49 protein-coding genes and 2 pseudogenes (2 of these 51 cut by a window edge) are annotated in these 57,671 nt (G+C 64.6%); 8 read left to right on the plus strand and 43 right to left on the minus strand.

What is annotated here, in order from left to right:
• Both prpC and prpB read right to left on the minus strand, forming a co-directional pair.
• Window positions 1-982, minus strand: partial view of a bifunctional 2-methylcitrate synthase/citrate synthase gene (prpC, locus tag CR152_RS31230; protein ID WP_099881528.1) — the 5' portion only. The gene continues 185 nt to the left of window position 1, outside the view; 982 of the gene's 1,167 nt are visible here — the first part of the coding sequence; the start codon lies at window positions 980-982; its stop codon lies beyond the left edge, outside the window.
• Between the two features lie 31 nt (window positions 983-1,013).
• Window positions 1,014-1,898 (minus strand): methylisocitrate lyase, encoded by an 885-nt coding sequence (gene prpB / locus CR152_RS31235; protein WP_099881530.1) that lies wholly within the window; start codon window positions 1,896-1,898, stop codon window positions 1,014-1,016.
• Window positions 1,899-2,126: 228 nt separating this feature from the next.
• On the opposite strand from prpB, the gene prpR reads away from it, so the two are divergent.
• The 3 genes and pseudogenes from prpR (at window position 2,127) to CR152_RS31250 (ending at window position 6,497) form a co-directional block, all read left to right on the plus strand.
• On the plus strand, window positions 2,127-3,755 hold the full coding sequence (gene prpR / locus CR152_RS31240) for a propionate catabolism operon regulatory protein PrpR (RefSeq protein WP_099881532.1): 1,629 nt from the start codon (window positions 2,127-2,129) through the stop codon (window positions 3,753-3,755).
• A 177-nt stretch (window positions 3,756-3,932) separates the two neighbouring features.
• Window positions 3,933-5,310, plus strand: a pseudogene (locus CR152_RS31245) (pyridoxal-phosphate dependent enzyme).
• Window positions 5,307-6,497 carry a trans-sulfuration enzyme family protein gene (locus tag CR152_RS31250; protein ID WP_229413732.1) on the plus strand — a complete coding sequence of 397 codons (1,191 nt, stop codon included), beginning with the start codon at window positions 5,307-5,309 and terminating at the stop codon, window positions 6,495-6,497. The pseudogene CR152_RS31245 and the gene CR152_RS31250 overlap by 4 nt, the downstream one beginning before the upstream one ends.
• Before the next feature lie 59 nt (window positions 6,498-6,556).
• On the opposite strand, the gene CR152_RS31255 is transcribed toward CR152_RS31250, so the two are convergent.
• On the minus strand, window positions 6,557-8,149 hold the full coding sequence (locus CR152_RS31255) for a phage tail sheath family protein (RefSeq protein ID WP_099881535.1): 1,593 nt from the start codon (window positions 8,147-8,149) through the stop codon (window positions 6,557-6,559).
• Between the two features lie 471 nt (window positions 8,150-8,620).
• On the opposite strand from CR152_RS31255, the gene CR152_RS31260 reads away from it, so the two are divergent.
• Window positions 8,621-8,911 (plus strand): hypothetical protein, encoded by a 291-nt coding sequence (locus CR152_RS31260; protein WP_099881537.1) that lies wholly within the window; start codon window positions 8,621-8,623, stop codon window positions 8,909-8,911.
• A gap of 66 nt (window positions 8,912-8,977) precedes the next feature.
• Here the strand turns inward: CR152_RS31260 and clpA are convergent, their stop codons facing one another.
• Window positions 8,978-11,278 (minus strand): ATP-dependent Clp protease ATP-binding subunit ClpA, encoded by a 2,301-nt coding sequence (clpA, locus tag CR152_RS31265; protein WP_099881539.1) that lies wholly within the window; start codon window positions 11,276-11,278, stop codon window positions 8,978-8,980.
• Window positions 11,275-11,577 (minus strand): ATP-dependent Clp protease adapter ClpS, encoded by a 303-nt coding sequence (clpS, locus tag CR152_RS31270; protein WP_099881541.1) that lies wholly within the window; start codon window positions 11,575-11,577, stop codon window positions 11,275-11,277. The genes clpA and clpS overlap by 4 nt, the downstream gene beginning before the upstream one ends.
• Window positions 11,578-11,897: 320 nt before the next feature.
• On the opposite strand from clpS, the gene cspE reads away from it, so the two are divergent.
• The gene (gene cspE / locus CR152_RS31275; RefSeq protein WP_010395943.1) at window positions 11,898-12,101 is read left to right on the plus strand and encodes a transcription antiterminator/RNA stability regulator CspE; all 204 of its coding nucleotides are present in this window, start codon (window positions 11,898-11,900) and stop codon (window positions 12,099-12,101) included.
• Between the two features lie 74 nt (window positions 12,102-12,175).
• Window positions 12,176-12,667: a GNAT family N-acetyltransferase gene (locus CR152_RS31280; protein ID WP_099881543.1), complete on the plus strand. Its 492-nt coding sequence runs from the start codon at window positions 12,176-12,178 to the stop codon at window positions 12,665-12,667.
• Here CR152_RS31280 and CR152_RS31285 read toward each other — a convergent pair whose 3' ends face one another.
• The 5 genes and pseudogenes from CR152_RS31285 to icd form a co-directional block, all read right to left on the minus strand.
• Window positions 12,668-13,339, minus strand: coding sequence for a glutathione S-transferase family protein (locus CR152_RS31285; RefSeq protein WP_229413734.1), 672 nt, complete (start codon window positions 13,337-13,339; stop codon window positions 12,668-12,670).
• A gap of 63 nt (window positions 13,340-13,402) precedes the next feature.
• The gene (locus CR152_RS31290; RefSeq protein WP_099881546.1) at window positions 13,403-14,677 is read right to left on the minus strand and encodes a S8 family serine peptidase; all 1,275 of its coding nucleotides are present in this window, start codon (window positions 14,675-14,677) and stop codon (window positions 13,403-13,405) included.
• Window positions 14,674-15,234, minus strand: a complete 561-nt coding sequence (locus tag CR152_RS31295; RefSeq protein ID WP_099881548.1) for a protease inhibitor I9 family protein — start codon at window positions 15,232-15,234, stop codon at window positions 14,674-14,676. Before CR152_RS31295 ends, CR152_RS31290 begins: the two co-directional genes overlap by 4 nt.
• 522 nt (window positions 15,235-15,756) lie before the next feature.
• A pseudogene (ltrA, locus tag CR152_RS31300) lies at window positions 15,757-16,974 on the minus strand (group II intron reverse transcriptase/maturase).
• A gap of 467 nt (window positions 16,975-17,441) precedes the next feature.
• A complete protein-coding gene (gene icd / locus CR152_RS31310) occupies window positions 17,442-18,695 on the minus strand; it encodes an NADP-dependent isocitrate dehydrogenase (protein WP_099882967.1) in 1,254 nt (417 codons plus the stop codon).
• 257 nt (window positions 18,696-18,952) lie between these two features.
• On the opposite strand from icd, the gene CR152_RS31315 reads away from it, so the two are divergent.
• Window positions 18,953-19,516 (plus strand): pseudouridine synthase, encoded by a 564-nt coding sequence (locus CR152_RS31315; RefSeq protein ID WP_099881550.1) that lies wholly within the window; start codon window positions 18,953-18,955, stop codon window positions 19,514-19,516.
• Between the two features lie 333 nt (window positions 19,517-19,849).
• Here the strand turns inward: CR152_RS31315 and rpsT are convergent, their stop codons facing one another.
• Window positions 19,850-20,113: a 30S ribosomal protein S20 gene (rpsT, locus tag CR152_RS31320; protein WP_054267030.1), complete on the minus strand. Its 264-nt coding sequence runs from the start codon at window positions 20,111-20,113 to the stop codon at window positions 19,850-19,852.
• A 233-nt stretch (window positions 20,114-20,346) separates the two neighbouring features.
• On the opposite strand from rpsT, the gene murJ reads away from it, so the two are divergent.
• Complete coding sequence (gene murJ, locus CR152_RS31325) at window positions 20,347-21,897, plus strand: murein biosynthesis integral membrane protein MurJ (RefSeq protein ID WP_099881552.1); 1,551 nt, start codon at window positions 20,347-20,349, stop codon at window positions 21,895-21,897.
• Between the two features lies 1 nt (window position 21,898).
• Here murJ and CR152_RS33715 read toward each other — a convergent pair whose 3' ends face one another.
• From CR152_RS33715 to CR152_RS31485, 32 genes are all read right to left on the minus strand, one after another.
• Complete coding sequence (locus CR152_RS33715) at window positions 21,899-22,759, minus strand: type II secretion system protein (protein WP_229413736.1); 861 nt, start codon at window positions 22,757-22,759, stop codon at window positions 21,899-21,901.
• Window positions 22,725-23,114: a type II secretion system protein gene (locus CR152_RS31335; protein ID WP_229413738.1), complete on the minus strand. Its 390-nt coding sequence runs from the start codon at window positions 23,112-23,114 to the stop codon at window positions 22,725-22,727. The genes CR152_RS33715 and CR152_RS31335 overlap by 35 nt, the downstream gene beginning before the upstream one ends.
• Window positions 23,115-23,119: 5 nt before the next feature.
• On the minus strand, window positions 23,120-23,602 hold the full coding sequence (locus CR152_RS31340; RefSeq protein WP_099881556.1) for a type II secretion system protein: 483 nt from the start codon (window positions 23,600-23,602) through the stop codon (window positions 23,120-23,122).
• Window positions 23,599-25,500 (minus strand): secretin GspD/PilQ domain-containing protein, encoded by a 1,902-nt coding sequence (locus CR152_RS31345; protein WP_307718602.1) that lies wholly within the window; start codon window positions 25,498-25,500, stop codon window positions 23,599-23,601. Before CR152_RS31345 ends, CR152_RS31340 begins: the two co-directional genes overlap by 4 nt.
• Before the next feature lie 56 nt (window positions 25,501-25,556).
• The gene (locus CR152_RS31350) at window positions 25,557-26,096 is read right to left on the minus strand and encodes a hypothetical protein (RefSeq protein WP_099881560.1); all 540 of its coding nucleotides are present in this window, start codon (window positions 26,094-26,096) and stop codon (window positions 25,557-25,559) included.
• Window positions 26,093-26,659, minus strand: a complete 567-nt coding sequence (locus tag CR152_RS31355) for a hypothetical protein (RefSeq protein WP_099881563.1) — start codon at window positions 26,657-26,659, stop codon at window positions 26,093-26,095. Before CR152_RS31355 ends, CR152_RS31350 begins: the two co-directional genes overlap by 4 nt.
• The gene (locus tag CR152_RS31360) at window positions 26,656-27,201 is read right to left on the minus strand and encodes a hypothetical protein (RefSeq protein ID WP_099881565.1); all 546 of its coding nucleotides are present in this window, start codon (window positions 27,199-27,201) and stop codon (window positions 26,656-26,658) included. Before CR152_RS31360 ends, CR152_RS31355 begins: the two co-directional genes overlap by 4 nt.
• Entirely contained in the window at window positions 27,198-28,010 is an 813-nt protein-coding gene (locus tag CR152_RS31365; protein ID WP_157778859.1) for a hypothetical protein, read from the minus strand. The genes CR152_RS31360 and CR152_RS31365 overlap by 4 nt, the downstream gene beginning before the upstream one ends.
• Window positions 28,003-29,676 carry a GspE/PulE family protein gene (locus CR152_RS31370; protein ID WP_099881569.1) on the minus strand — a complete coding sequence of 558 codons (1,674 nt, stop codon included), beginning with the start codon at window positions 29,674-29,676 and terminating at the stop codon, window positions 28,003-28,005. Before CR152_RS31370 ends, CR152_RS31365 begins: the two co-directional genes overlap by 8 nt.
• Window positions 29,677-29,690: 14 nt before the next feature.
• A complete protein-coding gene (locus CR152_RS31375) occupies window positions 29,691-30,878 on the minus strand; it encodes a type II secretion system F family protein (RefSeq protein WP_099881571.1) in 1,188 nt (395 codons plus the stop codon).
• Between the two features lie 41 nt (window positions 30,879-30,919).
• A complete protein-coding gene (gspG, locus tag CR152_RS31380) occupies window positions 30,920-31,363 on the minus strand; it encodes a type II secretion system major pseudopilin GspG (RefSeq protein ID WP_099881572.1) in 444 nt (147 codons plus the stop codon).
• A 238-nt stretch (window positions 31,364-31,601) separates the two neighbouring features.
• Complete coding sequence (locus tag CR152_RS31385) at window positions 31,602-32,210, minus strand: NF038129 family PEP-CTERM protein (RefSeq protein ID WP_099881574.1); 609 nt, start codon at window positions 32,208-32,210, stop codon at window positions 31,602-31,604.
• 9 nt (window positions 32,211-32,219) lie between these two features.
• The gene (locus tag CR152_RS31390) at window positions 32,220-35,267 is read right to left on the minus strand and encodes an ExeM/NucH family extracellular endonuclease (RefSeq protein ID WP_099881576.1); all 3,048 of its coding nucleotides are present in this window, start codon (window positions 35,265-35,267) and stop codon (window positions 32,220-32,222) included.
• Window positions 35,268-35,540: 273 nt separating this feature from the next.
• Window positions 35,541-36,584, minus strand: coding sequence for a TIGR03790 family protein (locus tag CR152_RS31395; protein ID WP_099881578.1), 1,044 nt, complete (start codon window positions 36,582-36,584; stop codon window positions 35,541-35,543).
• Between the two features lie 49 nt (window positions 36,585-36,633).
• The gene (locus CR152_RS31400) at window positions 36,634-37,074 is read right to left on the minus strand and encodes a hypothetical protein (RefSeq protein ID WP_157778860.1); all 441 of its coding nucleotides are present in this window, start codon (window positions 37,072-37,074) and stop codon (window positions 36,634-36,636) included.
• Between the two features lie 397 nt (window positions 37,075-37,471).
• A complete protein-coding gene (locus CR152_RS31405) occupies window positions 37,472-38,890 on the minus strand; it encodes a mannose-1-phosphate guanylyltransferase/mannose-6-phosphate isomerase (protein ID WP_099881582.1) in 1,419 nt (472 codons plus the stop codon).
• Between the two features lie 69 nt (window positions 38,891-38,959).
• Window positions 38,960-40,105 (minus strand): nucleotidyltransferase family protein, encoded by a 1,146-nt coding sequence (locus CR152_RS31410; RefSeq protein WP_099881584.1) that lies wholly within the window; start codon window positions 40,103-40,105, stop codon window positions 38,960-38,962.
• A gap of 33 nt (window positions 40,106-40,138) precedes the next feature.
• The gene (gene galE, locus CR152_RS31415) at window positions 40,139-41,137 is read right to left on the minus strand and encodes a UDP-glucose 4-epimerase GalE (protein WP_099881586.1); all 999 of its coding nucleotides are present in this window, start codon (window positions 41,135-41,137) and stop codon (window positions 40,139-40,141) included.
• A gap of 47 nt (window positions 41,138-41,184) precedes the next feature.
• Window positions 41,185-41,934: a hypothetical protein gene (locus tag CR152_RS31420; RefSeq protein ID WP_099881588.1), complete on the minus strand. Its 750-nt coding sequence runs from the start codon at window positions 41,932-41,934 to the stop codon at window positions 41,185-41,187.
• Window positions 41,922-43,202 (minus strand): nucleotide sugar dehydrogenase, encoded by a 1,281-nt coding sequence (locus CR152_RS31425; RefSeq protein WP_099881590.1) that lies wholly within the window; start codon window positions 43,200-43,202, stop codon window positions 41,922-41,924. The genes CR152_RS31420 and CR152_RS31425 overlap by 13 nt, the downstream gene beginning before the upstream one ends.
• Before the next feature lie 77 nt (window positions 43,203-43,279).
• On the minus strand, window positions 43,280-44,017 hold the full coding sequence (locus CR152_RS31430) for a WecB/TagA/CpsF family glycosyltransferase (protein ID WP_229413739.1): 738 nt from the start codon (window positions 44,015-44,017) through the stop codon (window positions 43,280-43,282).
• Window positions 44,014-45,147, minus strand: coding sequence for a non-hydrolyzing UDP-N-acetylglucosamine 2-epimerase (gene wecB, locus CR152_RS31435; protein ID WP_099881592.1), 1,134 nt, complete (start codon window positions 45,145-45,147; stop codon window positions 44,014-44,016). Before wecB (CR152_RS31435) ends, CR152_RS31430 begins: the two co-directional genes overlap by 4 nt.
• A 376-nt stretch (window positions 45,148-45,523) precedes the next feature.
• Window positions 45,524-47,521, minus strand: a complete 1,998-nt coding sequence (locus tag CR152_RS31440; RefSeq protein ID WP_099881593.1) for a heparinase II/III domain-containing protein — start codon at window positions 47,519-47,521, stop codon at window positions 45,524-45,526.
• The gene (locus CR152_RS31445) at window positions 47,518-48,576 is read right to left on the minus strand and encodes a glycosyltransferase family 4 protein (protein ID WP_099881595.1); all 1,059 of its coding nucleotides are present in this window, start codon (window positions 48,574-48,576) and stop codon (window positions 47,518-47,520) included. The genes CR152_RS31440 and CR152_RS31445 overlap by 4 nt, the downstream gene beginning before the upstream one ends.
• On the minus strand, window positions 48,573-50,027 hold the full coding sequence (locus CR152_RS31450; protein WP_167399979.1) for a phenylacetate--CoA ligase family protein: 1,455 nt from the start codon (window positions 50,025-50,027) through the stop codon (window positions 48,573-48,575). The genes CR152_RS31445 and CR152_RS31450 overlap by 4 nt, the downstream gene beginning before the upstream one ends.
• 91 nt (window positions 50,028-50,118) lie before the next feature.
• On the minus strand, window positions 50,119-51,273 hold the full coding sequence (locus CR152_RS31455; protein WP_167399980.1) for a glycosyltransferase family 4 protein: 1,155 nt from the start codon (window positions 51,271-51,273) through the stop codon (window positions 50,119-50,121).
• A 61-nt stretch (window positions 51,274-51,334) separates the two neighbouring features.
• A complete protein-coding gene (locus CR152_RS31460) occupies window positions 51,335-52,600 on the minus strand; it encodes a glycosyltransferase family protein (RefSeq protein ID WP_099881600.1) in 1,266 nt (421 codons plus the stop codon).
• On the minus strand, window positions 52,597-53,754 hold the full coding sequence (gene wecB, locus CR152_RS31465; RefSeq protein WP_099881603.1) for a non-hydrolyzing UDP-N-acetylglucosamine 2-epimerase: 1,158 nt from the start codon (window positions 53,752-53,754) through the stop codon (window positions 52,597-52,599). The genes CR152_RS31460 and wecB (CR152_RS31465) overlap by 4 nt, the downstream gene beginning before the upstream one ends.
• Window positions 53,755-53,756: 2 nt before the next feature.
• A complete protein-coding gene (locus tag CR152_RS31470; protein ID WP_099881606.1) occupies window positions 53,757-55,229 on the minus strand; it encodes a lipopolysaccharide biosynthesis protein in 1,473 nt (490 codons plus the stop codon).
• Between the two features lie 42 nt (window positions 55,230-55,271).
• A complete protein-coding gene (locus tag CR152_RS31475) occupies window positions 55,272-55,868 on the minus strand; it encodes a serine O-acetyltransferase (protein WP_099881608.1) in 597 nt (198 codons plus the stop codon).
• Complete coding sequence (locus CR152_RS31480; protein ID WP_167399981.1) at window positions 55,865-56,959, minus strand: glycosyltransferase family 4 protein; 1,095 nt, start codon at window positions 56,957-56,959, stop codon at window positions 55,865-55,867. The genes CR152_RS31475 and CR152_RS31480 overlap by 4 nt, the downstream gene beginning before the upstream one ends.
• 49 nt (window positions 56,960-57,008) lie before the next feature.
• Window positions 57,009-57,671, minus strand: partial view of an O-antigen ligase family protein gene (locus CR152_RS31485; protein WP_099881612.1) — the 3' end only. The gene runs 867 nt beyond the window's last position; the window shows 663 of its 1,530 coding nt (coding positions 868-1,530); its start codon lies off the right edge, out of view; the stop codon is at window positions 57,009-57,011.

The following is a 57,671-nucleotide window of genomic DNA, read 5'->3' on the forward strand; positions in this document are numbered from 1 at the left end:
CGGAGAACCAGTCCAGGTTCGGGAACATCTTCTTGACTTCCCACATGACGGTTTCCAGCCGCTCGGCGATGTCGAACATCTTGGTCGAACCGGCGCTTTCGGACAGCGAACGCGCCACTTCCTTGATCACTTTATTGCGCGGGTCGGACACGGTGTAGACCGGGTGGCCGAAGCCGATCACGACTTCCTTGTTGGCGACGCGGTTGCGGATGTCGGCTTCGGCTTCGTCCGGGTTCTCGTAGCGCTTCTGGATATCGAGCGCGACTTCGTTGGCGCCGCCGTGCTTCGGACCGCGCAGCGCGCCGATCGCGCCGGTGATGGCCGAGTGGATGTCGGAACCGGTGCCGGCGATCACGCGCGCGGTGAAGGTCGAAGCATTGAACTCGTGCTCCGCATACAGGATCAGCGAGGTGTGCATCGCCTTGACCCAGGCCTCTGGCGGCTTGACGCCGTGCAGCAGGTGCAGGAAGTGGCCACCGATCGAGTCGTCGTCGGTTTCGGTTTCGATGCGGCGGCCGTTGTGGCTGAAGTGGTACCAGTACAGCAGCATCGAGCCGAAAGACGCCATCAGGCGGTCGGCGATCGAGCGCGCGCCGGGCACATTATGGTCGTCTTTTTCTGGCAGTACGCAGCCGAGGGTGGACACGCCGGTGCGCATCACGTCCATCGGATGGCTCGATGCCGGCAGCGCTTCGAGCGCGCTCTTGACCGCCTGCGGCAGGCCGCGCATCGATTTCAGGTGCGCCTTGTAGCCACGCAGTTCGCCGTCGTTCGGCAGTTTGCCGTGCACCAGCAGGTAGGCGATTTCTTCGAACTCGCAGCTGTCGGCGACGTCGAGGATGTCGTAGCCGCGGTAGTGCAGGTCGTTGCCGGTCTTGCCGACCGAGCACAGTGCAGTGTTACCGGCGGTGACGCCGGACAGCGCGACCGATTTTTTCGGCTTGAATGGAACGGCTTCGGCCGGCGTGGTGATGTCAGTCATGTGAACTCCGCGATTCTTCTGTGTAGTGTGATTACTTTTCTTTACCCTGGGCGAACAGCGAGTCGAGCTTTTGCTCGTACTCGTGGTAGCCAAGGTAGTCGTACAGCTCCATGCGGCTTTGCATGGTCGCGACGACGTTTTTCTGGGTGCCTTCGGCGCGCAGCGTCTTGTAGAAATTCAGGGCCGCCGCGTTCATGGCGCGGTAGGCGCCGCAGCAGTACAGGGCGATATCGACCTTGGCCGAGCGCAGTTCGTCGAGCGTGAACAGGGGCGTCGCGCCGAATTCGGTCAGGTTGGCGAGGATCGGCACCTTGACCGCGTCGCGCACCTGGCTGTACATCTCCAGTTTGGTGATCGCTTCCGGGAAGATCATGTCGGCGCCCGCTTCAACATAAGCGCAGGCGCGGTCGATGGCGGCGTTCAAGCCTTCGACGGCGAGCGAATCGGTGCGCGCCATGATGACGAAGCTTTCGTCATGGCGGGCGTCCACGGCGGCCTTGATGCGGTCGACCATTTCTGCCTTGCTGACGATCTCCTTGCCCGGGCGGTGGCCGCAGCGCTTGGCCGAAACCTGGTCTTCCATGTGCACCGCAGCCACGTCGGCGCGGATCATGTGACGGATCGTGCGCGCGATGTTGAAGGCGCCGCCCCAGCCGGTGTCGATGTCGACCATCAGCGGCAGGCCGCAGGTGTCGGTGATGCGCTGGGCATCGGTAATCACGTCGTCCATGGTGCTGATGCCGAGGTCCGGCATGCCGAGGGAGTTGGCGGCCACGCCGCCACCGGACAGGTACACGGCCTTGTAGCCGGTTTGTTCGGCCATGCGCGCGGTGTAGGCGGTGATGGTGCCGACGACCTGCAATGGGGACTCTTCCTGGACTGCGCGGCGGAACATCGCGCCTCGTGATTCTCTCATTACGTTTCTCCTGGGGATGATGCGTTAAACAGACAACCCTGACAGCATTGCAAGCAGCGTGCCACCGATGCTGAAGGCCCATGAACAGAGAGGGAATGCCGGAAACGGCTTTACATTCAATAGCTTGCGATAAATCAAAACGAGCCTATCGGAAATAGTGCTAGACAAGCATGTTTCACGCGTGTTTCATCGTGAAACATCGAAACACGAATACGGTACAATTGAAACATGTCCTATTCTTCCCGCACTGCTGGCGAGGCCCACGACAAGCCGGTCATCTGGACCGTTTCCGTGTCGCGCCTGTCCGACCTTTTTCGCGACATCACGCTCGAATACGACCACCTGGCGGCGATCGAGCCCGTCAACCTTGGCTTCGACGACGCCGCCCGCCATATCCGCGAGCGCATGGCCAACGAACGCTGCGACGTGGTGATCGCGGCCGGCTCGAACGCGGCTTACCTGAAAGGCCGCGTGTCGGTGCCGGTGGTGATCGCCAAGGCCAGCGGTTTCGACATGATGCAGGCGCTGGCGCGCGCGCGCCGCGTATCGGCGCGTATCGGCGTCATCACCTACCAGCAGCAGCTGCCCGAACTGGCCGAATTCGCCGGCACGTTCGGCTTTTCCATCGCGCAGCGCACCTACGTCACCGAAGAAGACGCGCGCGCCCAGATCAACGACCTGAAAGCGGCCGGGATCGAGGCGATCGTCGGCGCGGGCCTGATCACCGACCTGGCCGAGGAAGCGGGACTGACCGGCGTATTCGTGTATTCGGCCGCGTCGATCCGCCAGGCCTTCGACGATGCGCTCGAACTGGCGCGCCTGACCCAGCTCGAATCGAACAGCGGCCGGCGTCCGGTGGTCGCCGACACCTTGCGTACCCGGCATGGCCTGAACGATTTGCGTGGCGAATCGCAAGCGATGGAGACCGTACGCCAGGCGGTGGTCCTGTATGCGCGCTCGCCCGCCACGGTGCTGATCCAGGGCGAAACCGGCACCGGCAAGGAGCTGGTGGCGCAGGCGATTCACCGCGAAAGCCCGCGCAGCCTGGGTGCAAACCGGCCGTTCGTGGCCATCAACTGCGGCGCGGTGGCCGAGTCGCTGCTGGAATCGGAACTGTTCGGACACGAGGAAGGTGCGTTCACCGGCGCGCGCCGCGGCGGCCACGCGGGCTTGTTCGAAGCAGCCAACCGCGGCACGCTGTTCCTCGACGAGATCGGCGAAATGCCGCTGCCGCTGCAAACGCGCCTGCTGCGTGTGCTCGAAGAGCGCGAGGTGGTGCGGGTCGGCGGCACGCGCCCGGTTGCGATCAATGTACGGGTTGTCTGCGCCACCCACTGCGACCTGGAACAGCGGGTGCGCGAGGGACGCTTTCGGGCCGATCTGTTTTTCCGGCTGGCGGTACTGCGGCTGTCGTTACCGCCGCTGCGCGAACGCAGTGCAGACGTGGTGGCGCTGGCCGAGTGGTCGCTCAAGAATGCGCTGGCGGCGCTGGGCGCGCGGCCGCATCCCAATCTGCATGCGGAGATGGCGGGCTGCGCGCCGCTGCTGGAGCGCTACGGCTGGCCGGGAAATGTGCGCGAACTGCGCAACCTGATGGAACGGGTGGCGCTGTTTCTGGCGGCCGAGCCTTTGCAGGCATTGACGCCGGCGTTTGTGCTGTCGGTTGCGCCGGAATTGGGCCGGGACATTCAGGCGGCGCTGGCCGTGCAGGTGCCGGCGGCCGAAACGGTGGAGCAGGTTTTAGCGCGTTTCGGCGGCCGGCGCGACGAGGCGGCCGCGCATCTGGGCATCAGCCGGACCACGTTGTGGCGCAAGCTTAAATTGGGTTCCCGCCTGCGCGGGAACGACGGAATATAGGTGTGCGGGTTCCACCTCTCATTGAACCGCGCGTGACTTGAGCAAATCGCATCAGAATTCGTATATCGAAGCATAAAATCATTCGTTCCAATGCCGTAAAGACGCGCCTATGATCCGCCCTTTTTCCGCCGGAGCGGCTGCCCACGAGGCTGCCGGAACCGGCTTTCGGAGGTTCTCATGTCATCTACAACGCAGCCCGCCCTGTTTTCCCTGATCGGCAACACCCCGCTGATCGAAGTGACCCGCATCGACACCGGCCCGTGCCGCCTGTTCCTCAAACTCGAATCGCAAAACCCCGGCGGCTCCATCAAGGACCGCATCGGGCGCGCCATGATCGAAGCGGCTGAAGCCGACGGCAGCCTGAAACCCGGTGGCGTCGTGGTCGAAGCCACCGCCGGCAATACGGGCCTCGGCCTGGCCCTGGTCGCGCGCCTGAAAGGCTACCGCGTGGTGCTGGTCGTGCCCGACAAAATGGCGATCGAAAAAAATCCTGCACCTCAAAGCCTTGGGCGCCGAAATCCACCTGACCCGCTCCGATGTCGGCAAGGGTCATCCGGAGTATTACCAGGATTACGCGGCGCGCCTGGCGCGCGAGATTCCCGGCTCGTGGTTTGCCGACCAGTTCAACAACCCGGCCAACCCGCTCGCACACCAGACTACTACCGGCCCGGAGCTGTGGGAGCAGACCGGCCACGACATCGACGCCATCGTGGTCGGCGTCGGCTCGTCCGGTACCCTGAGCGGTCTGTCGCGCTATTTTGAAACGGTGCAGCCCGACCTGGAATTCGTGCTGGCCGATCCCGAGGGTTCGATCCTGGCCGACTACATCAACACCGGCGTGCTGCGCGACGACGCCGGCTCGTGGGCGGTGGAAGGCATCGGCGAAGACTTCATTCCCGCCATCGCCGACCTGTCGCGCGTGAAAAGCGCCTACACCATCAGCGATGAAGACAGCTTCGGCAGCGCGCGCATGCTGCTGCGCGAAGAAGGCATCCTGGCCGGTTCGTCCAGCGGCACCCTGCTGGCTGCCGCGCTGCGCTACTGCCGCGCGCAGACGACGCCGAAAAACGTGGTTACTTTTGTCTGCGACACCGGCACGCGCTACCTGACCAAGGTGTACAGCGACGGCTGGATGGTCGACCAGGGCCTGCTGCAGCGCCCTGCCCTGGGCGACCTGCGCGACCTGATCGGCCGCCGCTTCGACGATGGCGACGTGGTCACCGTGGCGCCGTCCGACACGCTGCTCACGGCGTTCAACCGCATGCGCAGCGCCGACCTGGCGCAGCTGCCGGTGATCGACAATGGCCGCCTGGCCGGCATCCTCGACGAGTCGGACCTGCTGCTGCATGTGACGGGCGACGCCACCCGCTTTCGCGACCAGGTCGGCAGCACCATGACATCCGAACTGCAGACATTGCGCCCATCCGCCAGCATGGCCGACCTGCGCGATATACTCGACCGCGGCCTGACTGCCGTGATCAGCGACGAAGGCCATTTTTACGGCCTGATTACCCGCTTCGACCTTCTTAACCACTTGCGCAGGACCCTATCGTGAATAAACCCGTGACCGACTCCACCAGCAAAAAACACCTCTCCACGCGCGTGATCCATGGCGGCCAGTCGCCCGATCCGTCGACCGGCGCGGTCATGCCGCCGATCTACGCCACCTCCACCTACGTGCAGGAAAGCCCGGGCGTGCACAAGGGCCTCGATTACGGCCGTTCGCACAACCCGACCCGCTGGGCGCTGGAGCGCTGGGTGGCCGACCTGGAAGGCGGCGCGCAGGCGTTCGCCTTCGCCTCCGGCCTGGCCGCCATTTCGACCGTGCTGGAACTGGCCGACGCCGGCTCGCACATCATCGCCGGCGACGATATGTACGGCGGCACCTACCGCCTGTTCGAGCGCGTGCGCCGGCGCAGCGCGGGCCACGATTTTACGTATGTGGACCTGACCGATCCGGCCGCCCTGCTGGCGGCGCTGCGTCCGGAAACGCGCATGGTGTGGGTCGAAACGCCGACCAACCCGATGCTCAAGCTGGCCGACCTGAAAGCCATCGGCGACATCTGCCGCGCGCGCGGCATCATTTCGGTGTGCGACAACACCTTCGCCAGTCCGATCGTCCAGCGTCCGCTGGAACTGGGCATGGACATCGTGGTGCACTCGACGACCAAGTACATGAACGGCCATTCGGATGTCATCGGCGGCATTGCCGTGGTGGGCGCTGGCGAGCATCAGGCGGCATGGGCCGAGCAGCTGGGCTTTTTGCAAAATTCGGTGGGGGCGATCCAGGGCCCGTTCGACAGCTTCCTGGTCCTGCGCGGCATCAAGACGCTGGCGCTGCGCCTGGAACGCCACTGCGCCAGCGCGCTGGACCTGGCCGAATGGCTGGAGAAAGAGCCGAAGGTCGGCCGGGTGTACTACCCGGGCCTGGCATCGCATCCGCAGCACGCACTGGCCAAGCGCCAGATGAACGGCTTCGGCGGCATCATCTCGCTGCAGCTCAATACCGACCTGGCCGGCGCGCGCCGCTTCCTGGAACGCTGCGAAGTGTTCACCCTGGCCGAGAGCCTGGGCGGCGTCGAAAGCCTGATCGAGCACCCTGCCCTCATGACGCATGCGACCATTCCGCCGGCGCAGCGCGCGCTACTGGGCATCAGCGATGGGCTGGTGCGCCTGTCGGTCGGCGTGGAGCACGTGGAAGACCTGCGCGGCGACTTGCGCGCCGCGCTCGCGGCAATCTGAGGTTTCTCAGCTGCCGGCATCGCCCTCGCAGATGAAGGCGGTGCCGCGCGTGCAGCCGATCAGTGGCTGCGCACCTGGCCGGCGGCCTGCTGGACGTGCACCAGCACGAACTGGCCGGCCTTGAGCGGCGCGAAGCCGACGGTGATGTTGACCACCCCGTGCTCGACATCGTCCTGCGTGGTCGTCTCCGGCCCGCAGCTGACAAAAAAGGCTTCGTGCGGCGCCTTGCCCTGGAACGCGCCCTGGCGGAACAGGCCGACCATGAAGGTGTGGATGCTCAGGCGGACCTGGGCCCATAACTGGTCGTCGTTCGGTTCGAACATCACCCAGCGCGTGCCGCGCACCAGACTCTCTTCGATAAACAGCGCGGTGCGCCGCACCGGCATGCATTTGCACTGCGCGCCATCGGGGTCGTCGTCGTGCAGGGTGCGCGCGCCCCACACAATGCGCCCCGCCCCCGGCATGCTGCGCAGGCAGTTGATGCCGAGCGGGTTGAGCATGGCGCTGTCGCTGTCGCTCACCGGCACGCTCAGTGCCGGCACGCCCACCAGCGTCGTATCCATGCCGACCGGCGCCTTCCACACGCCGCGCTGGTGATCGGTGCGGGCGATAATGCCGGCCACCGCGCCGCACGGCACCAGTCGCGTGAGCCGGCCGCCGCGCTGGTCGACCGGCTGCAGCAGGCGCGGGAAGAACAGCGCGGCATTGCGGCTGCTGGTGCCAAGCGCGGCGACGCCTTCGACGGCGTTGTCGACGTTGTTCCAGGCGGGCGGCGGATCGACCAGGAACATGGCGCGGCGCCGCTCGCAATAGGCGGCCGCTTCGGCCACCAGCGCATCGTCGACGCCGCCGTCGAGCAGGTCGCCGCCGTTGTCGAGGTACGGCGGAATGCACAGCAGATTAAACAGGTCGGCCCGCGCCAGCGCATACAGCCCGGCCCGGGCGGCCAGCTTGCCGCTGCCGATGAACTCCGCCAGGGTGAGCGGCAGTTCGTCGGCCGCGCGGTCGGCCGCGCTCACGCGGGTATTGCTGGTCGCGCCGCTGTCCCAGGCGTCGCCGTGCTCGCCCGCGGGACGCGGATCGCAGGCCGGGCGTTCGGCGGGCAGGCTGCCGTTCATCGTCACCAGGCGCGAAATGCTGCGCAGGACCAGGTCGACCCGGCGCGGGTGGGATGCGCCCACCGACACATTGCGAAATACCTCCACGTGGCCGGTGACGCTGTCGCGCACCGACAGGTTGAAGCTGTGCGGGTCGCCCGAGAGCAGCTCGTGGTCGACGCGCGCCTGCAGCGCATTGCCCCAGGCGCCGGGATCGCGTGCCTGCAGCGTCAGGGCGCCGGCGCGCAGGATGGCGTGGCTGCGCACCACGCCGTGCTGCGGCGCCGGCGCGCGGTACAGGCGCACGATGACGGCTTTGCCGCCGCCATTCAAAAAGAAATCGCGGACGGCGTAGCCCAGGGAGCTGTCGCCCCACAGGCCGCCGAACTGGCGTTTGAATTCGGCGAAACTGGCGATGGCGACCGGTTCGTCGACCGGGCCGCGCAAGGCGCGTCCGACAAATGCGGTGACCGACGTGGCCACACCGGCAATCGGATGCAGCGCGGCGGATAGCTGCTCGGGAGCGGCGCTGGCGTAGCTCAGTGCGGCATGCATGGAGACCTCCTGTTTCGTATTTACATTTACAGCGGCCGTAATTCGCCGCGACCTAGCTATTAGATGCTTCCTGAAAACGATACCTTTGACATTTATCAATAGAGCTAGCGAACTCGGCAATAGTCTTGCGCTATAGGCTTGACAACGCTGCAAACGGAATCAAAACCCGGCGTATTAATGAAACTTAGGCAACGTTTTGGTGCACACACGGTGTGCGTGTTTGCCCACCAACGTTGAGAAATCTATGCAAGACGGGTTAATCCGGCGCTATTAGTCTGGATAAGCTGGCATGCGATGTGCAGATAACCATGCAGATAAGTTGTTTATCCGACAAATGGTGCTGCCATGCATTGCACCATAAAGGATTCGATTGATGACCACGACCGTTCAGATCACCCTCGCCGACCGGGAACACAGGCTTTGGCACTGATGTCGTACTTGCATGTGATATTGCGCCGCTAGCAAGACCGGGTGACCGCTATCGAATATATGCACATCGATCCGGCTTATTGCCGTCATGTGCCGGGATTGGCCACCGCCAGGGAAACCGGCGACGTGCGGCTGATCGGCGCGCATTTGCAAGGCATCGATGCTGGCGAGGCGGGATTGTACGTGGCGACGCTCAAAACGCCGTTGCTGGCACGCGCGCCGCCGGCCCAGCCCATGCCAGCACCGGCGGCGGCCGAGGCGCCGAGGCGCGCTGCGGCAGCCCAGAGCGCGCCTGCCGCCGCCCTGCAAAGCGATGTCGGGCGCCTGCGCTGAGGGCCATTTGCCGCAGCCATAAAAAAAGCCCGCATCGTCTGCGGGCTTTTTGCTTGCTGCCGGTGCTTATTCGATTTCGACCGTTTCCGGTGCCGCCGGTGGAGGAGCAGCGTCGGACTCGGGGAATTCGAGCGTGACCGCATCTTTCTCGTCCATGTCGACCGTGACCCGGCCGCCGCTGACCAGGCGGCCGAACAGCAGTTCGTCGGCCAGCGCCTTGCGGATCATGTCCTGGATCAGGCGCGCCATCGGCCGTGCACCCATCTGCGGATCGAACCCTTTCTTCGCGAGGAACTTGCGCAGTTTCTCGGTGAAGATGGCTTCGACCTTCTTCTCGTGCAGCTGTTCTTCCAGCTGCATGAGGAACTTGTCGACCACGCGCAGGATGATTTCTTCGTCCAGTGCGCGGAAGCTGATGGTGGCGTCGATCCGGTTGCGGAACTCCGGCGTGAACATGCGCTTGATGTCGGCCATCTCGTCGCCCGCCGCCTTGGAGTCGGTAAAGCCCATCGAGCGTTTGGTCAGGCTTTCGGCGCCGGCATTGGTCGTCATGATGATGATCACGTTGCGGAAGTCCGCCTTGCGGCCATTGTTATCGGTCAGCGTGCCATGGTCCATCACCTGCAGCAGGATATTGAAGATATCCGGATGCGCTTTCTCGATCTCGTCGAGCAGCAGCACCGCGTGCGGCTTCTTGGTGATGGCTTCGGTCAGCAAACCACCCTGGTCGAAACCGACGTAGCCCGGCGGCGCGCCGATCAGGCGGCTGACGGCGTGGCGTTCCATGTACTCCGACATGTCGAAGCGAATCAGCTCGATGCCGAGGATGAAGGCCAGCTGCTTGGCCACCTCGGTCTTGCCGACGCCCGTGGGGCCGGAGAACAGGAAGGAACCGATCGGCTTGTCGGTCTTGCCCAGGCCGGCACGCGCCATCTTGATCGCCGACGACAGCGCATCGATGGCAGGCTCCTGGCCGAACACGACGTTGCGCAGGTCGCGGTCAATGGTCTGCAGCTTGCTGCGGTCGTCCTGGTTGACGGTTTGCGGCGGGATGCGCGCGATCTTGGCGATGATGTCCTCGATCTCGGCCTTGCCGATGGTTTTCTTTTGCTTCGACTTCGGCAAGATACGTTGCGCCGCGCCGGCTTCGTCGATGACGTCGATCGCCTTGTCGGGCAGATGACGGTCGTTGATGAAGCGCGCCGCCAGTTCGGCCGCGGTGGAGAGCGCCGACGACGAATACTTCACGCCATGGTGCTCTTCGAAGCGCGACTTGAGGCCGCGCAGGATCTGCACGGTCTGTTCGACGGTCGGCTCGTTGACGTCGACCTTCTGGAAGCGGCGCGACAGCGCGTGGTCTTTCTCGAACACACCGCGAAATTCCGTGTACGTGGTCGCGCCGATGCACTTGAGCTGGCCATTGGCGAGCGCCGGCTTGAGCAGGTTGGACGCGTCGAGCGTGCCGCCCGATGCGGAACCGGCGCCGATGATCGTGTGGATCTCGTCGATGAACAGGATGCCGTGCGGCGTTTCCTTGAGCTGCTTGAGCACGGCCTTGAGGCGCTGCTCGAAGTCGCCGCGGTACTTGGTGCCGGCCAGCAGCGCGCCCATGTCGAGCGAATACACGATGGCATTCTGCAAGATCTCGGGCACTTCTTCCTGCGTGATGCGCCATGCCAGGCCTTCGGCGATCGCGGTCTTGCCGACCCCGGCTTCACCGACGAGCAGCGGATTGTTCTTGCGGCGGCGGCAAAGAATCTGGATGACGCGGTCCACTTCGTCCTCGCGGCCGATCAGCGGATCGATCTTGCCCTCGGCAGCGGCCTTGTTCAGGTTCTGCGTGAACTGGTCGAGCGGACTTTCCTTGGCCTGGCCTTCGACCTGCGCCTCTTCCACGCCTTCGGACGTTTTTTGCGAGTCGACCTGCTGGTCCTTGCGCACACCGTGCGAAATGAAGTTGACCACGTCGAGGCGGGTCACGCCCTGCTGGTGCAGGTAGTAGACCGCGTGCGAGTCTTTTTCGCCGAAGATCGCCACCAGCACGTTGGCGCCGGTGACTTCCTTCTTGCCGTTCGATGCGGACTGAACGTGCATGATGGCGCGTTGAATCACGCGCTGGAAGCCCAGGGTCGGCTGCGTGTCCACCTCGCCCGTGCCAGGCACGGTCGGGGTGTTGTCGCCGATGAAGTTGGTCAGCGTTTTGCGCAGGTCTTCAATGTTGACAGCACAGGCACGCAACACTTCCGCGGCCGATGGATTGTCCAGAAGCGCCAGCAGCAAATGCTCAACGGTGATGAATTCATGCCGTGCTTGCCGAGCTTCGACAAAGGCCATGTGTAAAGAGACTTCCAATTCCTGCGCAATCATACTTCCTCCATCACGCACTGCAGGGGGTGCCCCGCCTTGCGCGCATGCGTTAATACAAACTCCACTTTGGTACACGCTATATCTTTGGAAAACACGCCACACACTCCCTTGCCATGACGATGGACGGACAGCATGATCTGCGTGGCCGTCTCTCGGTCTTTGTTGAAGTATTCCTGGATGACGGCGACCACAAACTCCATGGGCGTGTAGTCATCGTTCAGTAGTGCTACCTGGTACAGCGGCGGCGGCTTGACCGTCTGCCGCTCCAGCAGTTGTTCGGTATCTTGCTTAGTGGCCATACGCTTATTCTAATGCTTTCAACGATGATGCTATGGGTAAATATCAGGGCATTTACATTTGTTTTCCATCTTACGCGTTTTCCGATCTATGCGCAGATGGCGACCCGATTCGGTAAATCAAGAGTTGCTTTTTCGCAGAGTGTGAGGAATTTGGCAATTCCGACGCAAAAGCGCTTGACTTGGATATTTTTTCAACCAACAATGCGGTTATCGACTTGTACTTATGTACTTGTTGATAAGAAGTGAGCAGGCTGAGGAGGGGGCAGAAGCTTCTTGCTTTTATGGCTCGTGTGATTGGTTATAATTTTGAAAGTTCTTTTATGGCAACAGGTACAGTTAAGTGGTTCAATGATTCCAAAGGTTTTGGCTTCATCACTCCAGATGACGGCGGCGAAGATTTGTTCGCGCACTTTTCCGCAATCAACATGAACGGTTTCAAGACCCTCAAAGAAGGTCAAAAAGTTCAATTCGAAGTCACGCAAGGCCCTAAAGGCAAGCAAGCTTCCAACATCCAGGCTGCATAAGCAATCCCCGATGTGAAAAACCCCGCTTCCGAGCGGGGTTTTTTTATCCCCGATTCTTCCCCGATGCTTCCCGCATGACGATCATCTTACAGCTTCTCGGCCTTGCCGACCTGCGCACGCTTGCCGCGTCGCGCATTCCCGACCGCCTGGCCGCCCGCGCCGCCGCCGGCGCCCTGCCGCCCGCCTTTGTCGCGCAGCGCGCGCTCGGCCTGCTGGAAGCGGGCGAAAGCGCCGGCTGGTGCGCCAGCTTCCTGATCCTGCGCGCCCACGACGAGATGGTGGTCGGCGCCTGCGGATTCAAGGATATTCCCGTCGACGGCCAGGTCGAGATCGGCTATGGCGTCGCGCCCGCGTGCCGCGGCCAGGGCATCGCCACGGCTGCCGTGCGCGAACTGGCGCGCATCGCCTTTGCCGACAGCGCGGTACAACGGGTGCTGGCGCAGATCGACCAGGACAATACGCCCTCTTCGCGCGTCGCCGCCCGGCTCGGCTTCGCCGCCGGCCACACGCTCATCGATGCCGACGGCGATCGCCTGGTGCAGTGGGTGCTCGGCAAGCCTGCCTGATCAGGTTTTTTCAAACGCCGCCATCTGGTCGCGCAAGGCTTTCTGGAAGGCCGGACGCGCCTCGCAGCGCAGCTGGTAAGCCTTGAGCGTGGGATAGTCGTCGACAATCGTGGTGTGGCGCAGGAGGCGCAGCACCGTGGTCATCATCAGGTCGCCCGCGCTGAACGCGCCGTCCAGGTACTCGCGCTCGCCCAGCCACGCCGCCAGCTGCGCCAGGCGCTTGTGCACCTCCTCGAGCGCACCCGCGCGGCGCAGTTTGGCCCACTCCTCATCGGCGAAAAACAGGTCGATCGCGGCCAGTTGCTGCAGTGGTATCTCGACGGTATTGAGCGCCGCGAAAATCCAGGTGGTCGCCCGCGCCCGGCCGGCATCATCCCTGGGAAACAGGGCGCCGCTGCGCTGCGCGATGTGCAGCACGATGGCGCCCGACTCGAACATCGTCAGATCGCCATCCTGCATCATCGGCACCTGCCCGAAGGGCTGCAGCGCGAGGTAGTCCGGCGAGCGCTGGTCCGGTGGGCCGATCAGGCGGGTTTCATACAGCAGGCCGGCCTCTTCCAGCGCCCAGCGCACGCGCAAATCGCGCACCACGCCCTGGGCAAAGGGCGGAACGTACTGAAAAGCACTAATCGTCAACACGGCGGCATTCTCCGAAAATAGGATCTTGTTCAAGATCATAAACCGTTCCGCGCCAGCGCGCGCCACCCGCGGCTGGCGGCGCGCCGTTCCTTCTCCTTACATCACGTTAATACTCTGCACCGCGCGCGACTCGGGTGTGCCCGGTGCGTAGCTGTTGACACACACGACAGTCCAAAAATATTCGCCGGTCACCAGATTCAGTGGCCCAAAGCGCATCGCTGCCGGGGCCTTCTTGTTCTCGTACCACACCTCGAAGAACTCCACCGGCAGACGGCGCTGCGCCTCCACCGTGCAGCGGGTGGCATTGGTGGCCTGGTAGCACACGGTGACGGGCACGGTCGGCTGCATCATGTGGCTGCTGTGTGGTGGCATGGCGACGCCGTCGATGCTGAAAGTGATGAGCGGCTCCAGGCCGCGCGCCACCCGGGCCGAGGCGCTGGCGCTATTGGTCTCGCCGTTGGCGCCGCGGCACTCCACATCCCAGCGGTGCGTGCCCGGAGCGCGCGTCACCCTGCCCCAGTTGAAGGTGCTCGGGCCGGCCAGCTTCTGCTCGACCAGATTGTCATCGACATAGGCGCGCATGTCGCAGCTTTGCGCACCGACCGCATCGTAGCGCAGCTCGAAGGCGCTGGTGGCTGTGAGCGCCGGATTGGGCGCCACGCCGAGCATGGGCGGGTTGGCCGCCGACAGCTGGTTGCCGATCTTGAATTCGACGCTCGGCTTGGCCTTGTGCGCCGCGCCGGCGATGCTCGCCACCCGCAGCGGCGTGCCCTGGGTGAGCGCGCCGCCGCTGACCAGGCGCGCGCGGATCGCGTTTTCCACCTCGCCCGGCGTGCGCAGGGTCGGCGTGGTTTCGATCAGGCGCGCGGCCAGCGCGGTCACGTGGGGCGCCGCCCACGAAGTGCCGGAACTGACCACATAGGTCGAGGCGTAGCTGTTCATCCAGGTCGACCTGACGTACTTGCCAGGCGCCCAGGCATCGACGCAATTGCCGAAATTCGATCCCATTTCGATCGCCCCCTTGGGGTCGGGCGGCGGGAAGGCGCCAGTGCCATTCAAAGGCTGCGCCGGCTGGCCATTGCTATCGATCGCGCCGACCACCAGCGCGCCGTCCGACGGCAGACGATCATTGAAGCTGTAATGGCAGGCGTCGCGGTAGCGGTTGCCGGCCGACTGCACGAACACCGCGCCACGGTAGCCGGTGGCGCTGTCCGGCGCGATCAGTGCACGCACGCTCTTCTGGAAAGCGGCGACCAGGGGCATGCGGTCGGGCGGCAGGTTGACCATCTGGAAGTTACTCGACAAATTGACCACGCCCATGCGGCCCTCGGCCTGGATGCGGCGCTTGGCTTCGTCCAGTGCGGCAATCACATTGGCGAAGCTGTTGCTGCCCGCAGCGCACGTCGGGTCGCCGTAAGCGAGCGAGACCAGCCTGCGCCGGCGTTGACCCCGGTAACGCCGACGTGATCGTTCTTGGCTGCGATGATGCCGGCGACGAAAGTCGCATGCGGATACTTGCCGATCGAGCAGGCGCCGGGAGCATTCCAGCGCGCGCTGACCGGCACATCGACATGGTTGCCGATGCCGCTGTCGATCACATACACGGTGGCGGCGCCGTTACTGGCCGCGCTGCCGCCAACGGCCTGCACGCCCCACGGCAAGGTGCTGGCGCCAACCTGCACGTCGGCCCACACCGAATTCGCGCTGGCGTCCGCCTGCATGTTGGGCGACACCGCCTTGATGCGCGCATCGCGCCGCAGCGCCGCCACCTGCTGCTCGGTCAGATAGGCGGCGAAGCCCTGCAGGGTGTGGCTGTAGGCATGGGTGGCGGCGACCCGGTGCGCCGCTTCGACCTCGTGCAGCAGGCGCATCACCTTGCCGTCGTGTTCGGCGTCTGAAGCGCGGGTCGCTGACCGCCTTGGCCGCATAGCGCTGCACGGCCGTATCTGCGAACAGGACGATGTAATGGGTGCTGCCGGCTTCGTTGCGGATCGGCGCCAGCAGCGCCGCCGTTCTGGGCGCTGGCGACCGCGGGCAGCACGGCCGCTCCGATCACAGTGCTCACCACCATTGCACACACACGTTTGCCAATTACTTTTGTCATTTTTTCCTTGTATTGGTCAGCAGATTCCATCAGGTGAATCATGCAGGTTGAGTTGTTTAAATATCAACAACAAGGAAAGTATGATCAAATTGCCATTCCAACATTCTTACATTTTTGGAAATATATTATCCACGCGCGGGCAAGTATGGCGCGGCCCCATCGTAGCTCTGCGGCCCGCTCCTCGCCAATTTTCGCGGCGTCAAAGCGGCTCGTCGTTGTAGCGGATTTGCATGCCATCGAACACGCGTATGTCCAAATCGGCATAGGGGCGGCCAGTATAACTGGCCGGTCCCCTGCCACACCACCCGGCATGCGGGACTGCACCGGGCGGTTCGAGTAGTTGAGGTCAGGACAGGCGAGGTACGCCAAGTCTATCGAAATAAGCTATTGTGAGGACTGTTTTCAGCAGTCGATCCGCGTTTCGCCACCAGCAGCGGCTATTTGCCGCTACCTGCTTTGCGACCGATGCCGCCGCCCCAAGCCCGAGCAATTCCCGATACATGGTTTTCCCGCGCTTCCAGTGCTTGAGCTGAATCGCTCTGAGCCTGTGGCGCAACCATTCATCGAGTTTCTTCCAGACCTTTGGGGTTTGGGCCAACTTGAAGTACCCTTTCCAGCCAAGCATGTAGGAGCGCAGTTTGTCGACGGTCTGGGCCATGCTGCGGCCGCAGGAGCGCCTCGTCAGTTCACGTATTCGCTGTTTGAATGTTGCAAGCGGCTTGTCCGCGACCTTCAGTTTCACCACTTTCCCACTTGCCACCCACAGGCTGTAACCGAGGAATTTGCGGCCAAATGCACTGGCCACCGCACTCTTGCCTTCGTTGACCACGAGGTGCAACTTAGCATAGCACCGGCGCAACAGCACCATCACCCGCTCGCCAGCACGTTTGCTGCGAACGTACACGTTCGCTCGTCGGCGTAGCGCGCAAAGCAATGGCCGCGCCGTTCCAGTTCCTTGTCCACGTCATCGAGCAGGACGTTCGCCAGCAGCGGCGAGAGCGGCCCGCCTTGCGGCGTGCCCTCGTGCCGCGACTGCACCACGCCATGGTCCATGATGCCGCTGTTGAGGTAGGCACGAATCAGCCGGATCACCCCGGCGTCGTCGATGCGTTTCCGCAAGCGGTCGATCAGGATGTCGTGGTTGACCCGGTCGAAGAACTTCGACAGGTCCACGTCCACCACGATCCGCCGTCCCGACTGCACGTACGCGCGCGCGGCAAGGACCGCGTCCTGCGCACGCCGGCCCGGACGGAAACCGTAGCTGTGCTCACTGAATGTGGGATCAAGAATCGGTTGCAGCACCTGGAGCAGTGCTTGCTGGATCACGCGATCCGTCACCGTCGGGATGCCGAGCTCGCGCTCGCCACCATCGGGCTTCGGAATCGTCACCCTGCGTACCGGGCTGGGCCGGTACGTCCCCGCCAGCAGTTGTTCACGTATCTCCGGCCAAGCCACAGCCAGATCAAGCTTCGTCGCTGGAAGTTGTAGCCAAGGCTTCACCCTGACCGATGGCTTCCCGCCCCGCTGACGCGGGCATCTGACGCATTGCCTGTTGTATCGACATGCCGGATAACACTCCTACTCGTTCAGTCCTTCGTCGGCGGGGTCAAGCCTTCCCGGCCCTACCACCAACTACTATGACCTCTGCTGAGACCCTGCTACGGCAATGCCGCCGTCCTTTCAGACGTGAGGCAGGGCGTCCCCAGGTAAGGGCCGCACTCCTTCATCACACAACCGCCGCATCTACGCCACTTCGCCTTGACCACAAGAGCTTCGCGAATATTAGCCCGCTCGCCCTGCTCGGCAGCGCCTTCTATGCAGTTCGTGTACCTCGGCTCATGATTTACGCTCCACGCTTCCTCTCCACGGTCGATTACTCTTCCGCAGTTGCGCTTCACTTCGCTCGCTGTGGTCAGCTCGCGGCGGGACTTGCACCCACAGGAGTACGCCCATGCTGGGCGCACTAATAAAAAAGCCCCGTCCTCTTGCGAGAACGGGGCCATCGCGCCGCGCCTGAGCGCAGCGGCAATCTTACATCTGCTCGATCATCACATCGCCGAAACCGGAGCACGACACTTGGGTCGCGCCTTCCATCAGGCGGGCGAAGTCGTAGGTGACCTTTTTCGAGGCGATCGATTTCTGCATCGACGAGATGATCAGGTCAGCCGCTTCCAGCCAGCCCATGTGACGCAGCATCATTTCAGCGGACAGGATCAGCGAACCCGGGTTCACATAGTCCTTGCCTGCGTACTTCGGCGCGGTGCCGTGGGTCGCTTCGAACATGGCCACCGAGTCCGACAGGTTGGCGCCAGGAGCGATACCGATACCGCCCACTTGCGCTGCCAGCGCGTCGGAAATGTAGTCGCCGTTCAGGTTCAGGGTCGCGATGACGCTGTACTCTGCCGGACGCAACAGGATCTGCTGCAGGAACGCATCGGCGATCGAATCCTTGACGATGATGTCCTTGCCGGTCTTCGGATTCTTGAACTTGCACCATGGGCCGCCATCGATCAGCTCAGCGCCGAACTCTTTCTGTGCCAGTGCGTACGCCCAGTCGCGGAAGCCGCCTTCGGTGTACTTCATGATGTTACCTTTGTGAACGATCGTCACGGAAGGCTTGTCGTTGTCGACCGCGTACTGGATCGCCTTGCGCACCAGGCGCTCGGTGCCTTCGATCGACACTGGCTTGATGCCCAGGCCCGAGGTTTCAGGGAAGCGGATCTTGGTAACGCCCATTTCCTTGATCAGGAAATCCATCAGTTTCTTGGCGCCTTCGGAACCTTGCTGGTATTCGATACCGGCGTAGATGTCTTCCGAGTTTTCGCGGAAGATGACCATGTCGGTCTTCTCTGGCTCACGCACTGGCGAAGGCACGCCGGTGAAGTAGCGCACTGGACGCAGGCAGACATACAGGTCGAGCTGCTGGCGCAGGGCGACGTTGAGCGAACGGATGCCGCCGCCGACCGGGGTCGTCAACGGACCCTTGATCGACACAACGTAGTCCTTCAGCACTTGCAGGGTTTCTTCCGGCAGCCACACGTCCGGGCCGTACACGGTGGTCGATTTCTCGCCAGCATAGATTTCCATCCAGCTGATCTTGCGCTTGCCGCCGTAGGCCTTGGCCACGGCTGCGTCGATGACCTTGATCATGACAGGGCTGATATCGACGCCGGTGCCATCGCCTTCGATGTAGGGAATGACTGGATTATCTGGTACATTCAGCGAAAAATCGGCATTGACCGAGATTTTTTGGCCGTCAGCAGGTACTTTGATATGTTGATACATCGTGATCTCCGAAGTGGACGCATAGCAGGCAGCAACATTGTTGCGTCTGTCAGGCATGGTCTGCAATCTGAATTGGTTACTATAAATACAACGAGAGTTGTAGTCTTCTATAAGACATAAGACGCGCGTTTCATATTATGCACCAGTATTTTACTAGGCGCTACGGTTTTGCGACACTAACAAATGGCTCTCCAGCCGTGCGGCCAGCCGAACGGCGACATGGACAGAGAGCTTAACACCTTCCCAGCTATTCAATTATGCCCCTCATTCTCTTTAACAAGCCGTTCCAGGTGCTGTGCCAGTTCTCACCCCAGCCGGGACGCGCATCGCTGGCCGACTACCTGCGCACGCCCAACATCTACCCGGCCGGCCGGCTCGACGCCGACAGCGAAGGACTGATGCTGCTCACCGACGACGGCCGCCTGCAGCACAGCATCGCCCATCCCGATCACAAGGAAGCCAAGACCTATCTGGTGCAGGTGGACGGCGCGCTCGATGCCGGCGCGCTGGCGCGGCTGCAGGCGCCGCTCGACCTGGGCGACTTCGTGACCAAGCCGTGCCGCGCGGTGCAGATTGCCGAACCTGGCTGGCTGTGGCCACGCACGCCGCCGATCCGGGTGCGCGCCGACAAGCCGACCAGCTGGATTGCGATCACGTTACAGGAGGGGAAGAATCGCCAGGTGCGGCGCATGACGGCGGCGGTAGGTTTGCCGACCTTGCGGCTGGTACGCAGCAGCATCGGGCCGTTTTCGCTGGCGACGCATCCCTTGATGCCGGGGGAATGGGTGGAAGTGCCGGCCGGGGACATGAAGAAGATTTGAAAAGTTTCCTAATCGGGGTCAGACCTCGGCACCACCAACCTTAGATCCGTCGCCCCCGCGCCAAGGCGGCACTCGGCGGGGGCCCAAGCTTGTTGCTCAGCCGCCGACTACAGAGCGAACTTGGGCCCCCGCCTTCGCGGGGGCGACGGAGCCCAGGCTGGCGATGGTGTCGGCAGATGGGCTTGGGATGGGCTTGGAGTCTGACCCCGGTTAAGAAACATCGTGCCAGTGAAGCGCACACGACAAAAACCCGCCGGGCCGAAGCCAGGCGGGTTTTTTGACATGCTCACAAGCTCAACCGGCAGACCGAAGTCCGCGCGGCGGCACAGGCTATTAAGCCAGCGCTTTCAGAGCAGCAGCCAGACGGCTCTTGTGACGCGCTGCTTTGTTCTTGTGGATGATTTTCTTGTCGGCGATGCTGTCGATGGTCGACACGGATGCCTGGAAGATCGACGCTGCAGCAGCTTTGTCGCCAGCCTGGATAGCCTTGCGCACTGCCTTGATAGCGGTACGCAGGGTCGAACGCTGCGACGAATTGTGAGCGTTTTGCTTAACTGCTTGACGAGCGCGCTTGCGTGCTTGTGCGGTATTTGCCATGGAATTTCCTAAATCGGGGTCAAGTTGCGTTTGCAAACAATAGCGTCTGTCAAACCAGTGTTTTTTCTACACCTTGTGTGTCAAACCAGTGCCTGCCAAACATTAGTGTCTGCGTAACAGAATTCTGTACAGCCTTCGATTATAGCGAAAACTTCCGGCGAGGGCAATTCAAAAATCAACATTTGTCCGACGCACCCGTCCGCCCCACTCTTGCCGGGCTATAATCCCGGCCCATGAACTTGCTCAAAACCCTGGCTGCCATCTCCAGCATGACCATGCTGTCCCGCGTCACCGGCCTGCTGCGCGAAAGCCTTTTCGCGCGCGCTTTCGGCGCTTCGGAATTTACCGACGCGTTCAACGTCGCCTTCCGCATTCCCAACCTGCTGCGCCGCATGTTCGCCGAGGGCGCCTTCGCCCAGGCCTTCGTGCCGATCCTGGCCGACGTCAAGACCCAGCACGGCGACGAAGGCACCCGCCCGCTGGTCGACAGCGTCGCCACGGTGCTCATCTGGTCGACGCTCCTGATCACCATCGCCGGCATCATCGCCACGCCGCTGCTGATCATGTGGATCATGGACACGTCCAAGCAGACGGCGCAGGCCGGCGAAGCGGCCATCTTCATGACGCGCGTGATGTTCCCTTATATTATCTGCATGGCCTTCGTCTCGCTGGCCAGCGGCATCCTCAATACCTGGCGCCAGTTCAAGATTCCCGCGTTCACCCCGGTACTGCTGAATATTTCCTTCATCCTGGCCTCGCTGTTCCTGGCCGAGCGCCTCGAGCAACCGATCTACGCGATGGCCATCGCGGTGGTGGTCGGCGGCCTGCTGCAGGTGGGCATCCAGATTCCCTCGCTGATGAAAATCGGCATGCTGCCGCGCATTTCGCTCAATCCCATCGGCGCCCTGCGCGATCCGGGCGTGCACCGCATGCTCAAGAAGATGGGACCGGCCGTGTTCGCCGTCTCCGCCGCGCAGATCAGCCTGCTGGTAAATACCGGCATCGCCTCGCGCCTGGGCGCTGGCAGCGTCTCGGCGCTCACCTACGCCGACCGTCTGATGGAATTCCCCACCGCGATGCTGGGCGTGGCGCTGGGCACCATTTTGCTGCCCAGCCTGGCCAAGGCGAATACCGAGGGCGACACCACCGAATACTCGGCCCTGCTCAACTGGGGCCTGCGCCTGACCTTCCTGCTGGCCCTGCCCGCGTCGGTCGGCCTGGCCGCGCTGGCCGAACCGATGATCGCCACCCTGTTCCACTACGGCGCCTTCAACGTCAAGGCCATCCACGCGGCGGCGATGCCGCTGATGGCCTACAGCGCCGGCCTGGTCGGGATCATTCTGGTCAAGACGCTCACGCCGGCCTTTTACGCGCGCCAGGACGTGCGCACGCCGGTGCGCATCGCCATCGGGGTGCTGGTGGCGGTGCAACTGATGAACCTGCTGTTCGTGCCGCTGCTGGGTGTGGCCGGACTGGCCCTGTCGATCGGCATGGGCGCCTGCCTCAACGCGGCCGTGCTGTACACCATGCTGCGCAAGCGCGGTATTTATGTGCCGCAGCCGGGCTGGCTGATGTTCTTCGCCAAGCTGGTCATCGCCGTGACGGTGATGGGCTTGATCGCCTACTACTGCAAGATCCAGTTCGACTGGGCCGGCTTGCAGGCCCGTCCATGGCTGCGCGCCGGCGCCCTGTTCGCCATCGTCGCCGGCAGCGGCATGGCGTATTTCGTGGTGCTGTTCGGGCTGGGATTTCGCTTCAGAGACTTCAAGCGCAGCGGGCGCTGAACTACCGCTCGCGCCGGGGCTCGTTGCGGCGGCCCTCGTCACGCTGGCGTTCGTCGCGCCGCCGATCCTCTTCCTCGGCTTCAGCCTTGTCCTTATCCTTGTCCTGATCCTGATCCTGCGCGCTCCGGCCCGCAGGATCTTCCCCGGCTGGCGGCTCCTCCGGTTTTGCCTCGCCGGCCGGTGGCTCAGGCGGGGGCGTAGCCGCGTCCGGCTCCGGCGCTTCGGCAGGCGGCGTGGCCGCGGCCGGCTCCTCGGGCGGCTTCATGGCTCCTTCCGGCGCCGGCGCGGCCGGCGGAAACAGGGGCGGCGCCTGATTCTGCCCGGGCGCGGCGGGCGGCTCCAGCGGCTGCAGCAGGGTCTGGGACGACAGCGTGAATTTCCAGTCCGACAGCTTGCTCTTGTTTTCCATGTTCAGGAAGCGCGCATCGAAATTGCCGATCTTGAGCGGCGGCGCATCCGACAGGCTGTACACGCCGAGCACACCCTGCTTGTCGCTGATATACATGATGCCCCACTCGGCCTTGCCGGTGATCGGGTCGACGAAAATCTTGCGCAGGTGGCGGCGCGGATTGGGAAAGCGCGGGTCCTTGAGCAACTCCTGCAAGGAGGGCGGCTGCTGCGGCTGGCCCTGCGGGGTCGCGGCGGCGTAACTGCGCAGCGCGTCGCTGAAGGCGGCGCCGATATCGAGCAGCTCTTCCTCGGCGGCGGCGCGCTGCATGAGCGAGCCAACCTTGAGGCTGGCCGCGCCGACCAGCCCGATCACGGTGACCAGGATGATCAGCCCCAGATAGGTAAAGCCGCCGGCGCGCGTCGCGCGCGGCGGCGCCTTACCAGTCGCTATACGGTTTGCCGTTGCGGTCATTGCCGGGCGCCCCACTCTTGATGCTGTACAGGTTGCCCTTGGTGGTGTCTTCGGGCGGCACCAGAATCCAGCTGGTGCTGCTGTCGGCCACCGGGTCGACCGGAATCGAGCGCAGGTATTTTTTCTCGACCAGCTGCTCCAGCGAATCGGGATAGCGCCCGGTGTCGGCGTAAAACTGGTCGATCACCGCGCGTACATTGCGCAGGTTGTCGGCCAAAATGGTGTCCTTGGTGCTGTCGATGCTCGGAAAAAAGCGCGGCACTGCCAAGGTCAGCAGCAAGGCGATGATGCCCAGCACCACCAGCAGTTCGATCAGGGTGAAGCCGCGCGCTGTGCGGCCTGGTTTCGCTTGCATCTTGTTCACCATTTGCGGTACGGCACATCATTGAGGCCAACCCGGTCCGAGGTCGAATACACATCGTAGACGTCCTCGCCTTCGCGCGGGTCGGTGGCCTCGCTGGCGTAGCTGCGCTTGCCCCAGGTCTGGGCACCGCTCAAGTCGCTGTTGGGATTGAAAGGATCGCGCGGCACGCGGCGCAGGAAAAAGATCTTGGCGCGCTTGGGGCTGCGCATGTCGGACGCGCCTTCGACCAGCTGTTCGAGCGACTTGGGATAGCCGTTGCTGTTGAGGGAGCGCGCAATGCGCCCTTCGTCGTAGGCACGCTTGTAGGCGTCGATGCCGTGCCGGATTTCGCGCAGCGCGCGGCGCAGTTCCTGCTCCTGCTGGCGTTGCATGGTCACTTGCGTCACCGGCACCACCAGGGTGCCGAGCAGGGCCAGAATCGCCAGTGTCACCAGCAATTCGATCAGCGTGAAGCCGCGGCCCTGCCCTTGCGCCATCATTGCTGCGGCACGGGCGTGGTTTCCGGGACCGGGATCGGGGTCACGGCGGCGCCAGGCGCCTCGGGTGCGGCCGGGACCGGCACCGGGACCGGCACCGGGACCGGCGCACGGGCTCCCGGCGGCGGCGGCATCACCACCGGCGCACGCGCCGCGCTGTCGGGACGGCGCCGGAAGCTGGTCTCGGTGCCGGCGCTGAACTCGGAAGCGCTGGCGGGCGGACGCTGCAGGTTGCGGATCAGGTGCGGCGTAATCGACAGTACGATCTCGCTGCGGTCGGCGCCGTCGGCGGTGCGGCCGAACAGGCGGCCCACGATCGGCAGGTTGCCCAGGCCGGGAATCTTGGTGCCGTTGCTGCGGTCTTCGTTGTTGATCAGGCCCGCCAGCACCTGGTTTTCGCCATCCTTCAACTGCAGGAGGGTGCTCGCTTCGCGGTTGCCGATGCGGTAGGCGATGTTGCCCGAGGCGGTGGTGACCGCCTCGCCCAGGGAGCTGACGGTCAGGCCGACGCGGATGCCGATTTCGTTATTCAGGTAGATGGTCGGTTCCACGTTCAGGGTCAGGCCCACATCGAGATAGGTGATCGATTCCTGCGACAAGCCGCCGCCCACGCCGCCCGCTCCCAGGGTGGTGGTGATGTTCGGGATTTTCTCGCCAATGACGATCTTGGCCTTTTCCTTGTTGCGCACGCGGATGCGCGGATTGGCCAAGGTGTTGGAATCGCCGTCGGTCTTTTTCGCGGTGACCGAGGCCGACAGCGACGACAGGCCGATATCGGCGCGTCCCAGGCCGCGCACCGTATCGAGGGTGAGCTGACCGCCGTTGCTGCCGACCAGCGGCGCCAGGGTCACCGAGGTGGGCCAGGCAACGCCCAGTTCCAGCAGGCGGCTGCGCTTGATCTCCAAAATCTCCACTTCCAGCATCACTTCCGGCTCGGCCACATCCTGCAGCGCCACCAGCTTGGCGGCCAGCTTGATCGCTTCCGGGTTGTCGCGCACGATCACGAGGTTGAGCTTTTCATCGATGACCACGTCGCGCGACTTGAGGATGGTCTTGAGCGTGTTGGCGACCACCTTCGCTTCGGCGTTGGCCAGGAAGAAGGTCTTGACCGTCATCTCCTGATATTCCTTGAGCTTGGAGGCGACGTTCTGGTACACCAGCAGGGTATTGCCGTCCATGACCTGGTAATCCAGCTGGTTCGACACCATCAGATAGTAGATGGCCGCTTCGACCGTGCTGTTCTTCAGGAAGATCGAGGTCTTCTGGTCGGTCTTGACATCCTTGTCGAAGATGAAGTTCAGGTTCGAGCGGCGCGCGATCACGTCGAGCACCTGCTTGAGCGGGGCGTCGCGGAACTCGATGCTGATCGGCGTCTTGTAGGCGGCGGCCAGGCCCGTTTCGGCCACCGGCGCGGCGGTCTTCTCGGCCACCTGCAGCAGCAGCTGGCGCGCCGGCTCGTACTGCGGCCGCTCGATCAGGATCGCGGCGGCGCGCGCGCGCGCCACTTCGTATTCCTTGCGTTCGAAGGCGGCGCTGGCCTCTTCCATCGCCTTGGTATGACGCTCGTCCATCTCGATCAGGCGCAAGCCGGCGCGGGCGCGCTCGTTGGCCGGCTCGAACGCCAGCACGCGCTGGTAATCCTGCAGCGCCAGCGCGGCCTTGCCGGCCCCCAGGTTACGTTCGGCCTGGTCGAGCAGGCGCGTGGCGGCGCGGTCGCGCGCGCGCAGGTAAGCGGCGCGGTAGACCGGGTTTTCGGGCTTGGCGTCGATCGCCTCGCGGTACTTGAGCAGGCTCGCCTCGACCTGGTCCTTCTCGATCAGCGAGTTGCCCTCGAGGTAGGCGGCCTGCCCGGCGCAGCCGGCCAGCGCCAGCGCCATGAGCGGCAGGGCCGCGCCGCGCACAAGACGGCTCCAAAGTGGCAAATACAGGCAGCGTGTGCCAATCCGGTGGCTAGCCATCAGTCGAAGACTCCAATGTTGAGCTGTTGAACCTGGTTCAAAGGCAGATAGGTGAGGGTCAGCGTGGGCGGCGCGATAACGTCCACCCGATAGATGCCGTCGATCACCATCTTGTTACGTACGATATAGGTCTTGTCGCCGCGCGCGAGGAACACTTCCCACGCGCCTTCGCCGACCGCCTTGCCGATATAGACAAACGGCAGCGGCGGCGCACTTGGCGGCGGCGGTGGCGGCGTGTTGTCGACCGGAGGAGGAGGCGGCGGCGGATTCAGATTCTGGCTGCCGAACACGGTGCTGGCGCCGAAGGCGTCGTCATCGTCGCCGATCAGCGTGTCGCGCGCGACCAGGCGCAGGATGGCCGGTTCGGCCGGCGCGGCGCTTGCGGCGTTAGCTGCGCTACGGGTGCTGACCACGGACGCCTTGGGCGCGCTGCGTTCGACCGCTTCGGTCACGCCGGAATCGGGGCTGTTGTCGCCAAAGACCAGCAGGCCGGCGGCAAGCAGCACGGCCGCGCCCATCGCGAGGTGGCGCGGCGTCATTGCGCCGCTCCCGGCTGGTCGGCCAGATAGAAGGTCATGCGCACGCGCGCTTCCAGCGCCGGCTCGCCGATGCTGTCGCGCTTGAAGCTGATTTCGTCGAGCGAGGCGAAGGGAATGGCGCGCAGCGACAGCATGGTGAACTTCCAGATGGCGTTGTAGCTGCCCTTGACCGGCAAGGTCACCTGATAGGTATGCAGGCGCGCATTGCGGTCAAAACCGCCCTTGTAGTCGCCCTGCGAGAGCGACAGGCCGCTCTTGGCGGCGATCCCGAACAGGGTCTTGACCTGCTGCTCGGCATAGCGCTTCTCGCCCAGGGTGGCGTAGAACAGGGCCAGGTTTTCATTGGCGATCACCGGTGCCGGCTTGTCGACCGGCGCCGGCATGCGCGCCAGCCCCAGCGCGACGGCGTGGTTCTTCGATTGCAGCGCGGCCTGCGGCAGCAGCCACGCGACTGCAGCGGCGGCGGCGACCAGCAGCACGCAGGCGCCGCACAACAGCGGCCCGCGCGCCACCACGGCCAGGCGCGCGCGCAGCAGCAGCGCGGAAAAGGCGAGTGCGTTCATGGGGCCACCCATTCGGCTTCGAGCTGGAAGCGGATCGGCTTGGCCGGGTCTTGCTCGTTGATTTCGTGACGGATCAGGGTAACTCCGGAAAACAGTTCCTCGCGCTTGAGCAGTTCGACGTATTCGATCATGGCGTCGCTGCTTTTCGCTTCGGCGGTGATTTTCATGGTGCGCTTGCGCGCATCCGGTTCCAGCGCCAGCATGCCGATGGTGGCAGGCGTGGCGGCGCCAATGGCGTCGTACAGCGCGCGCCACGGCAGGTTCAGTTGCTGCACGGCGGCGTTCACGCCGGCGGCCTGCGCTTCCGAAATGCGCGGTCCGAGGGCGACCGGCGCCACCAGCACCGGCACGCGTGCGCGCAGTTGCGCGGCATTGAGTTCGGCGGCCTGGGCGCGCTGCTGCGCCATCAGGCGCCAGCCCAGGGTGGCCGAGGTGGCGCACAGCGCCAGCGCGAGCACGGCGACGATCCAGGTGGCGGGACCGGCACGGTACAGGGTGCGCTGCAGGCTTGGCGGCGCAAAGTCGATGCGGACCGGCTTCATGGACGGCTCCCGGTGGCGGCCAGGCGCGCGCAGTCGGACCAGCCGCTGCCCTGCCCCTGCCCCAACAGATGGCAGGCCAATGGCGCGTGGGTGGCGCCCTTGCTCCAGGCGGCAGGTGCATGGCCGGACACCGCCACGCGCGCCGGCGCGGCTAGGTTCAGGCGCAGCGCTTCGCGCGCCACGTGGGCGGCCAGCCAGTCCAGATCGGCGCCTTCGGGCAGCGCGGTGGCGCGTACGGCGCGGATTGCGCCGCCATCGATCATGCCCAGGGTGAGCACGCGCTGCTGCACCAGGCCATACCAGGCGCCGGCCTTGAGGGCGGCGCGCCACTGGTTGAAGCCGGCGACGAATTGCGGCACCAGTTCGACGATGGGCGCGCGCTGGGCGGCGCACACCTGTTCGATCAGCGCCAGCAAGTGGCGCGGCAGCGCGGCGGCCAGGAACGGTTGCGCCGGATCCCAGCCGGCGGACAGCCTCCAGGCGCCGGTCGGTTCGCCGAACAGGGTCTGGAAGCGCAGCGCGGCGGCCGCTTCCAGATCGGCCAGGCGCGCGCTTCCCGCGGGCGGCGCGACCTGCCAGATGCGTACCAGTTCATCGGCCAGCACGATGCTCACGGGCCAGTTGGCGCAGCCGCCATCGAGCAGGAGCTGGCGCAGGGCCACGCCGATCGCCTCGGGGTGGCTGCCGCCTTCGAAAGCGACTTCGCCCACCAGTTCGGGCGCGGCGCCGCCCCAGCGGCTGGTCTTGAGGAGCGCGAGCGCGCCGGGCGCCACGCCGACCCGCAGCGATTGTCCGAAACGTCTACGCATGCAGGGTCACCCGTTTGATCTCGCCGAGGGTGGTGGCGCCGCGCTTGACCAGGTCGAGCGCCGCCAGGCGCAGGCTGCGGGTGCCGTTGGCGTGGGCCGCGGCCTTGATCTGGCGGATCGGGCGCTTGTCGACGATCAGTTCGCGGATTTCGTCGTTCAGGGTGAGGATTTCGGCGATCGAGCGCCGTCCCTTGTAGCCGGTGCCGCGGCAGTCGCCGCAGCCCTTGCCCTGCATGAAAAGGTAGTCTTGCACGTCCTTGCGTTCCAGGTTGACCGCGTCGAGGTCGGCGTCGCTCGGGGTGAACTGCTCGGCGCAATGCGGGCAGTTCATGCGCACCAGGCGCTGGGCCCAGATGCCGTTGAGCGCCGACACGAAGGCGTAGGGGTCGATGCCCATGTGGGTAAAGCGGCCGAACACGTCGAACACGTTGTTGGCGTGGACGGTGGTGAGCACCAGGTGGCCGGTGAGGGCCGACTGCACCGCGATTTCGGCGGTTTCGCGGTCGCGGATTTCGCCGACCATGATCTTGTCGGGGTCGTGGCGCAGGATCGAGCGCAAGCCCTTGGCGAAGGTCAGGCCTTTCTTTTCGTTGACCGGGATTTGCAGAATGCCGGGCAGCTGGTATTCGACCGGGTCTTCGATGGTGATGATCTTTTCGCGCCCGTTGTGGATTTCGGTCAGGGCCGCGTACAGGGTGGTGGTCTTGCCCGAGCCGGTCGGCCCGGTCACCAGCAGCATGCCGTAGGCTTCCTGCGCCAGCATGCGCAAGGACACCAGCGACGGCGCGTCGAAGCCGAGCGCTTCGAGCGTGAGCGCGCCGTAGGCTTCGATCATGGCGCGCTTGTCGAGAATCCGGATGACCGCGTCCTCGCCGTGAATGCTGGGCATGATGGAGACGCGCAAGTCGATTTCGCGCCCGCCCGATTCGACCCGGAAGCTGCCGTCCTGCGGTACGCGGCGCTCGGCGATATCGAGTTCGGCCAGCACCTTCAGGCGCGAGATGATGTGCTCCGCCACTTCGATGCCGTTGACCGAGGTGGCGTGATCGAGCACGCCGTCGACCCGGTACTTGACGGCCAGGCCGCTGGCGGTGCTCTCGAGATGGATGTCGGAGGCGCCGGCCTTGAGCGCGTCGTACAGGGTCGAGTTGACCAGCTTGACGGCGGGACTGGCCGCTTCCGAGACCGAGGCGAACGACAGCACGGCGGCGGTCTTGCCGTCGCGCCGGGCGTCGCCCACGTTGGCCACCAGGGTATCGACCGCGCGCGCGGACTCCTCCTGCTTGGACAGGTAAGCCTGGATATCCGATTGCAGCGCCAGGCGCAGGTGCAGCGGCGCGCCCGGGGTGGCGCGCGCGCAGGTGGTGAGCCAGGTTTGCAGGTCGACGTCGAACGGGTCGGCGATCACGCCAAGAACCTGGCCGCCCGGCGCGCGCAGCAGCACGCAGTGGCGCGCCAGGGCCTGGGCCAGCGGCAGCAGGTCGAAGGCGGTGGCGCAGCTGAGCATTTCGGCCGTTTCCATCACCGTCAGGCCGAACGGTTCGGCCAGCGCCTGGACGATCTGGCGCGCATCGAGCCCGCTGACCGCTTCCAGTTCGGCCACCAGCGGACGCTGCGACTGCAGGCTCTGGGCGCGGGCGCGCGCCAGCAGGGCCGGCTCGAGCATGACGGCAGAAGTACTCAAGACATGTCTCCGGCCAGATCGAAAATCGGCATATACAGCAGCACCACAATAGCGCCGACAACCAGCCCGATGGCGGCCATCAGCAGGGGTTCAAAAGTACGCGTGAAGCGGTCGATCCAGCGGCTGATTTCGCCGTCGTAGAACGCGGCCGACTGGGTCAGCATCGGCCCCATGTCGCCGGTACGCTCGCCCACGCGCAGCATGCGCAGCGAAATCGGGGTGGTCAGGCTGTTCGCCTCGAACGCGCTCGACAGCGGCAGGCCCGATTCGATGCTGGTGCGCGCCGCGGCGAGCGAGGCGCGCATCGAGGTCGACACCATGGCCTGCACGGTATCGATGGCGTTGACGATGGTGATGCCGCCTTCGCTGAGCATGCCGAGCGTCAGATACAGGCGCGACAGTTCATAGATGCGCACGCGCTCGCCGATGCCGGGCAAACGCGTGATCAGGCGGGTCAGGCCGCCGTTGCGGGTCAGGTGGCGCCACAGCAGCACCAGCGCCCCGGCCAGCATGGCGGCGCCGCCCAAGAGCAGGCTGGTGTGGCCGCTGGCGAACTGGCCCCAGCCGAGCAGCATTTGCGACATCCACGGCAGGTTGCGGCCGGCGCCCTGGTAGACCTCGGCAAAGCGCGGCACCACGTAGGTAATCAGGAACATGCTCACGCCGCCGCCAACGAGCAGCAGGATCACCGGATAGATGGCGGCGCTGACGATCTTGCTGCGCACCACGTCGATGCGCTGCTGGTAATCGATGTAGCGCGCCAGCGAACGCGGCAAATCGCTGGTGCCTTCGGCGGCGCGCACGATGCCGATGTAGAGCGGCGAAAACAGGTCGGGCTGGTCGGCCAGCACGCTGGAGAAGCGCTTGCCTTCGCGCAAGCCCCCGAGCAGGCGTTCCAGCACGCTGCGGGTAGAGATATTGGTTTCCTTTTCGAGCAGGGCTTCGAGCGCTTCGACGATGCCCAGGCCCGCCGTCAGCAGGGCCAGCAATTCCTGGCTGAACAGCACCAGCGACAGGCTGGCGCCCCGGCTGCGGCGCAGGCCGGCCGCGCGCACCGGTTCGACCGCGCTGACGAACAGCCCGCGGGCTTCGCACTGGCGGCGGGCATCGGCCTCATCCTGGGCGTCGACCACCTGGCTGCTAATGCTCAGGTCAGGCGCGAGGGTACGGACAGCAAACTGCATGAGGCCTTTGCGGAGAAACGGAAAACTGTGGGGTCAGGAAACTATTGCGACGTGATGTCGGCGTTTTCGCCGGTGCCGCCGGGCTGGCCGTCCTTGCCGGTCGAGACGATTTCATACTCGCCCTTGCTGCCCGGCGCGCGGTACTGGTACGGGCGGCCCCATGGATCTTGCGGCACGGCCTTTTTCAGGTAAGGACCGTTCCATTTGACGCCGGCGGTGGCGGGCGCGGCCAGCAGCGCGGCCATGCCTTCTTCGGTGGTCGGGTAGCGGCCGACGTCGAGGCGGTAGGTGTCGAGCGATTTTTCGAACGCTTCGATCTGGGCCTTGGCGACAGTCACTTCCGACTTGCCGAGCTGGGCGAAATACTTCGGTCCCACGTAGGCCGCGAGCAAGCCGATGATGACGATAACGACGAGCAATTCGAGCAAGGTAAAACCGGCGTGGCGATCACGTCGGGCGCTGGTGATTTTCGTTGCTGCAAACATCCGTTCGGCTCCTCAATGCTGAATTTGGCGTGCAAGGCTACCATGCCGCCGTCGGTTGCGACAACTATTCTTTCATAGGAGACGCAGGGAGATTTGACATGCTTTTGAGCAAGGTTTTTTGGCGCGCTTACGGATCGATTACGGCCATGCGGCGTGGGCAAAAAAAAGCACATTTGCCGTCGCCGGACAAATGTGCGATTCATGCCGGCGGGCCGCGAACGGCCCGCCGCGGAACTGCTTAGCGCGGTGCTTTCGCGGCGCGGCGGCGCATGAAACCAACCAGGCCCAGGCCGGTCATCACGAGCAGCAGGTCGGACGGCTCAGGCACCGACACGCGTACGTTGCGGGCGGCAGTATAGGTCACGCTGGCGGCGTCGTCGACGGTCACCGGAGTGAGGCTGAACTCGACCAGATAGTCAGGCTGCACCAAGTACTCACCGAGCGCATTGAACATCGCGACGCTGAAGGTCGATGCAAAACCCGGCACGGTCAGGAAATCGCCGCTGAAGTTCACGTCGAAACCGAACTTGCCGCCCAGGACCACATCATGCGTTACCGAGCTGAAGGAATCGCTGTTATCGAACTTGGTCGACGCAGGCAAAACGCCGTTGACGCTACCGATACGGTAAGTTTCAGCGCCCAGGCTGCCGGTGAAGTTGCTCACCGTGGCGATGGTACCGGTGGCGCCATTGAAACTGGACAGCCAAAAATCAATCGAACCGGCACCGGAGTAAATGGTGGTGTCGATATCGACATGGTACGTCGGCCCTGCCGTCGCGTTACCGATGCCGAAAGCAAGGGTGGCCGCGAGTAAAGCTTGTTTTACGAAAGTCTTAAAATTGAACATGTTGCTCCCTTAGAGTGAACCACTTAAAATTTTACTAACGAAACCAATGCCTCGTCGTGCCGGGTTGCTGAAGACAACTTTCAGTGTGATTTTTTCCCCGGCTTGAATTGTAGCATTGTTAACACTTACATAAGGTTCATTTCCGACAACACCAGACTTATTCTCCAGGATGACACCGTCCGTCAGGCCGGTCAGCAGCAGGTGAACCGGGCCGGTGATGGCCGCGCCCGAGGTATTGGTCAGGGTGATGGTGGCGGTGAACTTGTTGGCCAGGCGGTCCACGCTCAGGCCGGAGCGCTGTTCGCGGAACGCACTGGTCACGTCGGCGTAGGTCGGGGCCAGGTTCAGGGCCACCACCACCGGATCGTGATCCGACGAGCGGAAGGCATCGTTCTTGAACAGGGCCTGGGCGGCGGCACTCTTGGCGTCGGTGTTGTAATCGATCACGGTCGGTTCATCCGCATTGGTGTGCCATTCGGTGGCGCCGACGACCTGGGCGTCGAGCGAGGCGCTCGCCAGTGCATGGTCGAGGTAGCCGCTTGCGCCGTCGAAGACGTAGGAGTAAGGAATGCCGGCCGGACGCACGAAGCGCTCCAGTTCGTTGACCAGGCCAGCCTGGTTGAGCAGGTGGATCGGATCTTCAAACCCGTGCGCATTCATGTCGCCGATGACCAGCACGTCCGGATCGCCCGCGCTGGCGATCACGTGCGGAATGAAGTAATTGGCCAGGCGCGTCGCCTGCAGCACGCGGCTGCCGTTGTTGCAGCCCTGGCCATCGCCCAGGTCGCCATTGGCGCCGGAACCGCAGCCCGCCTTCGATTTCAGGTGGTTGACGATCACGGAGAACTTGGCGCCGTTGGCGGCCTTGAAGGTTTGCGCCATCGGCGGACGGTTGTTGACGGCGTCGCCGTCGGACAGCGCGCCGCCGGCCAGCGCCACCTTGGCCGGCTTGTAGATCATCGCCACGCGGATCGCGTCGGTGCCGGTGGTGGCCGGCTTGGGCACGTAGGCATATGTTTCAAACCCGATGGCCGCATTGAGCTGCTTGACCAGGTAGTCGACCGCGATGTCGTCGTTGTTCTGGATTTCCATCAAACCGACCACGTCGGCGTCGATGGCCTTCAGTTCGCTGACGATCTTGTCGCGCTGGCGCACGAATTCGGCCATATTGTCGGCGCCGCGGCAATTCGAGGCGCGCGTGGTGGAACCGACCTTGCAGCCCTGCCCCGTGCGGCCCCAGGCATCGGCGCCGTCGAGGAAGGTGGTGAAGAAGTTGAGCACGTTGGCGCTGGCCACCTTCATGTTGCCAACCGGAAGTTCCGGCGCCGCCAGGCGCGGATTGCTGCGCGTGAACGACGGCGCGGCGGTCGGCTGGATCTTGAAGGCCGCGCCACCGCCGCCGATGGCGCCGAAGTCGACCACGCCAAGCAGATTACCGACCGTGTCGCCCGCGCGCACCGTGCCATCCTGGCCGAGGTAAGGAATACCGGAGCAGGCCACCACGTCGGCGCAGGGCGGGGTTGCCGGCGGCGGGGTGACGAACCAGCTGTCGTCGAGCACCAGTTCGTTGCCGGCATTGGCCGCGGCCAGCGCCAGTGCTTCCGGGGTGCCCGGACGATAGCGGTTGGTCGGGGTTTCGCGGCGGCCCACGGACAGGGTCAGCTCGCCGCGGTCGCCCAGGTAGCTGGTCTGGTTGACGGTCAGCGCATTGGTGATATTGACCAGCATCGCCTCGTAACGCGCCAGGTCGATCCCGGGTTCGAAGACAATATTGGCCGGGGTGACGCTGTTGCCCGTGCCGAGCACGCTGGTACCCGTGACGTCTTTCATTTCGGTATACGTGCGCGCCGCGCCGGTCGGCTTGTATTCGATGATGGTGCCTTTTACGCGCACCAGGTCGCCCACGGCAACCAGCGGTGCGCTGCCGGTGAAGACGAACAGGCCGTCCGAGGTGGCCGGATCGCCATCGCCGTTGGCATCCTGGATGAAGTAGCCGTTCGATACCTTGTGAGTGACCACGCCTTCGGTGCTCACGCTCACATTGGCGAACGGGCTGGCCGCACCGGCGCCCTGGATCTGGGGAATGGTGGCCGTGCCCGACACGCTGACGTTGACCGGGCAGGTGGCTTCCTGGCCGGCATTATTGGTAAAACGGATGACCACCGGATAGCTGCCGGACACCAGGGCCGCGCTGGCCTGCAGGTTGACGCTGGCGCTGGCGCCGTTGGCGGTGGCGGCGGTCAGGCTGCCCAGGCTGATGCCGGGAATGCCGCCGCTGGCGATGACGGCGCCGTTGACGATGCTGTCTTCATCCGAGGCGCTCAGCAGCACCGCAGCCGGCTTGCCCTGTTCGATGGCCATGCCGGCCGGGCAGACCGGGACGATCGGCTTGGCTTGCGGAACGGTCGGGCCGCAAGCATTGCGCGCCGAGGCGCTGGTGCGCGGCGCCGGGGCGCCGGTGGCGAAGTCCATGCTGTTGTCGTCGGTATCGCCGCAGCCGCCCTTGGCGCGGAACAGCGCCAGCGAGGCCGACATGGCCGGCGCGCGGGTGCCCTCGGCGCCGTTGGCGGTGCCAAAGCCGACCAGATCGGCGATATTGTCGCCCGTCGGGGTGGCGCCGCTGAGGGTGGCGGTATCGCGCACCAGGGCGACTTTACCGTTCGATGCCGACATATTGAAGCCGCTTGCCGGTGCGATCAGCGGGGTTGGCAGCGATGGCTGGCCGGTACCGCCGCTTTGCTGCTGGATCAGGACGTATTGGCCGGGTTCGACGGTGAATGTCGGCAAGGTCGATTTGCCGCTCCAGGCACCGGTGCTGGTGGCCGAGCCGTACTGGACGCTCCACCCTTCGGCGGTGACTGCGGCATTGCCGCGGTTGAAGATTTCGATGTAGTCGTGGGTAAAGAAAGTGGTACCTGCATTACCACCGGCACCGTACAGCTGGCTGATCACAAGATCGGGCGAGACGGCCATGGCGGGAGCGGATAAACCAGCCATCAACGCGGCGAGCACGGTAAGCCGGCCGGGGACGTGCATGGTTGCTACGAGCTTTTTCATCGAAACTTCCTGAAGGAGGAGATTGGAATCGTCATTATCATGTTGACTACAGACGTTGAAGTTCTATGTTAGCAAAAAGTATTCTTCCATAGTAAATTTCATCATAGTTGTGACAAATGACAACATGATGACCCAGAGTCATTTTTTTGAACTTATGGAGGCGCCGGACGCGACAAAATGCGCGGCGACGCTGCCGCATTGGGCAACCGAAGGGTGTGCGCCGGGTACGTGCTTACGCAGCAAAGAACGGGAGGCGGAACCGCCCCGGCGCGCTCAGCGCCCGTACGGCGCGGCCAGCGGCTCGCCGATGAACAAGCCCTGGGTCGGCCAGGCCACGCTGCGCCAGTAGGCTTCGATGGCGCTGCTGCCGCTCAGGTAATGCTTGAGCAGCACCGTGGGATGAGGAAATTTCTGCCAGTGATTGCAAGGCTCGCTGACGCTGCCGTAGCTGGCCGTGGCGCCCGCTTCCAGCCAGCGCAGGCTGCTCATCTGGCTGGTGCCGAGCAGGTCGCCGCCGAAGGAAGTCAGGTGGTCGGCCAGCGCGCCGGGCAAAAAACCCAGGCCGTCGAGCTTGTCGACGCGCGCCACGCCGGTCTGGTAGACCATGATGTCCTTGACGCCGTCGAGCGCGTCGGCGCGCAAGGTCTTGGTACGGATTTTTTTGGCGGCCAGGTGACCGTCGCGCGGGAACAGCTCGACGCGCGAATTGCGCGCCGCCTGCGAGGTCACCAGGTAGTACGCCGTCGCGCTCGGCACCCGGAAGCCGCTGGCCACGCCGCGGTCGATCAGGGCCTTGGCCTGCGCCACCGATTCGGTCGGCAGCAGCATCGACAGGCGCATGCGGAAATCGGCCATCGGATGGCTTGACGTGGCATTGAAATAGGCGCTCGGACGGCTGGCGGCGCAGGTGTTGCTGCACTGGCCGGCGTCGAAACCCATGGTGTAGGCAGCCGTGATGGCATTGCATTCCACGGCATAGGGCGCGGTCCAGACCATCAGCACGGCTTCGATGCCGACCGGCAGCTGGCTGTCGATGCTTTCCTTGAGCGCGCGGAAACGCGCGGCATCGAGCCGCTGCGGCTTGCCGGGAATGTTCACGTGGATGACGTTGGCGGCCGGGATGGCGCGCGCCTTGCGGTAATACTCGGCAATCGTCACGCTGTTCGGTTCGGCATCGTTGACGACCAGCGCCAGCTGGCGCGGCAGCAGGCGCGCGGCGGCCGCCGCAGGCGCAGGCGAAGGCGTGGCCTGGGCGGCGGCCAAACTGGTGGCACCCATCAGGGCAACGGACGCGATCAGGGCAGCACGCAGGGTCATGGAGTCAGCCGTTCGTCGGTTTGGCGCGGCGATTACCGCGCGCCGACGATTATAGCGCCTGGCCGGCAGCTTCGGCGGGGGCGCCGGGCGGGGCCGGCAGACACTCGGCGGCCCGGGCCTGGGCGGCGGCGGGGTCGCACGGTGCCTGCCCCGGCGCGCGCACTGGCTCGGCCGGTTCGCGCAGGTGTTCGGGGCGCTCTTGCGCGCGGCGCTGGATTTCGAACGCGAACGCTTGCTCGTACGGCACCATGCGCAATTGCTCGGCTTCGCGCTCGGCCGCGGTGGCAACGATGGCCACGCGGGTGGCGCCGCCCTCGGCGGCTGCCGGCGCATCTGGCGTAGAGGAAATAGGGGTTTGCTGCTGCACTACCGCATGCGGACTCTGGTGGACAGTTGACTGCGGGGCATCGGCCGGATCTCCACCGCCGCAAGCGGTCAGTGCAAAGATCCCGGCGCAAACGAGCGCCCGGTTGAATACGTTAAAAAACATACTTCCTCACATCAGATGAAATCGGATAACGGTCCGAATTCTATGCGTGGGGAAACAATTCTGCTGTGGAAATTTATTTCAAGATTTCACAAATTGCTTATTTTTATCTTCTTTATCCGATGATGCACGGGGAAACAGTCACGAAGCCCGAAGATATCCAATAGGAAATATAAAAAATTTTCTGGAAACGTCAATTTCACGACACGAAAAAAGCGGTTAGTTGTAACAAAGTGTATATGGCAACATTTTCCGCCGCCAGACGCGGTAGATATTCAAAAAACTGTTTTGTTGCACTGCCGCATTTGCCTTGTCAACCCACCAATTCGCTCAGCATAAGGGCGGCTGGCTGCGTGAAAAAAGGGGAGCCGCGGCTCCCCTCCCCTGTCCGGCTGCCCGCTTAGGCGCGCTGGTAAATATCTTCAAAGCGGACGATATCGTCCTCGCCCAGGTAACTGCCCGACTGCACCTCAATGATGTGCAGCGGCACCTTGCCCGGGTTTTCCAGACGGTGATTCATGCCGATCGGGATGTAAGTCGACTCATTTTCCGACAACAGGCTCACTTTTTCGCCGCAGGTCACGCGCGCCGTGCCGCTCACCACCACCCAGTGCTCGGCCCGGTGATGGTGCATCTGCAGCGACAGTTTCTCGCCCGGCTTGACGGTAATGCGCTTGACCTGGAAACGGTCGCCCGCATCGATGCCCTCGTAGTAGCCCCACGGGCGGTACACCTTGGTATGGTGCAGGTGCTCGGTGCGCTCCTTGGACTTGAGGTGGTCGACGATCTGCTTGACGCGCTGCACCTGGTCCTTGTGTGCGACCAGCACCGCGTCCGGGGTTTCCACCACCACCAGGTCGTTCACGCCGATCACGGCCACGATCCGGCTTTCGGCGCGCACCAGCGAATTGGTGACGCCGTCGAGATACACATCGCCGCGCTGGACATTGCCCTGGGCATCGCCCTGCTGCACCTGCCACAGCGCCGACCACGAGCCCACGTCGCTCCAGCCGATGTCGGCCGGCACCACCACCGCGTGGCGGGTGCGCTCCATCACGGCGTAATCGATGGAATCGGACGGGCAGCTGGAAAACGCCGCCTCGTCCAGGCGGCAGAAATCGAGGTCGCGGTAGCCGAGCCGCACGGCCGCTTCGGCCGCGTCGGCGATGGCCGGCGCAAATTCGGCCAGCTCGCGCAGATAGCCTTCGGCGCGGAACAGGAACATGCCGCTGTTCCAGTAATAGCCGCCATCGGCCACGAACAGCTCGGCGGTGGCGCGGTCGGGCTTTTCGACGAACCGGTCGACCTGGTACGCCGTGTCAGACCCGGCGGCGCGCTCGCCGCGGTGGATATAGCCGTAGCCGGTTTCCGGCGCCTGCGGCACGATGCCGAAGGTGGCCAGGGCGCCGTCGGCCACCAGGGCGCCGGCCTGGGCCACGGCCTGGGCGAACGGCACATTCTTGTCGATCACATGGTCGGCCGGCAGCACCAGCATGACGGCGTCGGGATCGATGGCGCGCAGGTAGTTGGCGGCGGCCGCCACCGCGGGAGCCGTATTGCGCCCCACCGGTTCGAGCAGGATGCCGAGCGGCGTCACGCCGATTTCGCGCAGCTGCTCGGCCACCAGGAAGCGGTGCTCATTGCCGCAGACCACCAATGGCGCCATCAGCTCGGGCCAGCCCGACACGCGCAGGACGGTATCTTGCAGCATGGTTTTGTCGGTGACCAGCGGCAGAAGCTGCTTGGGCAGGACCGCGCGCGACAAGGGCCACAGGCGCGTTCCCGCGCCACCGGACAGGATCACTGGGTAGATTTTCATCGCGTCTCTTTCAGGTATTTTTTGTACAACTGTTTTTATGTGCGTCTGCTTGTTCCAGCTTGTTTCAGCTTATTTGGCCGCTTCCATCGCCACGTCGGTGCGCCGGGTGAAGCGGCGGTCGCGCGCATTGACCCATTCGTCGGACGCGTACTCCGAGACGTGCTTCATTTCGCCGGCCCGGTCCACGCTGTAATCCTTAAACACGATCATTTCATCTAACGTCACATCGCGCAAGACCCGTGTGTACTCGAACAGCACGCTGCGCACCACTTTCGCGCCGGCGCAGATGTGGCTGCCGTGGCCGATCCAGCTCGGGCCGATGATGGTCGCCCCGGCCTCGACGCAGGCGCCGGAACCGATGTAGACGGGACCTTCGATGGTCGTGCCTTCCCATTCGATGCGGGTGTTCAGGCCGACCCACAGGCCATCCTCGACCTGGATGCCGGGCACGTCCATGTGGGCGACTTCGCCCAGCAGCACGTTTTGCAGGGTCTGCCAATAGTCGGACACGCTGCCGATATCGATCCAGTTGAAGCCGCGCGTCTGCGCGTAGAACGGCAAGCCTTCCTTGGCCAGCAGCGGGAACAGTTCCGAGCCGATGTCGAACGGCACGCCGGTGGGAATCATGTCGATCACGCGCGGCTCGAAAATATAGATGCCAGTGCTGATGAAGTTCGACTTCGCTTCGGCCTCGGACGGCTTTTCCTGGAATTCGGTGATGCGGCCATCCTTGTCGGTGACCACCACGCCGTAGCTCGACACCTTATCCCACGGCACTTCCTTGGTGATGACGGAGGCCAGCGCACCCTTGCGGCGGTGCTCGAACAGGGCCGATTTCAGGTCGAGGTCGATCAGCGCGTCGCCGCACAGCACGATCGTGGTGTCGTCGAAAAAGCCGCCGAATTCCTGGATCTTCTTCATGCCGCCGGCCGAGCCGATCGGCTGCGGCACGACTTCGCCCTCATCGTTGGTGTACCCCTCGAAGGAGTAGCCGATCTGGACCCCGAACTGGTGCCCTTCGCCGAAATACTCTTCGATCTTTTCGTGCAGATAGCTGACGTTGACCATGATTTCGGTCACGCCGTACTTGGCCAGGTGCTCGACCAGGTAAGCCATCACGGGTTTGCCCAGGATCGGGATCATCGGCTTGGGCAGATCATAGGTCAGGGGACGCACACGGGTGCCTTTACCAGCAGCCAGGATCATCGCTTTCATGGGAATTCTTCCTTAGTGATTACTGTCCAAGCCTTACTTGGGCAGGGATTGCCAGCGCCATGCATCGACGCACATCTGGGCCACGCCGCGCTCCGCTTTCCAGCCCAGCTCAGTTTCGGCGAGGGTGGCGTCGGCGTAGCAGGCGGCGATATCGCCGGGACGGCGCGCAACGATCTGGTAGGGCACGTTCTTGCCGCTGGCCTGCTCGAATGCGCGCACCATTTCCAGCACACTGTTGCCGCGCCCGGTGCCAAGATTGTACGTAACAATGCCGGGACCTGTCGCCAGCTTGCTTAAGGTTTTGACATGTCCAACGGCAAGGTCGACCACGTGGATGTAGTCGCGCATGCCGGTCCCGTCCGGGGTCGGATAATCGCCCCCGTAGACCGACAGGAATTCGCGCCGTCCCTCGGCCACCTGGGCGATGTAGGGCAGCAGGTTGTTCGGAATGCCGTTCGGTTCTTCGCCGATCAGCCCGCTTTCGTGGGCGCCGACCGGATTGAAGTAGCGCAGCAGCGCGATGCGCCAGCCCGGCTCGGCCTTGGCGATATCGCGCAGCATGTCTTCAATGATCAGCTTGCTGCGGCCGTAGGGATTGGTGGCCGACAGCGCAAAGTCTTCCCTGATCGGCACCGAGACCGGGTCGCCGTAGACGGTGGCCGAGGAGCTGAACACGAGCGAGGTGACGCCGTGGCGCTGCATGGCATGGAACAGCGCCAGCGAGCCGGCCACGTTGTTGTCGTAGTAGCGCAGCGGCTGCGACACCGATTCGCCCACGGCTTTGAGGCCGGCGAAGTGGATCACGGCGCCGATCTGGTGCGCGCTGAACGCGGCGTCGAGGGCGGCGGCGTCGCGGATGTCGCCTTCGATGAAGGTGAGCGGCTGGCCGGTGATGCGTTCGACGCGGCCCAGCACGCTGCGCTGGCTGTTGGACAGGTTATCGAAGGCGATCGGCTCATGGCCGGCCGCGATCAGTTCGACGCAAGTGTGCGAGCCGATGTAGCCCAGACCGCCGGTAACGAGAATTTTCATGGGTATGACTCTTTCGGAAAGAGATGGGGGGTGGCCAGCTGGCCGCCCTACTCGCCCTGCGGCAAGGCGCGCGCAAGGCTCATGCGGTTAAACAGGATGCCGACCGGAACCAGCACCAGCTGGTCGTCGAATTCGCCGCCGGCCAGGCTGGGGTCGCGCTCGCGCGCGCGCTGGACAAACGTGGTGGTGGCGCCGGCATTGACGCGCTCATCCACATTGGTGCCTGACCTGTCCGGCTGACGCACGCCGTGCACGCTGATGCCGCCATGCTCGCGCCCGTGCGAGAGCACCACGGCGGCGGCGCACTGGGTGGCCATCGAACATTCGGCGGCGCCCACCTGGTACGCCAGGCGAGCGTCGCGGCGCGTGAGCACCGACTTGGTGCCGAAGGCCACGGTGGGCTGGATGGGCGCCGCGCTCATCACGGGCGACACGCTGTAGCGCAGCAGCTTGCCCCAGCCGTCGCCGGGCGCCAGCCCCAGGGTAACCCAGGGCAGCAAACCGGTGCAGCGCTCTTCGCTGTCGCAGCGGCCCTCGTACTCGCGTCCGCCGCCGCTGCCGCTCACCTCCAGCGCCGGCCGCGGCAAGCGCCCATTGGCCAGCGCAAAGCCGAGCAGCGCTTCGCGCGCCTGGGCCAGCGCGGCCGCGCTGCGCCGCTCGGGTCCGGCGTGCATATCGGTTTTCGCGATGCCGGACATCAGCAGCGACGCCGCGCCCAGGCCGGCCACGGCCAGCATCAGCAGCAAGGCGGCACCGTCCTGGCGCCGCCTTGCCATGGCGCGCTTTACAGGCGCCATACCTTGATGCCGGCCTCAAGCAGCGCGACATGGTCGAACGCGGCCTTGACGTCGATGAACACGCCGCCCTTGATCAGCTTCTTCTGGAAGTCCTCGATCGAGGTGGCCATCAGCTGGCGGTGCGAGACGGCGGCCACGAGCGCATCGGCGCGCGGCAATTCATCCCAGCTGACCAGCTTGACGCCGTATTCGTGCATCGCTTCCTCGGCATCGGCATACGGGTCGTGCACGAACACCTCGACGCCGTAGGTTTTCAGTTCGGTGATGACGTCGGCCACCTTGGAATTGCGCAGGTCGGCGCAGTTTTCCTTGAACGTCAGGCCCAGCACGTTGACCTTGGCGCCCTTGATGTAGCTGCCGGCGGCGATCATGTTCTTGATGGTCTGTTCGGCGATGAACTTGGCCATGCCGTCGTTGATGCGGCGGCCCGCGAGGATCACTTGCGGGTGGTAGCCCAGCATGTCGGCCTTGTGGGTCAGGTAGTAGGGATCGACGCCGATGCAGTGCCCGCCCACCAGGCCCGGGGAAAACTTGAGGAAGTTCCACTTGGTGCCGGCCGCCTTGAGCACTTCGGAGGTATCGATGCCGATCTTGTCGAAGATGATGGCCAGCTCGTTCATCAGCGCGATATTCAGGTCGCGCTGGGTGTTTTCGATGACCTTGCACGCTTCGGCCGCCTTGATGCTCGAGCAGCGGTGCACGCCCGGCTTGACGATCGATTCGTACATTTTGGCGACCTTTTCCAGCGTCTCCGGGGTGTCGCCGGCGACCACTTTCAAAATCGTGGTCAGCGTGTGTTCCTTGTCGCCCGGGTTGATGCGCTCAGGGGAATAGCCGACAAAGAAATCGTCCTTCCACTTCAGGCCCGAGGCTTTTTCGAGCACGGGGATGCACACTTCCTCGGTCGCGCCCGGATACACGGTGGACTCGTAGATGACGGTGGCGCCCTTCTTCATGTGCTTGCCGACGACCTGGCTGGCGCCGATCAGGGGGCCGAAATCGGGGTTGTGGGCGATGTCGACCGGGGTCGGCACGGCCACGATGATCAGGTCGGCGTCGGCCAGGCGGGCCGGATCGTTGGTGTACTCGGCGTGCACGGCCGCGGCCATCTGCTCGTCCGACAGTTCGCGCGACGGGTCGACCCCGCGGCGGCAGGATTCGACTTTGGAGACCGAAATATCCAGGCCGATGGTCGGGCCCAGTTTCGCGAACTCGACAACGAGGGGGAGGCCGACGTAGCCGAGACCGATGACGCCAATTGTGCTCATAAAAACTGCCCTTGAAGAAAAGGTGAAAATTCAGTGAAACTACGGTGAAGCTGCGGTGAACGTGTCAGGACTGCGGATCAGCGCCGCAGGGCTTCCTTGAAGAACAGCCCGATGAAGGCCATATCGTCGATGAAATAGCGGCGGAACATGCGGCGCGGTTCCTGCAGGAAGCGGTAGAACCACTCCAGGCCGCATTTCTGCATCCACAGCGGCGCGCGCTTGACCCGGCCGACGGCCACGTCGAAGGTGCCGCCCACGCCCATGGCGAAAGGAATTTTCATGCGCGCCTGGTACTGGCCGAGGAAATGCTCTTTTTTCGGCGAGCTGATGGCCACGAACAGCAGGTCGGCGCGCGCCGCGGCGATCTGGTCGACGATGCCCTCTTCTTCGTCCGCCTTCCAGTAGCCGTTGCGGTAGCCGGCGATGACCAGGCCCGGGTACTTGATTTCATACAGGCGCTTGACTTCGGAAACGACTTCCTCGCGCGCGCCGAGCAGGTACACGCGCCAGCCCTTGATGGCGGCGTGCTTCATCAGCGCTTCGTACAGGTCGACCCCGGAAACGCGCTCCTTGAGGGGTTTACCGAGCAGGCGCGCAGCCCACACCACCGGCATCCCGTCCACGCTGATCAGGTCGCAGCCGTTGACGATGCGCCGCAGCTCCGGGTCGCGGTCGGCCTTGACCAGTTTGTCGACGTTCACGCAGACATGCTGGTGCGGTTTGCCGTCGGCGATAAAACCTTCCACTTTTTGCAAGGTTTCATCCATTGTCAGGTTATCGATATGACAACCCATCATGGTGATGCGGCCGCTCACGCGGCCTCCCGGGCGCCCAGCGCGGCCAGCTCGGTGGTGAGGATGGCGACGATGCGTTCGGCAGCCTTGCCATCCCACAAATGCGGACGGCGGCCCTGCTTGCCTTCGCCGTTCAAGACCTTGCGCGCTTCGGCCACGATGCGCACCGGATCGGTACCGACCAGCACGTTCGAGCCTTCGTCGACGGTGACCGGACGCTCGGTATTGTCGCGGATGGTAATGCAGGGCACGCCCAAGGCCGTGGTTTCTTCCTGCAAGCCGCCGCTATCGGTCAGCACGACCGCCGCGTCTTTCCACAGGTTCAGGAAAGCCATGTAAGCCTGCGGGCCGACCAGGGTCACGTTGGGACCGAGATCGATGCCGAACGAGGCCAGGTTGGCGCGCGTGCGCGGGTGCACCGGGAAGATCAGGGGCAGGTCGGCGGCGATCTCTTTCAGGGCGCCGCCGATGCGGGTCATCATGGCGGCATCGTCGACATTGCTCGGACGGTGCAAGGTGACCACGCCGTAGCGGCCGCCGCTGGCGCTGCGCGCCGCCTTGAAGGCGCTCGTTTCGTACTCGGACGTATCGGTGGCGGTGAGCTTCTCGGCCTGGTACAGCACGTTGTCGACCATCACGTGGCCCACGTAGTGAATGGCGGAGTCCGGCTTGCCTTCGCGCTGCAGGTGGCTCACGGCGCTCGGTTCGGTGACGAAGAACCAGTCGGTGATGCTGTCGGTGACGAGGCGGTTGATTTCTTCCGGCATGGTCATGTCGCCGCTGCGCAGGCCGGCTTCGACGTGGGCCACGGGGATGTTGAGCTTCTTGGCGGAAATCGAGCAGGCCAGCGTGGAATTGACGTCGCCCACCACCAGCACCGCGGCGGGACGCTCGGCCACGCACAGTTCCTCGAAGGCGACCATGATCTTCGCGGTCTGCTGGGCATGGCTGCCGCCGCCGGCGCCCATGAAGATGTCGGGTTGGGGGATGCCGAGCTCTTCAAAGAAAACGTCATTCATTTCGCGGTCGTAATGCTGGCCGGTGTGAATGATCTTGAAGGTCAGCGTGGCCTGGCTTTGCAGGGCACGGACGATCGGCGCGATTTTCATGAAGTTAGGTCGAGCACCAGCGACCAGGTAGATCAGGGGCATAGTCATCCGGGATTTATCAAAACCATAATTATAGTGGGAAAGGCACGTTTGTCCCGCAATTTGTCTGATGTGCGCGCCGGTCGTTGTTGCATTGCAGCAGAAAACACTTTTTTCCATTCTCGATGCATAAAAAATAAGTTTCCAAACGGCTAGTTCCAGCCGCGCATGGCGCCCTGCGCCCAGTGGCGGCGGGGGAAAAGTGCGCCCCAATAAAAAAAGGCCGCTTCGCGCGGCCTTTCCATGTTGCAGCGCCCAAGTGGCGCCGAAAGCGCCGGAGAGGGTGCCATTGGGCTGTTCCCGATGGCTGCCCTGCCCCTGCGCTTGCACTTTGTTACATCTCTTACGTCTGCTTTTACGCCTGTTCGTGCGTCCGCGCTTACTTCACCGTGACATCGGCGTCGGTCACCGTGATGGTGCGGGCACCGAGGGTGATGGTGGCGCCGCTGGCCGAGTACACGATCGTCGGTTTCGGGCTCAGGCAGTCGGCCCGCAGGACCGAGACGAACACGCCGCGCGTCTTGGCCGTGGTGTAGCTGAACTTGTTCCACTGGTGCGGACCGGCCGCGATGCTCGGGGCCGGCGCGTAGCCGGCCGAGCCGGTTTGCGTCAGCGGGTCGGGCGAGGTCACCGAGCCGCACATCTCGGCCGGCGCCACATCGGCGCGGAACGCGGCTGGCACGCCAACCAGCGGCACGACCGTGTGCAGGTTGTACTCGTACTTGCGCGGCGTGGCACTGTTCAACTGGTCGACCGTCACCAGGGTCGACGGGCGGATGAACACCAGGGTGCGCTTGGCCTGGGTCAGCTTGCCCGCGTAGGCCGCGGTGGCGTCGCCGGTCACCACGTCCCAGCCGGCCGACTGCAGGAACTTGGTCAGCTTGCCGGAGGAAGCTTTTTCGCCCAGCCCGGACAGACCCAGGTACTGGCCCTGGCCGCCGTCGAAGGTGATCGCGTTGTGGGCCTTGGTCTGCTTGTAGTACTCACGCCAGTGCGGCGAGTTGTAGTAGTCGTAGTGACCGCTGTCCATCGCCAGGATCTTGCCCTTGGAATACATGACAAAGCCGTTCTGGTCGCCGTGCGAGTGGTTCAGCGAACCGAAAGGGCTGCTCTTGAAAAAGACCGAGGTGCGGTTGCGGTCGACCAGCATGCTGTGCATGGCGGCCCAGCCGACGGCCGGGAAATAAGCGCCGTTGGGCGTATTCGACGGCAAGTCCGCGATGCCCTGGTATTCGCGCGGGCTGAGCATGATGTGCAGGCGCGCATAGTCTTCGCCGCTCATCTGCTTGGCGTACCAGCGCGAGAGCACGGTATCGGAGCGGTTCATGATGGCCTTGCCGAAACGGGCCCAGTCCTCGCCGCGCCGCACTTCGGCGCCATCGCCGAACACGCCGGCCGGGGTGCCCGGCGGCAGCGCATAGGCGACAAAACGGGCAAATTCCGCCACCCACGGTTTTCTGTAGAACGGCACGCCCAGCACGCGCTCGATCAAGTCCCACATCAGCAGCGACTCGCCCGCATCCCACTCGGCATAGCTGGAACCGTTGGCGAAACCGCCATCCTCGCCGCCCCACGGGCTGGTGCTGAACACGTATTCCTGCACGGCCGGCGCCAGCCAGGCGTTCACTTCCGGCATGTCGCCGCGCACGATCAACAAGGCGCCGACGAATTTGCCGAGGGCGTTGAAGGAAATGCTGTTTTCAGGGTACCTGCGCACCTGCTCCGGGGTCTTCAGGAGATTGGCATTGCCGCAGGCGATGATGATATCCTTGACCATCTGGCGGTCGGCGGCCGTCATGGCGCTGTAGGCGAAATCGTAGGCCAGCGCGTACGACCAGGCATAGTCGCGCGTTTCGGCGACGTCGCCGGCGCACTTGCGCGCCAGCACCGGCGGGCCGAACAATTGCATGCGGGCCCGCATCTCGGTCAGGAACCACGGGTCGCGGGTCAGGTACCATCCCAGCGCCGCTTCGCCCATGCCTTCGAGGATACGGCTCTGCTCCCACCAGCTGCCCATGCGCACCGATTCGGTGTTGGAATTGATCTGGGTGCGCAAGGAGGTGGTGATGCCGCTGACGGCGGTGCGCTTCAGATAAGCGGTCATGGCGGCCAGCGCCTTGGCGCGCTCGGCCTTGGTGGCGGCCACGATGCCGGCGTAGTCGGCCTGGCCCTTGAACAGGCGCGGGTGACCCATGCGCGGGGTGGTGGCATCGAATTTGGTGATCGCGGCGTTCAGCGATGTGGGGCTCAGCGCGGTCGCCGTGGCGGCCAGTTCAGCCGTGGTAAACATCTTCGGCGCGGCGGTAAAAGTCTGGGCCGCAGCGGGCAGGGCGGCCGCGGCGACAGTCAACGCGAAGGCGCTTAGTGCTTTTATCATGCTGCTAACTCCTTATAACGTCTCGCAAGACGCTCCAATACTGTTTCGACCATATATTCGGACCTGACACGCGCCAGTCCGGAAGCAGAGATCGTATCCGCAAGGATATTATCGTCCAAGATGCGCAAAATTGAGGCACCGAGATCAACGGTATTGCGCGGTTGCACCAAAATACCACACTTTCCTTGCGACAACATTAATGGAATCGCGCCAATGCTTGTCGCAACGACAGGAATCCCGCACGCCATCGCTTCCAGGATCGACATCGGCATCTGTTCAGTATGTGACGGAAGCGCAAAAACGGCGGCCTCGTCCATCAATGCGGCGCGCGCCGCACCATCGACCCAGCCCGGCAAGGCCACCGCCGCGCCCAGGCCGAGTTCGTCGGCAAGGGCGCGCGCCTGGGCGATATCGCCCTCGCCCGCCAGCACCAGGCGGGCCTCGGGACGGGCGGCGTGGACGGCGGCAAAGGCGCGGATCAGGTCGAACACGCCCTTCTTGTCTTCGATGCGGCCGAGGAACAGCACGTCGCGCAGGCCGCGCTTGCGCGGCTTGGCGGGCGGTACCGCCACCGGGTTGGGAAACACTTCGACGGCGGCCAGGCCGGCGCGCTCGCGCAGCCAGGTGGCCGAATCGTCGGTCAGGGCAAACGCGGCGGTCGACTTGGCGACGGTGGCCACGGCCAGGCGCTGGGCCCAGCCCGACAAGCCATTGTCCATGAAGTCGCAAAAAGCGCCGCCGTGCAGGTGGAACAGCACCGGGCGTCCGAACAGGCGCGCGGTGCGGATGAAAATCGCCTTGCGCCAGAAGCTCACGCCGGAGGCGACATGCACGTGCAGCAGCGCGACTTTGCCGCGCAGCAGCAGGCCGAGGAACTGGGACAGGGCGATCCCCGCCTGCAGCGCCTTGCGCGGCATCGAGCCGTCCACGTGGCTGGCAATGAAACGCGTATTGCCGTCGGCGCCGTAGCCATGTTCATAATACGTCTTGATGACGCTGGCGATGCCGCCGCGCGCTGTCGGCGACGGGCCGATCATAATGACCAACTTCTTCATGCTGTTCCATCCGAATCGAGGTGGGCCGCGCCCAGGTAAGTGGAAATATCCAGGTGCTGCAGCAGCAGCTTGTGCTTGCCCGACACCGAGCGCCGGATCTCGTCCACGCGCACGATCTCGACCGACAGGCCGCCCTGGGTCTTGGCGTGGATGCCGGCGGCCAGGGCGTCGCGCGCGCTTTTCGTCAGTTCGGCGTTCGAGAGCACCTTGAGGGTGGCCTTGCCCGGCGCGGTCTGCTCGAACTGCATGCGGTCGGCGCTGGCGAGCTGCTCGAAGTGGGCCGCGCCGATGGTGCAGATCGACACCAGGCGGTGGTCGTGGCACACCAAAAACTCTTGCAGGCGCCCTTCGATGCGCTCGACCACGGCAAACCCGGGCCGGGTATGGTTCGGCGCCGCGCTCCACATGGCCAGATCGCCCGTGCGGTAGCGGATCAGGGGCATGACCCGGTTGTCGAAGCCGGTGGCGACGATTTCACCGAGCACGCCGGGGGTGTCGATGCTGCGTCCGGCGGTGTCGACCAGTTCGACCTTGCCGTACAGCGGCCAGAAAAAATAGCGCGCATCGTCCGGCGCCGAGATCGCCTTGACGGCGCGCTCGGAATGGCCGTAGTCGAGCAGCACGGGGCAGCCGAACACTTCCTTGAGAAGATCGACCTGGTAATCGTAGATATTTTCCGAAAACAGCTGGATGGCGCGGATGCGCGCCGTGATGTCGGGCGCCGGGTTGGCCTTGAGCCAGCGCGCCAGCGGCACCAGGGCCGAGGGAAAGGCGTGGATGAAGGCCGGCTTCCACTTGCGCAGCGCCTCGACGTAGCGCGGCATGTAGGCCGGCTCCAGGTGGTCCGAGGACAGGTGCAGGTAGCGCTTGATCGGATCGAACATCCACAAGGCGCCGTCCGGGCGGCCGGCGCCGGGCACGGTGCGCCCGCGCAGGGCCAGGATGATGTCGTTGCGGCCGACCCCGGCGATCTCGTCGAAGGTGGAGTTGTAGGCAAAATCCTTGGAGCGCGAAACGTACTTTTCCAGGTATAGCCTCATCGGCACCGAAGTCGAGCCGCCGGTAAACGCCATCAGGTGGGTTTCCGGTCCCATGCGGGTCGACAGGTAGCGGCCGGTATCGGCCTTGATCTCTTCCTTGGTCAGCAGCGGAAAGGCGGCCAGCAGGGCGGCGGCCGAATCGCCGCGCGCCAGGGCCGGTTTCAGGGCCGCGTTGGCGGGCACGGTCTCGATGGCCCAGCGCAGCGTCTCCATCAGTTTTTCGTCGGCGCGCCGGCTCAGCCACGCGAGATCGCCGCTACGGGCGATCTCGCCGACAAACTCGTGGTACTTGGCCCCGTAGCGCAAGCTGGCCGGGGCCAGCGAATACAGCTGGCCGATGGAACTCTTGATCCACTGCGGCGCTGCCGTGTAGAACTTGAGAAAGGGGTGGACCATGTCTTCTATGGGCATACGGGTTCGCTCTGTTGTGTCTGGCGGGCCGGCTGGCCCGTCCTGGTTCGCGCGGCGCCGGCAGCAGCCGGCCATGCGCGCGGGCGAGCAATCACGCCAGCCCGACGCGGGCAAGCTTGCCCGCCACTGCCTGGAAAATGGCTTCATAACGATCCAGCATGCGCTCGGCGTCGAAGCGCGCGCGCACGGTTGCCAGCGCGCCCTGCCCCAGCTGCGCGCACAGGGCCTCGTCGCTGAAACGCGACAGCGCCGCCACCAGCGCATCGACGTCGCCGGCGGGATACAGCAAGCCGTTGACGCCATGCTCGACCTGCTCGCGCATGCCGCCGACATCGCTGGCGACCAGCGGCTTGCCGAGCGCCATGTATTCCAGGGTGGCGATCGGGAAATTCTCATCGTGCGAGGTGAGCGCCATCACATTGCACATGGCGATATAGGGCCGCACATCCTGCTGGAAGCCGGCCAGCAGCACGGCATCGCGCAGGCCGAGCGCATCGATGCACGCTTCGATCTGGGGCCGCATGCTGCCGTCGCCGACCAGCACCACGCGCGCCGCCACGCCCTGGGCGCGCAGGCGCGCCAGCGCGGCCAGCAAATCGACCTGGCGCTTTTCCTCGCGGAAGATGGCGCACAGGCCGATCACCAGTTCGTGCGCGCCGAAACCATGCTCGCGCCGCATGGCGGCCGCCTGGTCGGCCACGCGCGCCACCGCGAAATGGTTCAGGTCGACGCCGTTATGCACCACCTCGCTGCGCGCGTCGCTCACGCCGAGCGCCTTGAAGAAGCCGCGCTGCAGTTCGCTGATATAGATGGTGCACTGGGCCATGCGGTAAAACTGGCGGTACACCACGAAACGCAGGCGCTGCTTGCCGCCGCGCTTGACCACGCCCATGCTGTGGTTGATGAACACCAGCTTGGGGCGCTTCCTGGCGCGCAGGCCGGCGATCGCGGCGCACATCAGCGAATACTGGGAGGTGCCGATCATCACGTCGGGCTCGAACTGGTCGACCAGGGCGGCCAGGCGGCCCATGGCGGCGTAATCGAAGCCATCTTTCGCGTGGCAGCACAGCAGCGGCGCCACCCCGCCCTGCTCCAGGTCGGGGGCCAGTTCGGCCGAATCCTTGAGGTAGCCCAGGGCCACCTGGTGGCCGCGCCGCACCAGGCCGGTGGCCAGGGCTACTGTGTGGCGTTCGCCGCCGCCGAATTTCAGCTGGTCGGCGACGAACATGATTTTCATCGTCGTCATGAAGGCTTTCGCATGGATAGTCAGTTCGAATCGGGCCTGGCGGCGCTGCCGCCAGGGACCATCAGCCGGCGCGGCTGCGGTCGATGGCTTGCTGCATATGCCCCTTGAGCGCATCCGATACGCGCTGCGGCGCGAAGCGCTGGGCCACGTCTTCCGGCAGCACGGGGGCCACGCCCGCTTCCAGGCTCGCCAGGCCGACGCGCAGCATGCGCGTGATGGCTTCGATATCGTCCGGGGCGGCGCAGGCGTCGGGGCTGCCGGCCCATTCGGCGATCAGGTCGGCCGAGGTGCCGGGCGAGGTGATGCCCCAGACCGGGCGGCGCGCGCCGATGTATTCGACCAGCTTGCTCGGCAAAAACACGCTCGGGCTGGCGCTCGGGGCGTCGATCACCAGCAGCGCATCGGCCTCGCGCGCCAGGCGCAGCGATTCGCGGTACGGCACCTGGCCGCACAGCGTCACCAGGCCGGGCGGCAGCGATGCCAGCGCCGCCGAGGCCAGGAAAATCTTTTGCAGGGGACCGACGAACTCGAAACGCACGCCGTCGAGCGCGCCCGGCTGGCGTTCCAGCATGCGCGCCAGGGCCTTGAACAGCGGCTCGGGCGAGCGCGCGCCGTAGCAGGCGCCGATGTGGCGGATGACGCGGCGCGCGTCAGGCGGCTGCGCAGCCGGCTGGGCCGCTTGCGGCGCCGCCGGGCCGAAGTTTTCCATGTCCCAGGCGTGCGGCAGCACGGCCGCCCTGGCGCGCCAGGCGTTCGGGTATTTGCTCATCACCATCTCGAGCGTGCGGCTGGAGGTGAACAAGACCTGGTCGGCGCTGGCGATGACGCTCTTTTCCATTTCCGCATTGATGCGCAGCACCTCGGGCGTGCCCGAGTGGAAAGGATTGCCGGCCCACGGGTCGCTGAAGTGCACCAGCCACGGCAAGCCGGTGGCGCGTTTCAGGTCCAGGCCCAGCAAGTGGTCGCTCATCGGCATGCCGAAGCTGACCAGCACGTCGGGCCGCTTGGCGGCGATGTGCGCCAGCGCGGCGCGCTTGGCCAGCGCGCGCCAGCGGCCCAGGCCGTCCGGCGTGGTGCCGTAGGTCGGGACCACGCGCCGCGCCAGGCGCAGCAGGCGGCCCTTGAGGAACATGCCGGGGTTGTGCACGCACAGGGAATCGACGCGCTGGAAGAAATCCGGATACTGGTCGTAAGCGTCGGGGAACTCCGCATCCTGGCCGTGCAGCATGGTGACCTTGCCGTCCAGGTGATACAGCTGGCGCCCGATCTGGATCGCCTGCGGCGTCAGCTTGGGCGGCGCGTAATAGCAAATGGCAAAAATATTCAAACGCGCTCTCCGAAGGCGGCCAGCGAATCGAGAATGCGGCGCGAGGCATGGCCGTCGCCGTAGAAATTGCCGCCCACGCCATCGCCCAGGGCGCCGTCGAGCAGGGTCGCCACGGCATTCACGATGCGCTCGCGGTTCGGGCCGACCAGGTGCACCATGCCCGACGCCGTGCCTTCCATGCGCTCGGTCACATCGCGCATGACCACCACCGGCTTGCCCAGGCTAGGCGCTTCTTCCTGCACGCCGCCGGAATCGGTCAGCACCACGGAAGCGTTGATCATCATGGCCACGAACGGCAGGTAGTCGAGCGGCTGGCACAGCACCAGGTTGGCGAAACCGGACGGCACCAGGAACTGGTCGACCGCGCCGCGCACGGCCGGGTTCGGGTGTACCGGGAACACGAAATCGATGGCGGGGTAGCGCGCGCACAGCTCGGCGATGCCGGTGCAGATGGCTTCAAAGCCGGCGCCGAAGCTCTCGCGGCGGTGCGCGGTGACCAGCACGAACGGACGGCGCGGGCCGATGAAGCGCTCCAGCCCTTGCGGGGCGAGCGCGGCGCCGACCTGGGCGCGGCAGGCCGGATCGGTATTCAAGCGTTCGCGCACCAGGTACAGGGCGTCGATCCCGGTGTTGCCGGTGATCAGGATGCGCTCTTCCAGAACGCCTTCGCGCAGCAGGTTGACCTTGGCCGGGGCGGTCGGCGGGAAGTGCATTTCGGCGATCTGGCCGACCAGCTTGCGGTTCATCTCTTCCGGGAACGGTTCGTAGATGTTGCCGGTGCGCAGGCCCGCTTCGACGTGGGCCACCTTGACCTTGGCGTAGAAGGCGGCCAGCGCGGCCACGAAGGCGGTGGTGGTGTCGCCCTGGACGATCATCCAGTCCGGACGGACCTGTTCGAGCACCGGCACCAGGCCGTCGAGCACGCCGGTGGTGACGCCGGTCAGGGTCTGGCCCGGCTTCATCAGGTTCAGGTCGAACTCGGGCACGATGCCGAAGAAGGCCAGTACGCTGTCGAGCATCTCGCGGTGCTGGGCGGAGACGCAGACGACGACCTCGAAGCCGCCGTGCGCGCGCGCGGCCAGGACCACCGGGGCCAGTTTGATCGCCTCGGGACGGGTACCGAAGACGAAGAGCAGTTTTTGCGTAGCGGGCATGATTAATCCTGAGTGGAGGGAGTTGGGGATGGCACTTGGTGCGTAAACAGGGCGCGCGCCTCGGGCACGACGCCGGCCAGCTTGAGCAGCACGGCGTACAGCAGGCAGTACACCAGGCCGATCAGCAGCGCTTCGATAAAGGGCGCGGCGACCAGGTCGGCATGGTCGAACAGCGCGGCCAGGGCGCCGGCGCCGAGCGCGGCGCCGAGGATGCGCAACAGGGTGCCCCAGCGCTGCAGGCGGCGCACCGGCACGCCGGTCACGCGCGAGACGCGCCAGAAGCTGAAGGCATTGCCGGCGGCCAGGGTGACGACATTGCCGAGCGCGGCGCCCGGAATACCGAACAGGGTGGCGCCGATGAAGCCGGCTGCCAGGCTGATGAACAGCATCACGCCATCGGCCATGAGCAGGAAGCGCCCCTGGTTGAGCACCACGGTCAGGGTGCTGACCTCGACCGCCACGCCCAGCAGCGCGAGCGCATTGATGCGCATGACGTCGGCGGCGATCAGGTACTTGGCGGTGTAGACCACGGTGACGATGTGGACCGCCAGCACGGCCGAGAGCACCAGGGTCGGCAGCAGCACGAAGGCGGCGGCCAGATTGGCGCGCTGGTTCAGGCGCAGCATGCCGGCCTGGTCCTTGCTCGATTCGAGCTTGGACAGGCGCGGCGAAATCGCATTGTTGACGCTGTTTCTCACCAGCGCCACCACCGGCATGATCACCGCGCCGATGGAAAAGGCGGCAAAGGCCGAGGCCGGAAACAGGGCGGCGGCCACCCACTGGTCGGCCTGGCCGCGCAGCAGGAACAGGGCCGAGGCCAGGCCGAACGGCACCGCGTACACCCACTGGGTGCGCAGCGCGCCGCGGTCGAGCGGAAACACCTTCCAGCCGTAATTGCGGCCGATGTGCACCAGCAGCAGGGCGACCTTGATGGCGGCGTACAGCACCAGGGCGCCGAAGACGACGTCGGCGCGTCCGGACAGGGCCGCGGCGGCCACCATCAGCACGCGCAGCACCGCCAGGCCGACGATGGTGCGGGCCTGGCCCGGCACGTCGCCGCCGGCATTGGGCAGGTATTCGATCAGGTTGGCGGCCACCCACAGGGTGAGAAAGGCCGGCATGAACCAGGCTGCGCTGTGCATGGCGCGCAGGCTGGCCGGCAGCAGCGGATTCCACGGTCCCAGCAAGAGGCCGGCGCAGGCGCCGGAAAACAGCAGCATCAGCAGGGTCTGGTGGACATAGGCCGCGCGCGCGCTCTGCTCGGTGCGCGGCAAGAAGTAAAACAGGCTGCGCGGCAACGCGAACGGCGCCACCGCCATGGCCGTGGCAATGGCCAGCCAGGCCAGGCGGTAGTCGGCAAAGGCGGCGGTCGGCAGCAGGCGCACCAGCGCGATCGGCAGCATGAACTGCAGGCCGAAGTCGAGCATGTTGGCGGCGGTCAGCGAAACCGCGCCGCGCTTGAGGCTGGCGCTCATGGCGCCACCGCCCCAGGGACCGGCTGACGATGGATCGACAGACTACGCATCGGGATAATCGCAGTGCTCGACATAGCCTTCGCTGCCCTGGGTCGAGATGACCTTGGCCGGAATGCCGACCGCGACCGAATTTTCGCCCAGGTCGCGCGTGACGACGGCGTTGGCGCCGATGGCGCAGCCGTTGGCGATATGGATGGCGCCGACCACCACCGCGCCGGGGCCGATGTAAATGTTATCGCCCAGCACCGGCACGCCCTTGCGCTCGCCCCGGTTGAGCTGGCCGATGGTGATGCCCTGCGAAATATTGCAGTTGCGCCCGATGCGGGCGTCGCGGTTGATGACGATGCCGCCGAAGTGGCCGATGAAAAAGCCGGGGCCGATCTGCGTATCGTGCGGAATGGAAATTCCGAATTTGTAGGTGTAATGCTTGTGCATGATGCGTGCAAGCACGTAAACCGGCTTCCACAGCAGGCCCGCGCGCTGGGTGGCGGCGGCCAGGCGCAGCCACACCATGAAACGGAAACCGGGCACCATGCGGTAGGCGCGCAAGGCCGCGCGCGTGCCGCTCTGTCCGCCGAGATGGCGATACAGATCGGCGCGCCACAGCATGCGCAAGTGCTGGCGGCCCTGCGCGTTCATGCGAGCAGTGCCGACAGGTAGGGAGCGGCGACGGTCTCGGGCGCAAGGCGCGCCACCGCATAGTCGCGGCAACGCGCGCTGCAGGCGGCCAGTTCGGCCGGATCGGCCAGCAGGGCGCGCGCGGCGGCCACGGCGCCATCGATGTCGGCCACCGCCACGCCCAGGCCCAGGCGCTTGATGATACCGTCCGGATCGAAGGTGGCGACCACCGGCACGCCATTGGCCCAGGCTTGCAGATAGGTATTGGGAAAACCCTCGAAGGACGAGGTATTGACGAAAATGCGCGCGTTGGCGAACAGTTTCCGGGTCGAGCCGAACTTGACCTGGCCGTGAAAGCGCAGGTTGGGCAGGCTGGCCGCGCCCTGCTCCACCCGTGCGTACAGGTCGAGTTCTTCCGGATGGGCGCCGCCGGCCATTTCGCAGACCAGATCGGGCACCTTGCGCACGATGTCGACGAACCACTCGGGGCGCTTCATGGAGCGCATGTTGGCCAGCCACAGCAGGTCGGTCGCGCGCGCGGCCGGGGCCAGGATGGTCTCGGGCACGTCGGAAAACATGCCGGCCACGTCGGCGTGCAAGCCGTAGTTCTTCATCAGGAGTTCAGCCTGCTTGTCGGTTTGCGCCAGGATGGCGTCGGCGCGGCGCAGGCCGTAGTGATACAGCATGCGGTCGCGCGAACCGGACAGCAGCAGGGTGTCGGGCGCGCAATCGGAATCGGATGCGATGCGGAACACCAGGCGCCGCTTGTGGCGCTGGCAAAAGGCGGCGGCGATGCCGACATTGGCGCCGGCGCAGCTGACGTAATACACATCGGCGTCGGCGGCGCGCATGGCGGCCCAGGTCGAGGTCAGGCGCGGGGCGAAAAAGCGCAGGCCCGGCAGGCCGGCGGTCTTCTTGAAGGTCTTGCGCACTTTCACGCCGCTGACCTGCTCCAGGGCTTGCTGGCCGAAGTCGCCCACCACCGAGGTGACGTCCAGGCCGCTTTTGGCCAGATAGCGCGACATCAGTGCATGCTGCACTTCTTCGCCGCCGATATGCACTTTTTTCCCATCCAGGTCGGCGATGACGCCCCAGGCATAGTAGTTGAGCATGCAGATACGCCTGGATTTCTTGCCTGTCGATTCGATTACCGTCATCTTGCTACGTTACCTTTCGGATATTGCCGTACTCGTCTGTGGGGAAGACGGGCGCCTTGAATTTGTTCGGGTCCCTGCCCTTTTTCTTTTGCCGGAACACGCCGCCGCAACCCATCAGGATGCCGAGCGCGATCCAGAAATAGGACTGGGCGAAGGTGGGCGTGAAATGGTCGTCGGTGACGCCCTGGATGAACCAGAGCGGCACCAGCACGGCGCCGCCCGCGAACAGGCCCTGCAGGGCCGGCACGGCGTGTTCCTTGGACAGGCGCATGAATTCGCGCCGCACGAACAGCAGGAAAGCGAGCATGAAACCGAAACCCACCAGGCCCATGTCCATCAGTCCGCCCAGCCAGGCGCTGTGGGTCTGAGCCACCGGCAGCATCTTGTTCAGGCGCACGGGCGGGCTCCAGAGAATGGAAAATACGCCGTGCGGCAGGATCGGCTCGGCCAGCACGTAAGGCAGCAGCGGCAGCCAGATGCCGTCCACGCGGCCGGCGGTGACGGCGCCGCGGTCGCCTCCCTCCACCCCGGTCAGGGCGCGTTCCAGGATCGGCTCCAGCACGAAGGGGCCGATGCAGGCGGCCACCAGCACGCCGGTGATGACGGTCTTGACGCTGATGCGCTTCCAGAAGTAAATCAGGTTGATCAGGATGAAGCCGACAAAGCC

The sequence above is a fragment of the Massilia violaceinigra genome, from assembly GCF_002752675.1.
Lineage (GTDB): Bacteria > Pseudomonadota > Gammaproteobacteria > Burkholderiales > Burkholderiaceae_D > Telluria_A > Telluria_A violaceinigra.

Excerpts from the sequence above, each read along its gene's own strand:
- clpS (WP_099881541.1), bottom strand. The coding sequence starts at position 11,577 with ATGGCCACTAAGCAAGATACCGAACAACTGCTGGAGCGGCAGACGGTC.
- prpR (WP_099881532.1), top strand. The coding sequence starts at position 2,127 with ATGTCCTATTCTTCCCGCACTGCTGGCGAGGCCCACGACAAGCCGGTC.
- CR152_RS31475 (WP_099881608.1), bottom strand. The coding sequence starts at position 55,868 with ATGAACGCGCAGGGCCGCCAGCACTTGCGCATGCTGTGGCGCGCCGAT.
- CR152_RS31335 (WP_229413738.1), bottom strand. The coding sequence starts at position 23,114 with ATGCAAGCGAAACCAGGCCGCACAGCGCGCGGCTTCACCCTGATCGAA.
- prpB (WP_099881530.1), bottom strand. The coding sequence starts at position 1,898 with ATGAGAGAATCACGAGGCGCGATGTTCCGCCGCGCAGTCCAGGAAGAG.
- clpA (WP_099881539.1), bottom strand. The coding sequence starts at position 11,278 with ATGATTGCGCAGGAATTGGAAGTCTCTTTACACATGGCCTTTGTCGAA.
- CR152_RS31470 (WP_099881606.1), bottom strand. The coding sequence starts at position 55,229 with ATGAGCGCCAGCCTCAAGCGCGGCGCGGTTTCGCTGACCGCCGCCAAC.
- CR152_RS31425 (WP_099881590.1), bottom strand. The coding sequence starts at position 43,202 with ATGAGCACAATTGGCGTCATCGGTCTCGGCTACGTCGGCCTCCCCCTC.
- CR152_RS31370 (WP_099881569.1), bottom strand. The coding sequence starts at position 29,676 with ATGCTCGAGCCGGCCCTGCTGGCGCGCGCCCGCGCCCAGAGCCTGCAG.
- CR152_RS31340 (WP_099881556.1), bottom strand. The coding sequence starts at position 23,602 with ATGATGGCGCAAGGGCAGGGCCGCGGCTTCACGCTGATCGAATTGCTG.
- icd (WP_099882967.1), bottom strand. The coding sequence starts at position 18,695 with ATGTATCAACATATCAAAGTACCTGCTGACGGCCAAAAAATCTCGGTC.
- CR152_RS31455 (WP_167399980.1), bottom strand. The coding sequence starts at position 51,273 with ATGACGACGATGAAAATCATGTTCGTCGCCGACCAGCTGAAATTCGGC.
- CR152_RS31375 (WP_099881571.1), bottom strand. The coding sequence starts at position 30,878 with ATGCAGTTTGCTGTCCGTACCCTCGCGCCTGACCTGAGCATTAGCAGC.
- CR152_RS31315 (WP_099881550.1), top strand. The coding sequence starts at position 18,953 with ATGCCCCTCATTCTCTTTAACAAGCCGTTCCAGGTGCTGTGCCAGTTC.
- CR152_RS31395 (WP_099881578.1), bottom strand. The coding sequence starts at position 36,584 with ATGACCCTGCGTGCTGCCCTGATCGCGTCCGTTGCCCTGATGGGTGCC.
- CR152_RS31355 (WP_099881563.1), bottom strand. The coding sequence starts at position 26,659 with ATGAACGCACTCGCCTTTTCCGCGCTGCTGCTGCGCGCGCGCCTGGCC.
- CR152_RS31440 (WP_099881593.1), bottom strand. The coding sequence starts at position 47,521 with ATGATAAAAGCACTAAGCGCCTTCGCGTTGACTGTCGCCGCGGCCGCC.
- CR152_RS31405 (WP_099881582.1), bottom strand. The coding sequence starts at position 38,890 with ATGAAAATCTACCCAGTGATCCTGTCCGGTGGCGCGGGAACGCGCCTG.
- CR152_RS31295 (WP_099881548.1), bottom strand. The coding sequence starts at position 15,234 with ATGCGGCCAAGGCGGTCAGCGACCCGCGCTTCAGACGCCGAACACGAC.
- CR152_RS31450 (WP_167399979.1), bottom strand. The coding sequence starts at position 50,027 with ATGCCCATAGAAGACATGGTCCACCCCTTTCTCAAGTTCTACACGGCA.
- cspE (WP_010395943.1), top strand. The coding sequence starts at position 11,898 with ATGGCAACAGGTACAGTTAAGTGGTTCAATGATTCCAAAGGTTTTGGC.
- CR152_RS31255 (WP_099881535.1), bottom strand. The coding sequence starts at position 8,149 with ATGCATGCCGCACTGAGCTACGCCAGCGCCGCTCCCGAGCAGCTATCC.
- CR152_RS31360 (WP_099881565.1), bottom strand. The coding sequence starts at position 27,201 with ATGAAGCCGGTCCGCATCGACTTTGCGCCGCCAAGCCTGCAGCGCACC.
- CR152_RS31410 (WP_099881584.1), bottom strand. The coding sequence starts at position 40,105 with ATGAAAGCGATGATCCTGGCTGCTGGTAAAGGCACCCGTGTGCGTCCC.
- CR152_RS33715 (WP_229413736.1), bottom strand. The coding sequence starts at position 22,759 with ATGACCGCAACGGCAAACCGTATAGCGACTGGTAAGGCGCCGCCGCGC.
- murJ (WP_099881552.1), top strand. The coding sequence starts at position 20,347 with ATGAACTTGCTCAAAACCCTGGCTGCCATCTCCAGCATGACCATGCTG.
- gspG (WP_099881572.1), bottom strand. The coding sequence starts at position 31,363 with ATGTTTGCAGCAACGAAAATCACCAGCGCCCGACGTGATCGCCACGCC.
- wecB (WP_099881592.1), bottom strand. The coding sequence starts at position 45,147 with ATGCCCCTGATCTACCTGGTCGCTGGTGCTCGACCTAACTTCATGAAA.
- CR152_RS31480 (WP_167399981.1), bottom strand. The coding sequence starts at position 56,959 with ATGCTCAACTACTATGCCTGGGGCGTCATCGCCGACCTGGATGGGAAA.
- CR152_RS31365 (WP_157778859.1), bottom strand. The coding sequence starts at position 28,010 with ATGCGTAGACGTTTCGGACAATCGCTGCGGGTCGGCGTGGCGCCCGGC.
- rpsT (WP_054267030.1), bottom strand. The coding sequence starts at position 20,113 with ATGGCAAATACCGCACAAGCACGCAAGCGCGCTCGTCAAGCAGTTAAG.
- CR152_RS31390 (WP_099881576.1), bottom strand. The coding sequence starts at position 35,267 with ATGAAAAAGCTCGTAGCAACCATGCACGTCCCCGGCCGGCTTACCGTG.
- CR152_RS31420 (WP_099881588.1), bottom strand. The coding sequence starts at position 41,934 with ATGGCGCCTGTAAAGCGCGCCATGGCAAGGCGGCGCCAGGACGGTGCC.
- CR152_RS31445 (WP_099881595.1), bottom strand. The coding sequence starts at position 48,576 with ATGAAGAAGTTGGTCATTATGATCGGCCCGTCGCCGACAGCGCGCGGC.
- CR152_RS31350 (WP_099881560.1), bottom strand. The coding sequence starts at position 26,096 with ATGACGCCGCGCCACCTCGCGATGGGCGCGGCCGTGCTGCTTGCCGCC.
- CR152_RS31385 (WP_099881574.1), bottom strand. The coding sequence starts at position 32,210 with ATGTTCAATTTTAAGACTTTCGTAAAACAAGCTTTACTCGCGGCCACC.
- CR152_RS31400 (WP_157778860.1), bottom strand. The coding sequence starts at position 37,074 with ATGTTTTTTAACGTATTCAACCGGGCGCTCGTTTGCGCCGGGATCTTT.
- CR152_RS31280 (WP_099881543.1), top strand. The coding sequence starts at position 12,176 with ATGACGATCATCTTACAGCTTCTCGGCCTTGCCGACCTGCGCACGCTT.
- galE (WP_099881586.1), bottom strand. The coding sequence starts at position 41,137 with ATGAAAATTCTCGTTACCGGCGGTCTGGGCTACATCGGCTCGCACACT.
- wecB (WP_099881603.1), bottom strand. The coding sequence starts at position 53,754 with ATGCCCGCTACGCAAAAACTGCTCTTCGTCTTCGGTACCCGTCCCGAG.